Annotated in this window: 40 protein-coding genes, 3 pseudogenes and 1 riboswitch (1 of these 44 running past the window's edge); of the genes and pseudogenes, 20 read left to right on the forward strand and 23 right to left on the reverse strand. The window is 58.4% G+C overall.

The genetic code is table 11. The features are described from left to right. Positions 1 to 291: 291 nt before the first annotated feature. The 4 genes from CWO91_RS05190 to CWO91_RS05205 form a co-directional block, all read right to left on the reverse strand. Positions 292 to 783 carry an adenylate/guanylate cyclase domain-containing protein gene (locus CWO91_RS05190; RefSeq protein WP_130212519.1) on the reverse strand — a complete coding sequence of 164 codons (492 nt, stop codon included), beginning with the start codon at positions 781 to 783 and terminating at the stop codon, positions 292 to 294. A 144-nt stretch (positions 784 to 927) separates the two neighbouring features. Then, a complete protein-coding gene (locus tag CWO91_RS05195) occupies positions 928 to 1,170 on the reverse strand; it encodes a DUF1127 domain-containing protein (RefSeq protein WP_130212520.1) in 243 nt (80 codons plus the stop codon). A 282-nt stretch (positions 1,171 to 1,452) separates the two neighbouring features. Continuing rightward, positions 1,453 to 2,535 (reverse strand): winged helix-turn-helix domain-containing protein, encoded by a 1,083-nt coding sequence (locus CWO91_RS05200; RefSeq protein WP_130212521.1) that lies wholly within the window; start codon positions 2,533 to 2,535, stop codon positions 1,453 to 1,455. A 322-nt stretch (positions 2,536 to 2,857) separates the two neighbouring features. Beyond that, on the reverse strand, positions 2,858 to 3,742 hold the full coding sequence (locus tag CWO91_RS05205; protein WP_349643564.1) for a class I SAM-dependent methyltransferase: 885 nt from the start codon (positions 3,740 to 3,742) through the stop codon (positions 2,858 to 2,860). A 344-nt stretch (positions 3,743 to 4,086) separates the two neighbouring features. Between CWO91_RS05205 and CWO91_RS05210 the strand changes: the two genes are divergently transcribed. After that, a complete protein-coding gene (locus CWO91_RS05210) occupies positions 4,087 to 6,117 on the forward strand; it encodes an adenylate/guanylate cyclase domain-containing protein (RefSeq protein WP_130212573.1) in 2,031 nt (676 codons plus the stop codon). A gap of 546 nt (positions 6,118 to 6,663) precedes the next feature. Then, the gene (locus CWO91_RS05215; RefSeq protein ID WP_245471124.1) at positions 6,664 to 10,065 is read left to right on the forward strand and encodes an AAA family ATPase; all 3,402 of its coding nucleotides are present in this window, start codon (positions 6,664 to 6,666) and stop codon (positions 10,063 to 10,065) included. Between the two features lie 33 nt (positions 10,066 to 10,098). On the opposite strand, the gene CWO91_RS05220 is transcribed toward CWO91_RS05215, so the two are convergent. Next, positions 10,099 to 11,553, reverse strand: coding sequence for a patatin-like phospholipase family protein (locus CWO91_RS05220; protein ID WP_130212523.1), 1,455 nt, complete (start codon positions 11,551 to 11,553; stop codon positions 10,099 to 10,101). An 818-nt stretch (positions 11,554 to 12,371) separates the two neighbouring features. Here CWO91_RS05220 and CWO91_RS05225 point away from each other — a divergent pair. Then, complete coding sequence (locus tag CWO91_RS05225; RefSeq protein WP_165405235.1) at positions 12,372 to 13,307, forward strand: ABC transporter substrate-binding protein; 936 nt, start codon at positions 12,372 to 12,374, stop codon at positions 13,305 to 13,307. Between the two features lie 668 nt (positions 13,308 to 13,975). On the opposite strand, the gene CWO91_RS05235 is transcribed toward CWO91_RS05225, so the two are convergent. The 3 genes from CWO91_RS05235 to CWO91_RS45385 all read right to left on the reverse strand — a co-directional run bounded on the left by CWO91_RS05235 (position 13,976) and on the right by CWO91_RS45385 (position 14,852). Then, positions 13,976 to 14,335, reverse strand: a complete 360-nt coding sequence (locus CWO91_RS05235; protein ID WP_165405236.1) for a hypothetical protein — start codon at positions 14,333 to 14,335, stop codon at positions 13,976 to 13,978. Between the two features lie 84 nt (positions 14,336 to 14,419). Further along, positions 14,420 to 14,581, reverse strand: a complete 162-nt coding sequence (locus CWO91_RS45380; RefSeq protein ID WP_208752984.1) for an RbsD/FucU domain-containing protein — start codon at positions 14,579 to 14,581, stop codon at positions 14,420 to 14,422. 136 nt (positions 14,582 to 14,717) lie between these two features. Beyond that, positions 14,718 to 14,852: an RbsD/FucU domain-containing protein gene (locus CWO91_RS45385; RefSeq protein ID WP_208752985.1), complete on the reverse strand. Its 135-nt coding sequence runs from the start codon at positions 14,850 to 14,852 to the stop codon at positions 14,718 to 14,720. Positions 14,853 to 15,762: 910 nt separating this feature from the next. Here CWO91_RS45385 and CWO91_RS05245 point away from each other — a divergent pair. Continuing rightward, positions 15,763 to 16,134, forward strand: coding sequence for a hypothetical protein (locus CWO91_RS05245; protein ID WP_130212526.1), 372 nt, complete (start codon positions 15,763 to 15,765; stop codon positions 16,132 to 16,134). Positions 16,135 to 16,515: 381 nt separating this feature from the next. Then, positions 16,516 to 16,671, forward strand: coding sequence for a hypothetical protein (locus tag CWO91_RS45195; RefSeq protein ID WP_165405237.1), 156 nt, complete (start codon positions 16,516 to 16,518; stop codon positions 16,669 to 16,671). A gap of 1,820 nt (positions 16,672 to 18,491) precedes the next feature. On the opposite strand, the gene CWO91_RS05250 is transcribed toward CWO91_RS45195, so the two are convergent. The 3 genes from CWO91_RS05250 to CWO91_RS05260 form a co-directional block, all read right to left on the reverse strand. Then, the gene (locus CWO91_RS05250; RefSeq protein ID WP_091894656.1) at positions 18,492 to 19,610 is read right to left on the reverse strand and encodes a branched-chain amino acid ABC transporter substrate-binding protein; all 1,119 of its coding nucleotides are present in this window, start codon (positions 19,608 to 19,610) and stop codon (positions 18,492 to 18,494) included. 645 nt (positions 19,611 to 20,255) lie between these two features. Continuing rightward, positions 20,256 to 21,059, reverse strand: a complete 804-nt coding sequence (locus CWO91_RS05255; RefSeq protein WP_091894654.1) for a glycoside hydrolase family 12 protein — start codon at positions 21,057 to 21,059, stop codon at positions 20,256 to 20,258. 677 nt (positions 21,060 to 21,736) lie between these two features. After that, the gene (locus tag CWO91_RS05260) at positions 21,737 to 22,903 is read right to left on the reverse strand and encodes an acyl-CoA dehydrogenase family protein (RefSeq protein WP_130212527.1); all 1,167 of its coding nucleotides are present in this window, start codon (positions 22,901 to 22,903) and stop codon (positions 21,737 to 21,739) included. A 1,161-nt stretch (positions 22,904 to 24,064) separates the two neighbouring features. Between CWO91_RS05260 and CWO91_RS44960 the strand changes: the two genes are divergently transcribed. Both CWO91_RS44960 and CWO91_RS05270 read left to right on the forward strand, forming a co-directional pair. Continuing rightward, complete coding sequence (locus tag CWO91_RS44960) at positions 24,065 to 24,199, forward strand: hypothetical protein (protein ID WP_283810929.1); 135 nt, start codon at positions 24,065 to 24,067, stop codon at positions 24,197 to 24,199. Positions 24,200 to 24,676: 477 nt separating this feature from the next. Beyond that, positions 24,677 to 25,830 (forward strand): annotated as a pseudogene (locus CWO91_RS05270) (8-amino-7-oxononanoate synthase). 860 nt (positions 25,831 to 26,690) lie between these two features. Here the strand turns inward: CWO91_RS05270 and CWO91_RS05275 are convergent. Then, positions 26,691 to 27,434 carry a carbonic anhydrase gene (locus CWO91_RS05275; protein ID WP_130212528.1) on the reverse strand — a complete coding sequence of 248 codons (744 nt, stop codon included), beginning with the start codon at positions 27,432 to 27,434 and terminating at the stop codon, positions 26,691 to 26,693. Between the two features lie 10 nt (positions 27,435 to 27,444). Next, positions 27,445 to 28,206 carry a thermonuclease family protein gene (locus CWO91_RS05280; RefSeq protein ID WP_245471126.1) on the reverse strand — a complete coding sequence of 254 codons (762 nt, stop codon included), beginning with the start codon at positions 28,204 to 28,206 and terminating at the stop codon, positions 27,445 to 27,447. A 970-nt stretch (positions 28,207 to 29,176) separates the two neighbouring features. On the opposite strand from CWO91_RS05280, the gene CWO91_RS42710 reads away from it, so the two are divergent. Continuing rightward, positions 29,177 to 29,359, forward strand: coding sequence for a hypothetical protein (locus CWO91_RS42710; RefSeq protein ID WP_091894677.1), 183 nt, complete (start codon positions 29,177 to 29,179; stop codon positions 29,357 to 29,359). Positions 29,360 to 29,910: 551 nt separating this feature from the next. Here CWO91_RS42710 and CWO91_RS05290 read toward each other — a convergent pair. Beyond that, positions 29,911 to 30,738, reverse strand: a complete 828-nt coding sequence (locus tag CWO91_RS05290; protein ID WP_245471127.1) for a nodulate formation efficiency C protein — start codon at positions 30,736 to 30,738, stop codon at positions 29,911 to 29,913. Between the two features lie 989 nt (positions 30,739 to 31,727). Further along, positions 31,728 to 31,930: riboswitch (cobalamin riboswitch) on the forward strand. A gap of 102 nt (positions 31,931 to 32,032) precedes the next feature. Here CWO91_RS05290 and metE point away from each other — a divergent pair. Further along, complete coding sequence (gene metE, locus CWO91_RS05295; protein WP_130212530.1) at positions 32,033 to 34,378, forward strand: 5-methyltetrahydropteroyltriglutamate--homocysteine S-methyltransferase; 2,346 nt, start codon at positions 32,033 to 32,035, stop codon at positions 34,376 to 34,378. A gap of 749 nt (positions 34,379 to 35,127) precedes the next feature. Here metE and hemN read toward each other — a convergent pair. The 8 genes from hemN to CWO91_RS05340 form a co-directional block, all read right to left on the reverse strand. Next, complete coding sequence (hemN, locus tag CWO91_RS05300; RefSeq protein WP_130212531.1) at positions 35,128 to 36,480, reverse strand: oxygen-independent coproporphyrinogen III oxidase; 1,353 nt, start codon at positions 36,478 to 36,480, stop codon at positions 35,128 to 35,130. A 676-nt stretch (positions 36,481 to 37,156) separates the two neighbouring features. Beyond that, the gene (locus tag CWO91_RS05305; RefSeq protein ID WP_130212532.1) at positions 37,157 to 37,786 is read right to left on the reverse strand and encodes a hemerythrin domain-containing protein; all 630 of its coding nucleotides are present in this window, start codon (positions 37,784 to 37,786) and stop codon (positions 37,157 to 37,159) included. Between the two features lie 155 nt (positions 37,787 to 37,941). Next, complete coding sequence (locus CWO91_RS05310) at positions 37,942 to 38,535, reverse strand: helix-turn-helix domain-containing protein (protein WP_130212533.1); 594 nt, start codon at positions 38,533 to 38,535, stop codon at positions 37,942 to 37,944. Between the two features lie 915 nt (positions 38,536 to 39,450). Further along, on the reverse strand, positions 39,451 to 39,606 hold the full coding sequence (locus tag CWO91_RS44045) for a universal stress protein (RefSeq protein ID WP_283810930.1): 156 nt from the start codon (positions 39,604 to 39,606) through the stop codon (positions 39,451 to 39,453). 791 nt (positions 39,607 to 40,397) lie between these two features. After that, a complete protein-coding gene (gene fixJ, locus CWO91_RS05320; RefSeq protein WP_130212534.1) occupies positions 40,398 to 41,003 on the reverse strand; it encodes a response regulator FixJ in 606 nt (201 codons plus the stop codon). A gap of 155 nt (positions 41,004 to 41,158) precedes the next feature. Next, positions 41,159 to 41,395, reverse strand: a complete 237-nt coding sequence (locus CWO91_RS05330; RefSeq protein WP_245471128.1) for a hypothetical protein — start codon at positions 41,393 to 41,395, stop codon at positions 41,159 to 41,161. Continuing rightward, positions 41,392 to 41,733 (reverse strand): hypothetical protein, encoded by a 342-nt coding sequence (locus CWO91_RS05335; RefSeq protein ID WP_130212535.1) that lies wholly within the window; start codon positions 41,731 to 41,733, stop codon positions 41,392 to 41,394. Before CWO91_RS05335 ends, CWO91_RS05330 begins: the two co-directional genes overlap by 4 nt. Before the next feature lie 74 nt (positions 41,734 to 41,807). Next, entirely contained in the window at positions 41,808 to 42,326 is a 519-nt protein-coding gene (locus CWO91_RS05340; protein WP_130212536.1) for a hypothetical protein, read from the reverse strand. Between the two features lie 438 nt (positions 42,327 to 42,764). Between CWO91_RS05340 and CWO91_RS05345 the strand changes: the two genes are divergently transcribed. The 6 genes and pseudogenes from CWO91_RS05345 to CWO91_RS05380 all read left to right on the forward strand — a co-directional run bounded on the left by CWO91_RS05345 (position 42,765) and on the right by CWO91_RS05380 (position 46,859). Beyond that, positions 42,765 to 42,992 carry a hypothetical protein gene (locus CWO91_RS05345; RefSeq protein WP_084674912.1) on the forward strand — a complete coding sequence of 76 codons (228 nt, stop codon included), beginning with the start codon at positions 42,765 to 42,767 and terminating at the stop codon, positions 42,990 to 42,992. 431 nt (positions 42,993 to 43,423) lie between these two features. Continuing rightward, entirely contained in the window at positions 43,424 to 43,783 is a 360-nt protein-coding gene (locus CWO91_RS05350) for a hypothetical protein (protein ID WP_130212537.1), read from the forward strand. 63 nt (positions 43,784 to 43,846) lie between these two features. Further along, positions 43,847 to 44,483, forward strand: a pseudogene (locus CWO91_RS44050) (cbb3-type cytochrome c oxidase subunit I); the annotation flags it as partial. A 517-nt stretch (positions 44,484 to 45,000) separates the two neighbouring features. Continuing rightward, positions 45,001 to 45,378, forward strand: a complete 378-nt coding sequence (locus tag CWO91_RS43650) for a hypothetical protein (RefSeq protein WP_208752986.1) — start codon at positions 45,001 to 45,003, stop codon at positions 45,376 to 45,378. Positions 45,379 to 45,480: 102 nt separating this feature from the next. Beyond that, entirely contained in the window at positions 45,481 to 45,651 is a 171-nt protein-coding gene (locus tag CWO91_RS05370) for a cold-shock protein (RefSeq protein ID WP_130212539.1), read from the forward strand. 1,022 nt (positions 45,652 to 46,673) lie between these two features. Then, positions 46,674 to 46,859 carry a hypothetical protein gene (locus CWO91_RS05380; RefSeq protein WP_076829490.1) on the forward strand — a complete coding sequence of 62 codons (186 nt, stop codon included), beginning with the start codon at positions 46,674 to 46,676 and terminating at the stop codon, positions 46,857 to 46,859. Positions 46,860 to 47,595: 736 nt separating this feature from the next. On the opposite strand, the gene CWO91_RS05385 is transcribed toward CWO91_RS05380, so the two are convergent. Beyond that, on the reverse strand, positions 47,596 to 48,036 hold the full coding sequence (locus CWO91_RS05385) for a MarR family winged helix-turn-helix transcriptional regulator (protein ID WP_130212540.1): 441 nt from the start codon (positions 48,034 to 48,036) through the stop codon (positions 47,596 to 47,598). An 806-nt stretch (positions 48,037 to 48,842) separates the two neighbouring features. Here CWO91_RS05385 and CWO91_RS05390 point away from each other — a divergent pair. The 5 genes and pseudogenes from CWO91_RS05390 to CWO91_RS05415 all read left to right on the forward strand — a co-directional run. Further along, positions 48,843 to 49,943, forward strand: coding sequence for a sulfotransferase family protein (locus CWO91_RS05390; protein WP_130212541.1), 1,101 nt, complete (start codon positions 48,843 to 48,845; stop codon positions 49,941 to 49,943). Between the two features lie 272 nt (positions 49,944 to 50,215). Continuing rightward, positions 50,216 to 51,121 (forward strand): annotated as a pseudogene (gene cysD, locus CWO91_RS05395) (sulfate adenylyltransferase subunit CysD); the annotation flags it as partial. Further along, positions 51,121 to 53,001 (forward strand): sulfate adenylyltransferase subunit CysN, encoded by a 1,881-nt coding sequence (gene cysN, locus CWO91_RS05400; protein WP_130212543.1) that lies wholly within the window; start codon positions 51,121 to 51,123, stop codon positions 52,999 to 53,001. The pseudogene cysD and the gene cysN, both read left to right, overlap by 1 nt. A gap of 710 nt (positions 53,002 to 53,711) precedes the next feature. Beyond that, complete coding sequence (locus CWO91_RS05410) at positions 53,712 to 54,047, forward strand: hypothetical protein (RefSeq protein WP_130212545.1); 336 nt, start codon at positions 53,712 to 53,714, stop codon at positions 54,045 to 54,047. A gap of 1,250 nt (positions 54,048 to 55,297) precedes the next feature. Beyond that, positions 55,298 to 57,671, forward strand: the 5' portion of a protein-coding gene (locus CWO91_RS05415; RefSeq protein WP_245471129.1) for a 2-aminoethylphosphonate--pyruvate transaminase. It continues 38 nt past the right edge of the window; the window shows 2,374 of its 2,412 coding nt (coding positions 1–2,374); its start codon is at positions 55,298 to 55,300; the stop codon falls past the right edge of the window.

Genomic DNA, 57,671 nt, shown 5'->3' on the forward strand with positions numbered 1-57,671 from the left:
AAAAGTAGGACTTCGAGGGTGCGCAAATGACCGCTCTGGGTCATTCGCGTCGATTTGGCCGTGTCGCCACCACGTCCGGTCTGGCCCCGGCCGCTGACGTGCCGGGCGCCATCGTGATCTTCGACTTCGGGCCAGGAGCCGACCTTGTACCTTCGCCTGAGGCGTTGTTTCAGCCACGCTGCCTTTTGTGCAGAGGCCCTGACTATCGAGATAATAAATAACACGCGCCTTCGCGGGCTCCGCTTCGGGATGCCAAGAAATGAAAACGGCAGAGGGGCCCAAGCGTTGAAGTCACCTCGCCGAGGTGGCCCGCACGTGCTCTTCAGTCTCGGCCCGATAGAGGTGCACGGCTTCATCAAGTCCCTTCAAGGCATGAAAACCGCAATCGCCGAAGCGAAAGTTTGCGCCGGCGACCAGATCACGAACGGTGTTGGACACGAGCACCTCCCCAGCGCCGGCCAAGGCGCAGATGCGAGCTGCGATGTGCACAGCTATTCCGCTAACGTCGTCCGGCTTTACCTCTATCTCCCCCGTATGCACTCCGCCTCGGACCTGGAGATCCAACGAGCGCACACGCTCGGAGATGGCGGCAGCGCACCGGATTGCGCGGGCAGGACCGTCGAAAGTTGCCAAGAACCCGTCGCCTGTTGTCCTCACTTCCCGTCCCTTGAAGCGTTCAATCTCCAGCCGTGCAATGCGGTCGTTCTGGTCGAGCAGTGCGCTCCAGCGCGTATCACCGAGTTCCGATGCGCGTTTCGTCGAGCCGACGATGTCGGTGAGCATTACCGTTGCGAGGATGCGATCCGGCTCGACGTGGGCGCGTGAGCCCGTGAGCGGCGGGGCAGGTCGCTCGAGGGGTTGCAGAACTTAAGCAAGTCGTTCGCGGGTGCAAGAGGTTCTTCGAGCGGAGCCGCTATGGAACCAGCCTCACTTACTGCTGGAGACACGTGGATCGGTCGAAAAATCGGTGCGAACGAGATAGTCGATCTCAGCCCTCGTAACCCCCATATCTCTAAGTTCTAGATCGCTTAATTCGTCCAGTGTCTCGCGCAAGCTCCGACGGATACGCCAAGCACAAAAGGCGTCAAAATATCTCGCGAGAAAGTTTGGAGGACGGCGTGTTGGCGCAGGCGCCTGCGCCGATCCCGCAGCAGTATAGGTCGTGCTCATGGCTAACTCCTAGGGCAACTACCCATGAGCGACCTTGCCAAGGCACAACGGAGCGTGCTTGACGCCACGCTTACATTATCCTCACCAGCGACTTACTTTTCTATGATCTCGAGTATCAAGCAGAGTGGAGGTGAGCGCTATCTTCGCACCGACCGGCAAGCTTCGTCACGAACCCATGTTAGTTTGGGCTAATAGGTCCGCCATCGAACAGATCTTTGTCAGATGCAGCAGTGGGCCCTGCTCGATTGCGGGCCTCGCGGCCTGTTCGCCCCTCAGGAGCAATCAACTGACGTAAGCCTGATGGCTTGCGCCGATATTCAACGAGCGGCTACACTGCTCGATGGCCTGTTCATATTGCCGGAGGTGCAGGTGCGCAACGCAGAGAATCCGGGCCGTGATGTTACCGTGCAAGGCAACGAGATTTGTTAGGTCACCGTCGAACCAATCGGACCAAATGTCACGAGCGGTTTGAAGATCGGTTAGTGATACGTTGATCCGTACTTGATCTCCGTTGCGTCTCACCGCACCCTGTACGGCCCAGCGGATGCCGAGAACCGATCCAAACTGCTTCAGATCGATCGGCCTATCCTTGTAGATCAAGGCGGTCTCGTGTCCAATAACTAACGTGGCGGGCGTTCGCGCCATGTCGATCGTCAGTTCTCTTGTGATGCTGTCGGCAAATTGGTCCTGCTCTGGATCGTTGTTGAGGTTGGCGAAGGGCAGCACCACGATGGAGAGACGAGGCTTAATTTCGGGTATGGCCTTCCGTACCCCTTGGATCTCTTGAGCTTCCCGAACTGGGTCGGTACGGAGCGTCTTCCAGGCACTCCAATAGCCGGAAAGACCGCCAGCGATTGCGCCGACGGCAGCGACCGATGCCAGCGCAGCGCCGGCAAGCTTCAGTGGGCCTTTGAGGTGACCCAGTCTGTGATGAGATCGGCGTTTGCCTGTTAGTTGTTCATAAGAAGCTGGGACTAAAACCGCTTGCTCTCCGGTCGGATGCGCAAGCTCTAGCTGTTCTGTAGAAGAGACCATCGCGATTGCAGTGCGCCGATCTGCGTCATGCAAGGCGCCTACGAAACGAAATCCCTTACGTGGAAACGTTTTGATCAAACGTTGTCGTTCGCCGGAGTCGCCGATCGCACGTCGGACAGCGTTCAGCCGAGTCGTCAGCGCCGCATCAGATACAATTCGACCATTCCAAATCGCGCTTATGACATCATCTTTGCTGACCACGCGATCCCTGGTGCGGATCAAAAATTCGAGCAGATCGAGGACCTGCGGCGAAGTATGCACGACATCAGGTCCGCGCCGCAACTCACGCAGTTCAGTATCCAATAAATAGTCCTCAAAGAAATAGCGCATGAATATTCCGTGAGCTTGTCCTCAATCTCCAAAGGCAGCGAATATAGCGCGACAATAAGCTTCAGGAAGGGAGGATGTAAATTGATATCAACTGCGCCCAGTTGCCCTGAGGAAACGTCCTGCCGTTGGACTGGTCAGCGTAGCTGCCGCGTTTACCCTGGAGCATCCGACGTAAGATCGGTCTCCTGATGTGTCCGCCTTGGGTCATTCGCGTCGATTTGGCCGCGTCGCCACCACGTCCGGTCTGGCGCCGGCTGCTGACGTGTCGGGCGCCGTCGCGAACTTCGCGTTCGGGCCAGAAGCCGACCACGTTTTAGTTAACCTATTGATGTGCCCGCACGATATGGGCACCAGGTCCGAACGCGATGCCTCGCCCTAGGACCCCGTAATAGTGCTCCGCTATTTCGCTGGCACCGAGATCTTCTACTACGTTAAACCCCACGCCGTGCAGCAAGTGGTGCAACTCGATCGGCTCGAAGAGACTGAGCCAAGGCTCACCTCGCGCGGCCGCTCTTTCTGCAGTTGCCACAATGCTGGCGCGGCGCTCAGCAGGATAATTCTCAAACGGCTCGGCATAATCGAAAACGACAGCAGCTTGTGGTAGCTCGGATATGAACTTCAAGGTGGACGAGACCGCATGCTTTGTCAGATATGGCACAACGCCCAGCCATTGAAAAAAAGCTGGCTCGTCCACCCTGAAACCGACTCTCGTCAGACCATCTGCCAGACTTTCTCGCTCAAAATCGATGGGCGCGAAGACAAGCGACGGCGGCTCGGAGAGGCCTGCGGCCTTTATCCGATCGCGTTTCCACACCTGCGTTGCAGAGTAGTCGACCTCGAAAACACGAAGGCCTAAATCAGCATAGGGATTTCGCAACGAGAATGTGTCGAGGCCAGCACCCAGTACCACGACCTGACGTACGCCACGTGCAACGCAATTTGCTATTGTGTCTTCGGAGCACCGGCTGCGTGCAGCTATGAATAGGCGCATTGGGCGCACGGAGCCATCTCTTGCGATCTCGCTCAAGGACCCCGCCGTCTCCGCGTCTAGTATTCTCAGCGCAAACTGATCCTTGAAAATTGACCCGCCTTCTAAGGTTTGGTGAATGGCGCGGTAAGCAGCCGCCCGCCGAGCGGTTTGACTCGGTTGTCCATCACGCATGCCGATTTCGCCAGTCGTTTGTTGCTGGAACGCGCCTTGTAGCATGTCGGCGGCAAAAACTCACGTTGGCTCGCCCTCCGACAGCAAACCTTGGCGAGATCGACCTCCCGATCCGCTTGATGTCGGCTCGGGTCACGAGAGACGGGTTGGAAGGCAGCCCGTCAGCTTCCCAAGCAGATATTCCAGATCGGCGCCCTAGTTCGCACGAGGGGCGGACATCGGATGCGGCAACTCGCAGGGTTGCGAGACTCCGGGGTCGTAGTCGAACCCCAACTTTCTGCAACCTACCATGTCGAAAGGTGCTAAGCTGGTGCCGCTCATGCAACCGCCCGGTCGTCTAGCGTGTCTCCGCTCTACTGCTCGGGTCGGGGAGAATGGCCGTGCAGCAAATGCACCAGCAGCGCCGCCTCGCAGCCATCCTCGTAGGGGACGTGGTTGGCTATAGCCGACTGATGGGTCAAGACGAACGCGGAACGCTTCGCCGGCTTAAGGTCATTCGGCGTGAAGTCGTTGATCCCAAAATCGCCGAGCATCAAGGCCGTGTCGTCAAGACGACTGGAGATGGCATTCTCATCGAGTACCCCAGCGCTGTGGAGGCTGTAGCCTGCGCGGTGGCTATCCAGCGAACGATGGCCGGGCGCAACTCTGAGATACCTGTGGACCGACGACTAGAGTTCCGGGTCGGTGTGCACGAGGGCGATATCGTCGTCGACGATCAAGACATCTTCGGTGACGGGGTTAACGTCGCAGCGCGGCTTGAAGTCTTAAGTTCGCCTGGGGGACTCTGTATCTCCGGTCGAGTTTACGAGGATCTGGCCGGCAGACTCGAGCTTCCGTTCGAGGACTGTGGCGAGCAGAAGCTCAAAAACATCGCGCGACCTGTTCGTATTCTTAAACTGGGTCCTGAAGCTATTGCTGGGCTCGCGACAATACCGCGCCCAGAGGACGAGCCACATCCAACGGGCTTCTTCCGATGGCTTGGAAGGGCTCCGCCAATGTGGCTGCGAATGAGATCAGCGCGGGCCGCCGTTTTGGTCGCGGCGCTTTCGATCACAGGCGTGGTCGTTTGGCAAAGTATCGGTCGACACCGCGCTCCCAGCCAAGTGAGCGCCAGCATCGCCGGCGCACCTTCAACCCAGCCCAGGGGGCCCACGCTTGCTGTTCTTCCGTTCGACAATCTATCCGGCGACCCTAATCAGGAATATTTCTCGGATGGCATCAGCGATGAACTCATCACTGTCCTGAGCCGCTTCGATCAACTGCGAGTGCTGGCTCGCAACACCACCTTCGCCTACAAGAAGAAAGCCGTGGAAATGCAAGAGCTCGGCCGGCAGCTTCAGGCCCAATATGTGATCGAGGGCAGCTTCAGGCGCGTCCCCGATCAGATCAGCGTCACTGCGCAGCTCATAGATGCGCGCTCGGGGACCCACGTTTGGGCGCAGACCTTCGAGCGGTCGACGACGTCGACAAGCCTCCTCAGCATACAAGATGATATCGCTCATCATATCGGCGCTGCAGTTGGCGACATCCGGACTGGTGCAGTCGCAAAAGCAGAGCTAGAGCGCTCGCGTGCAAAGTCGGCTACCGAGCTTTCGTCCTATGAGTGCGTTCTTCAAGGCTATCAGGCAAGTGCGGCACAGAGCGCCGCAGAGCCGATGCGACGGGCCCGCGCATGTCTGGAGGCCAGTGTAAAGCGCGACCCCAATTATGCCGAGGCGTGGGCGATCCTTACGCGCGTTCTGCAGATACAGTATAGTTGGGGTACCGGACTCGACGACAATGAGAAGAGTATCGATCTCGTTCCCCGCATCATTGAGGCGGGCAATCGCGCCGTAGAACTAGCACCCGAAAATGAAGCTGCACATTTCGCGCTCTTCAATGCCTATTTCGTAACCTGTCAGACCGGGAGAATGCGGATTGAAGCTGACCGCGTGCTGGCCATCAACCCTGATGACGCCAACGCCCTCGGCTCCATGGGCAACCTTCTGGCTTATGCCGGAGACTGGGACTATGGGCGAAAGCTTGCAGAAAAGGGCCTGGCACTTGCAGGGACGGCGGCACCATCCTGGTGGTGGTGGGTGGTCGCAAAGGACCACTATCGGAAGGGGGAGTATGCCAAGGCTCTTGAGATTTTCCAACGGTCCTACTCTGAGCAGAACTGGTTGGACCGTCTGCACCTCGTCTACACGCTCCCTCATCTCGGAAGAATTGACGAAGCCAAGGCCCAAATTCCGCCGTTGCTGAAACTCAAGCCCAACATCAGCGTGCGAGAAGCTGATCGCCTCTACGCTCTGTGGTGCTTCGATGCCGACTTCCGGGACATGATGGTAAAGGCGCTTAGGCTTGCTGGTTTGCGGGAAGAGGCTGATGAAGACGGCTCGCGACAAGGCGACCTCACGGCGATCCGGTCGCAACGCTGAATAGCTGATGGTTTCGTTCGACCAGAACGCTTCGCGCCACAGAACCTCCCCTACGCCTTCGCGCGGGCGTGCTGCCCCGGTTGCTCCAATCGAGTTTTCCGGGTCGTGCTAAAGCGCACACTTGGTGCCGGGATCAGGAGTAACACGGGGCAACGACCGCTTCGGGTCATGAGCGTCTATTCGAACCGCCGTCCGCTCGCATCCGGTCTACCCTGACAAGCCGACAAAAAAAGGCTAGGCCTGCATTTCGGTTTCGGGCCCGAAAGCGGAAGTATCCTAACCGCGCAAGTCTAGTCCTGTCTACTTCTAGAACCGGACGCACATTCCGGCTCGGGTCCGAGTCTCGAGCCTATGGGTCGGTGCTTCAGGTGAGAAGCAAGTTGGCATGCGACCGACGCTGGCGCAAATGGACGAGAATGTCATAAGCATGAATGCATGCTCATCGGCGCATGCGAAGAGCTGCAAATCGGTTAGAACCGTAGCTATGCGTCGGCGTTTTCCCGGTGCGGGCGATTGCGCACGTCGTGGCTGGACGAGCCCCTTCGCATGTCCAGCAAACGTGCTATTATCACGACAGAAGCCATTAGGTTTGCCATGACAGCTATTGCGGAATGGCTAGCATCGATAGGCTTGAGTGAGTACGCGGGGCGTTTCGCCGAGAACGCCATTGATCTTTCGGTCCTGGGCGATCTTACGGAGCAGGACCTGAAGGACCTTGGCGTCTTGCTGGGACATCGGCGCAAGATGCTGCGTGCGATTGCCGAACTTCGGGGCGATGTCCCTTCGGCAGCTCCAACAAGAAGCAAGACGGTACCGCGAGAGGGCGCCGAGCGCCGTCAGCTCACGGTGATGTTTTGCGATCTAGTGGGCTCGTCTGCACTCTCGGTCCGCCTTGATCCCGAGGACTTGCGAGCGGTAATCGGCGCCTACCACGCTTGCATCGCTGAGGTTATCACCAAATCTGAGGGGATCATCGCCCGCTATATGGGGGACGGCGTTCTTGCCTATTTCGGCTTTCCCCAGGCGCACGAGGATGATGCCGAGCAGGCGATCCGCGCCGGGTTGGCGTTGGTGGATGCCGTCGCTAACCTGAAGACAGATGTCGGCGCGGCGCTACAGGTTCGCATTGGCATCGCTACCGGAATGGTTGTGGTCGGCGACTTGATCGGCGAAGGCGCTGCCAAGGAACAGGGGGTGATTGGTGAGACGCCGAATTTGGCCGCACGCCTGCAGGCGCTCGCAATGCCGGGTACAGTCCTGATCTGTGAGAGTACGCGTCGACTCACGGAGGGACAATTCGAATACCGCAATGTCGGCCCGGCTATACTCAAAGGATGGGTAGAACCGCTACCGGCTTGGGAGGTGTTGGGAACGAGCGGGGTGGAAAGCCGTTTCGAGGCGCTGCACCAGACTCGATTGACACCCCCAATCGGGCGCGACGAGGAGATAGATCTGCTGTTACGTCGCTGGCACAACGCCACGCGTGGTGAGGGCAGCGCTGTGGTGCTCACCGGAGAGCCGGGCATCGGAAAGTCGCACATCGCACAAGCGCTCGAAGAACGACTCAAGGAAACCGAACCGCACATCACGCTGCGCCTCTTCTGCTCGGCGCACCACACTAACAGCGCGCTGTATCCGTTCATCCGCCAACTCGAACGAGCTGCGCGTTTCGAGCGAACCGACTCGCCAGATGTGAAATTCGTCAAGCTCCAGGCTTTGCTGGCGCAATCCGGTGCTGCCGCAGACCAGATAGTACCACCTTTGGCAAACCTCCTGTCGGTGCCTGCCGGTGGCCGCTACCAGCTGCCAGAGCTGAGCCCGCAGAAGCGGAAAGAGATCACACTGGCGGCGCTTCTGATGCAGCTCAATACTCTTGCGGCACGTCAGCCCGTCTTCATTGCCTTTGAGGATGCTCATTGGGCCGATCCCACGTCGCTTGAGCTGCTGACGCTTACACTGGAACGAGTACCGCAGCTTCGGGCGCTGGTGCTCATCACCGCGAGGCCGGATTTCATGCCGCCTTGGCCGGGTCATGCGCATGTGACGACGGTTTCGCTCACGCGCCTGAACCGACGCAACGGTGCAGCACTGGTCGAGCGCGTTACGGCCGGCAAGACACTCCCAAAAGAGGTCATGGACCAGATCCTCGCCCGTACCGATGGCGTACCCCTCTTCGTCGAGGAACTAACCAAGACGGTGCTCGAAACAGGCTTGTTGCACGAGCAAGACGATCATTATGTCCTCAGCCGGCCACTGCCTCCGATGGCGATTCCGACGACATTACATGCGTCTCTCATGGCAAGGCTGGATCGGTTGGCCCCGGTGAGGGAGGTGGCTCAGATTGGCGCTGTGGTTGGTCGCGAGTTCTCCTACGAACTGCTGAGCATTGTCGCTGGACTGCCCAGAGAGAGACTTGACGAGGCGCTTGGCCAGTTGGTTCGATCGGAGCTGATATTTTGCCGAGGCGAGATACCCCGGGCGGTTTACACCTTTAAACATGCACTCGTACGGGATGCTGCCTATTCGGGACTTCTGAAGAGTCGGCGCGCGGCGCTGCATGCCATGATTGCAGACGCCTTCGAGCAGCGTTTCCCGGAAATCGTGGAAGCTCAACCGGAAACAATCGCGCATCATCTAACCGAGGCGGGACTGTTCGAAAAGGCGACGGGATATTGGCTGCTGGCAGGCAGGAAAGCCGCCATGCGCTCCGCCAACCTCGAGGCCATCGCTCAACTGGAGCGGGGTATCGAGACCACTATCCACTTGGCCAATGGTGAACGAAAGGACAGGTTAGAGCTTGATTTTGCAGTCGCGCTGGGACCCTGCCTCATCGCTACCCAGGGCCCCGCTTCTAACAAAGCGGTGGCAACCTTCGCTCGCGCGCGGGAGCTGTGCGAGCGCCTCGGAGATCCCCCTGAACAATTACAAATTATGTTCTGGTTGACGACCGCGAGCGTCATTCGCGGCGAGTTGCCGGTAGCCCAGGAAACAATCGCGGCACTGCTTCATCTCACCGAGACGCGCGGCGATCGGCCAGCGCTGCTCAATGCGACCCGCGGTCAGGCCATGATTCGCCTTTTCATGGGACGTCTCACGGATGCCCGCGAGGCTATCGAGCGCGCGGTTGCGGAGTTCGAGGCAAGCTCTGAGGATGACAGATTGGCCGCCCGAGCAGCCGGTCAGGATGCCGGAGTAGCCGACCTTGCGCTGATGTCATGGGTTCTCTGGCTGCTCGGTCACTTTGATGCAGCAAGCGCACGCATGGATGCCGCCATTCAACGGGCCGACGTCATCAATCATCCTCACTCGCAAGCGTATGCCTGCTACTATGCTTCTGTTCTCCACGCTCTTCGCGGCGAAATGTCTCGCGCGCAACGCTATGCAGACCGCTGTCGCAGCTTGTCGGAGGAGCACGGATTCCGCCAATGGCACGGGCTGGCGCAGGCCGTCCGTGGCATATGCGTGACATTGCTTGACCCCTCCTCCAGCGCCGTTGAGGAGATCCGAGCTGCAATGGACGAATATCGTGGCGCGGGTTACCAACTGGGAATCACGGCGCTATATGTGCTGTTGTGTCCGGCTTTGCTGCTTGGACAGGATTACGAGGCTGCGACGGCGCTTATCGAGCGGGGCCTGACGACAACTAGTCGCAATAGCGAACGGATATTTGAGGCCGAGTTGTATCGATTGAAAGCGCGCACGCTGATGCTTCGCGGTTCAAGGAATGCCGGAATCGAGTTGCTCCAAAAGGCCTTAACGACCGCAAGTGCCCAACGGGCCAAGGCTCTTGAACTCAGAGCCGCAATGGATCTTGCCGCCCTCTGGGTGGAGGAAGGCAACCGTGAAGAAGCGGTCAAGGTCCTCGCGCCCGTCTACGACTGGTTCACCGAGGGCTTTGAGACGCAGGACCTCAAGCAAGCACGGGCTTTGCTCGATCGATTGCGATGATCCCAGGTGGAACGTCGCGATAGTTCAGATCTTCTAGCTCTCGGCGAGCGCTTTCTTCAGCTTTTGATAGTCGTCGCGAATTCGTCGCCAATCGGCATCTTGCTCGGGTCTTTCGTTGATGAACAGCGGTTCTCCGGGATGGGGTGTATCCTTGTTTTGGCGATATTGCTTGATCGCTTGCTCCGCAGACTCTCGCCCCAGCTTTCGCCCATTGTCCAGGTTGCTGTGATTCCATTTGAAGTTGATGTGCCCGGGAACGTGAATTTCGACAACCGTGCCGTTCCATACGTCGTTTGAACTGTGAACTTGCGTATCTTTGGCCTTCTTAGTCTTCGCAGCGTCATTCTTCGAAGCTTCAGCTCTTGTTGTTTTTGAATTCTGGTCTTCCGCGCCGTTGCCCTTCGATGTGTCGCATTTTCGTTTGTCGTACCGGACGTGGTATTTGAACAGCTTGACGTCATCTTCGCCAACCGAAGCTGCAAACAATTGGCAGAGATTTGCCAGCGCATCGTGAAGATTGTCTGGCTTTCGGATTTGTTTAGAATCGACAATCCGGCTAATCCATATTTCGTCGAGCTTTTGCCCTCTCACCTGGAGATCGAGCAATCCCTCGAAATTGACCGTGTCCACCAAGGCCCCTTCGCAGTAGGTCGTTCCATCGATCTCCACGGTTTCTTCGATGAAGGGAAGAGCCGAGCACGCGCATAAGGACTGTGCGGTGATAGGGCCGCCGTACCTCTTCTTTATGCTTTCGTCGGTCTTGTTCAACACCGGCATCGGACGATTTGCGAAGTACGTGAGCTCGTGATGATCCAGGTCCCACGCGTTGTGAAAGATCAGGGGTTTCTTCTCCGCGTCGTCGCGACCGGATGGGGACAGCCGGTCGAATTTGATTTTCTTCATGAACTCGCTCTCCGGGTAGTTTATTCTGGAGAGTCCGTTGAACTTGGATAGGTACATCAGGGATGTCAGATAGCGGATAAAGGGATTAGGAGCCATCACCTGGTTGAGTATCCATCGATTGAGATCTCCTTCGTCCAACCTCTTGAAGGATCTCCTTTCACCGGTCGGTAGTTGGTCCATCACAATGGATAGGGATTCCTGGACGTAATCGAACATCCTGTAGGGCTGCCATTGAAAGTCCCTATAATTCTTGGGGTCACTAACGAATTTGTTGAATGCGTCTATGTTGCTGCGCCAATCCGGGCCGAACACGGTGTTTATCGGGAAGCGCCTGTACCCTTCATCATCTCGAAATACGCCATCTCTGAAGAATTCGTATGTTTCTTCGACCTTACCTTTAGCATTGGATTTGTCTGACTGGTTGTAGACGACACCGACCCATGCACCGATGCAAGACAAAGACCATACGTCGAACTTCAGGTCGGGCTGATTGGCAAGGGCCTCCAGAACCCCGATGTGCAGCCCCGCTGCCGGCCCACCTCCACCAAGCGTAATTGCTCTACGCGGCTCTCCGTTGGTTGGCATTTGAATACTCCTTACGCATTATCGTCGACGCTCCAATCAAGTTTAAAATTCCGCAACGGTAGCAGATTAATTCCTTTTGAAACAATTGTGAAGCAGATCCTGTGAGCGGACAGGTTGTGATCGAAATCGAATATGGCAGCCGACCTGACACAGACCGATGGCTCTCTTGTTGTTGGCGAACGATACAGTTTGGAGCGAGCTAGAGAACTTCGAGACCTTTCAAGAGAAAGAACATTTACCTGCCTTTCAAAGACGCGCCGGAGTATTTCGCAAGTGCAATCCTGAGTGGCTGCCAATGAACAATAATGAGTCCGCCTTATGCCGCGCTGTCCACGCAATGTGTCCGTCAGCCTCGGGCCAGGATCGGTGTTCTAGGCCTGCGAGGGGCTAGTCCGGTGCTGGTCTGGAAGCGGACGGTGCGCAGCTGTCACCGATGGACCGCTGCGGGTCACAACCGGTAAGGCTCGGCACATGATTTCTGCTTCGCTTCCAAGACCCGACATGTCGGCTCAAGCTGGAGCGTGGCGGTCGCCGCTGCCGCGGCCGCTGTGCCGATTGGTTGTCGGCCATCGCCTACTTGCCACGCGCATTACCGCGATACATGCCGGCGCCGCGCCGCATGATCTCCGCATATGCGATTTCTTTGCAGGCGAGCCGCGCACGCGCGGACGGACTGAGAAAATAGATATATCGCATCTGGTAGCCGTCGAGGGGCACCCCACGCGCCCTTTCCTGTGTGCTATAAGCTGCCCGTTTTGATGCCTCGGGTCGGACAAATGAGGCGGCGTCGATTTCTTGGTATGCTTGGTGTCGTGGCCATGTGGCCGCTCGTCGCCCGCGCGCAGCAACGGGAGCGGATATCGACCATTGGATACTTGGGCGCAACTACGGCCTCGGCCCAGAGAAAATCTCTACCTGCTTTCTTGCAGCGACTGAGCGAGCTCGGTTGGCCCGAGGGGCGGAAGGTGGCTATCGAATATCGCTGGGCGGAGGCCAGCAACAAGCGCGCCGCCGAAATCGCGACTGAATTTGTGCGCAAGAAGGTCGATATCATTGTCACTGCGGGAGCTGGACCCGTTATAGCGGCGAAACAGGCGACCTTGGACATCCCGATCGTCTTCGCGATATCGACCGACCCAGTTGGCACCGGGCTTGTCGCCAGTCTGGCGCGACCAGGCGGAAACGTCACGGGGCTGTCGTATCAAGGGTCCGATCTAAGTGGTAAGAGACTGGAGCTAATTCGCGAGCTGGTCCCGAGTTTGCGCCGATTGGGAGTCCTCGCCAATCCCGGTAGTGCGGGAGCTGCGTTAGAGATGCGCGATGTGCAGAAGACGGCCAAGTCTGTTAATCTCGAATTTGTCACACCTGAATTCCGTCGCGTGGAGGATATCGGGACCACCTTCAAAGCACTGAAAGGCAGGGTAGACGCTGTCTATGTGTGTGCTGATCCGCTTGTAAATAACAACAGGGGTCGGATCGCCACGTTAGCGTTGGAGGCGCAGCTGCCGACTATCTATGGTGAGCGGGAGCACGTCGAAGAGGGAGGCCTGATATCTTATGGACCCAACCTCACTGACCTTTATCGCCGCGCTGCTGAGCTCGTCGACAAGGTTCTGCGTGGCAGGAAGCCGTCTGATCTTCCCGTGGAGCAGCCGACGAAATTTGATCTTGTGGTCAACCTTAAGACCGCCAAGATGCTGGGCATCGAAGTGCCGACGACGCTCGTCGCTCGCGCCGAGGAGGTGATCGAGTGAAATGCTTGCTTGTTTGTTGCAGTGCACAGTCCGGAATTTGGCCCATCGCCTCAGTTCGCTGCCCGCAGCAATTGCGTCGCTTATTTAGCGAGCCGGCACGACCGACGACTTCGCGGTCAGCAGCCCGAGCCGTTTCAGATGCTTGAATCAACACTGCCAGCCGGCGCTCGAAGCGTTTAATCGTCTAAACGGCTGCTGTATGGTCTGGCCCTCTAGGAAGCTGGTGCACTGCTTCGAACAAATGCCAAAGCAATTGCGTCAGTTTTCGTAGTTCCTTGAGATGGGCGGATTTCAGCACGCGCTTGGTGTCGCTATTGTCTCATTGGGAAAGCGAGCTGAAGCATGTTGTTCATTCCGGACAAGATCGCCGTGAGGCGTCCAGCATAACTGCAGCAGCCGATTGTCCCGCAAGGCATCCTGGACGCGGCGCAGGAGAAGGCGGCGGCGATCACCAGGGGCCGATCTCGCGCCGGATTGGATCAAGATCGTCATCGCAATCGGGTTACTTGCCTGCTCATTTGCCGCAGGTGGAGCTGATCATCGAATCTGAGAGCACGCTCTGCCCGTGCGGCTGCCGCGCGATGACGAAGATCGGCGAGGACGTCAGTAAACGCCTCGACGTGATCCCGGCGCAATGGCCCGAAGTTTCTCCTAGCCGCGCCGCCCGATCACCCGCAATTCCAGATCGGCCCGATCGGCGTCCGCGTCCAACACGGCCCGAAGCTCCCGCCGTTGTAGCGGCCGCCGCCAAAGCCGGGACTGCCGAAATAGTGCCACTCGCCATCCCAACCGTAGTACTGAGGAACCGGGTCAATATACCAGTGGCGCCGGTCGGCGCGCGAGAGCCGACGCATCGCGTCCTTCTGCTTGTAGAGCGGAATGCTGTTAGTCAGCGGCTGGCGATAGCCTGGCAGGAAGCCGTAACCTTGCCAGACCGGCTTGGGCCGCTTTTGAATTGGCGCAGCGTTCGCGACGACCGGCAGCAGCGACACGATGACAGTAGCAGTTAGACACACAAGGCGAGACATGGATCGACAATAGTCGGTCGGTTGCGCGGAGGCCATTCAAATTTGGGTGCAGAGTTCTGCGCAATTTTGCGCAGAATTTTTCTCTTAGCTGATCACGCCCTTCCTGATCAGGAAGCACCCATATCCCCTGCTGTCACCCGCCTGCACGACGCCGAAGCCCGAAGCCGCCGCGCGATAAAAATCCGGACGCGAGAGCTTGCCGGGACTGATGGCGCGGCCGACCGAGCGCTCGAACTCGGCCAGCACCGTGCGCTGCGTCCGGGCACACGGTCGGGATCGTCGACCGGCATCATCACGCACACGGATCGACGACATCGTCGAGCGGATAGAGCGTTAGGATGGCGCGGACGGTCCTCTCCATGACTCATGCCCGGCAGCTGGATCAGGCGCTCCGAGCAGAGTCGCCGCGACAATGCGGGTGGTTGGCGTCGACCACCACGAGGCAGTCGCCATGGCCCATGGGGGCGAGCAGCCAGAGCAGCTCGGGCGCTAGGATCGTATTGATCGATTTCAGCATGTGACGAACTATCCTCCCAATCGATCGCTTACGTTTGTCTCCCTAACCCTTCGCCATCATCAGACACCGCGGGCCAGAACACTCCAAACTGTCGTTCATCGGTGGCAAAAAAAGCCCGGCCTCATTTCGATGGCCGGGCCGAAGTCTGTCGTCGACAGAGGGAGAACTGCCGACGGTTATTTGCGGCAAAACGTTCACCGCAAATTCTAATTGCGAAAGGATCAATGATCGGAGAAATCTGGCGTCATTTTTTTATCAGACGATATTGATGTGCGGCTCAACACTGGCTCGCACAAACCTTGAAGTGTGTATTGTCCGTTGTCCTGAGGATCATCAAAGTCATACTGACTAATGAGCGGCGCCGAACAGGGACGATCCGCGGTTGTTAGAACGGCGTCAACGTGCCGGCCGCACAGCGCAGTAACCCAGCATTTCCTGGGCTGGGACGAAGTACGTTGTTGTTCGCATGCGAGCACTCGGAGCCCGTTCGCGCGATCCCACAGGCGGGGATTGGGGCCGTGTCGCCCTCTGCTGTACACACATCGACCGCATTGGTATCATCGTCTCACCGGTGGCAGCAAACAGCGGGCCGGTCCGATTTGCCGGGCATCCTCGTCAGCTACTTCGCAATGGTACAACGTGACGCCACGTGCGATTCAAGGCCTTTTAGCTCATCCGCATAAAATTCAAGCCGCCGATCTCTCACAGGCAGCTGAGGGATCCGCCAGCGGTCGACGTGCGTGTCGCATTCTGTTTTTGAATGGGCTTGTACACGTGAGCGCTCAAGGCACATTGCACGTCATATTTTGTGTGATGTCGTATGTGTTCGTCTTTTCCAGAAGATCACGTGGTTTCTAAGTGGCGACCATGGTCATCATTTTGGAAGCTACTTGTTGGCTATCCGAATAGCATGGCCAGCGTCGACGATCTCAAACTCGAGATGGTCATTCCGGCCAAGAGCGGACAGGATTGGTCCGAGCGCACCAGGCTACTTGCCGCGCGGATGCCCGATCTGAGCATCTTTACAATGGGGCTTGTGGAACTGCGGCTCATTCGGCTGGTCCGTCACAGTGAAATGCCGAGCGGTATTGGCCAACATGGAAAGCCACTCTCCTGTGGTCGAGAGCATTGTCTGACGATGCAGATGTTATGGAGCGCGAGCGTGCTGGCGTTCTTCGCGGACTCCCACCGACGGCGCCGAATCCGCGTTGGTGAGCAGGGGCAAGATCGGCGTGGAGGCGCCGTCCACGTCCTGGATTGCCTGGATTTCGCGCGCGGCTAATCCATTCTCCACACAGACCACTACAGTAACGAAGCTTTGGACCAGAAAGGTCGTGTTTTTGATACGCTGTGCCCACGCTCAAATGTTTGGAGCAAACACGCTGCTAACGAGCGCAAACTGCAAGTCGAATTGTGTCAGCCGGATCGCGATGGGCGCGAGCTGCTCACAGTTCTATTTTGCTTGCCTGGGATTTCGAAGGGCAGCTGATGCGCGTCGCGCTGGTCAAGCCGCGGAGGTGTCGAAGGAGGGAAGGAGGCGGTCGTTGATCGTAGGGACCGGCAACGGCCGGTCGCCTATCATTACGACTCCATCCGGGGATACAATGACGCGCGCGCAGCAAGGCTCGCCAACCGGCTGGGCCTCAGCTTCAGTCCAGCCGACATGGCCAAGCAGCAGAACAGCTATGATTGCGGCGTTTTTGTCGTGGACGGCACGCGCGCGCTGCTCAGGGGATTGGCAACAGGTAAGCCAGACCCGCTGAACCTCAAGAATCTCGGCGTCAGCCGGCCGGCACTGCAAAACCGGCTAAGGAGCTGAGGTCGGCTCGTGCCGATGGAATTGATTGGAGCGGCTCTCGCCGATGCCGGCGCCAAGCCAGTATGGCTGGTGACCGCCGGCGTGGATGTCGACGGGCGGGACGCGCAATGCGCATTTGGTGCGGCAAGAAACGCCCCGTTCTATCGCCGGGGTACGCCAACCATCAACTATCACCACCAGCTGCGTGGTCTCGATCATTCTGCACGGTTCCCTTTGATGTTCAACCTCTTCTGCTCTCCTCTTCGAGCTCATATTCGATGTTGGGGATCACCACAGAAGTTCCGATAACAACCTCCTGGCCATTCCCATTCCCAATCTCGATGACAAACCGCTTGCTTCTCGAACAAGGACGAAGCAGGGCGGCCAGCGCCGAGCCGCGATCACCTTCCAGCCGAGCGCCAAGGCTCGGGAGGGCATAGCCAAGTTGGGCTCAAGACCGACGCCTTCCGCATTGCGCCGTGGCAGCACCTAAAAGGCAATTCCTTTGCGGAGTTGGCGCAATGCGCTGCGCAAAATCGACACGTCTGATTTTCTCTCGATCATGCGGGCAGGTGAATGGTCACCGTCCGGTCAAGGAAAGCATCGACATTAAAGCGCGCGATGCGGATCGCCTCCGCACTGCAGACGCGGTTTTGATATCTGTGGAACACGACCGGCGGACCGTTCCAGCAGGAACGGCGATCGCGTCGTGAGCCTGGGACGGATGTTGTTCCAGGTTTGATGGGTCTGGTTGATATGTGAATGCAAATCAGGAAGGCAATTGGATCCGATGTGGCTATTTCCGCGAGGGCCGTCCCGAGGGGGCAAAACTCGATCTCGTGCTCCTCATGGCAAGCGAGTTTTTGTACGAGACGCTCAGATCTGTAGCCGGGATGGCACACTAAGCGGAGGCGGCAAGATCGTGGATCGCTGCGTACGATGTTTACTGGCGCAAAAATGCCGATCTGCCGGTACAATCCCGGGCAAGGGGTATGCTCGAGCCGTCGTTCGCGCTTACCTAGTCGGATAGAGGTTCAACATGAATCATGCGGCTGGGAACCGCTATGAAGTATCAAGAATGACAGATGAACAGCGCGAGTTGGCGCGGTGCAGGCAAGAAATAGTGCGTCTCAAAGAGCTGGTTGTGCAGCTTTCTGAGCTCGTCCTGCGCAATGTCGCGGAAAATGCCGAGGGCCGAAAGTCGCAATGCGGGTGACGCGCTCGGCGGTATATCGAATGATCAGTCGACAGACGAGGAACGGTAGACAAAAGCCATTGTAATCCGCAGCGCGGCGTCCCCGGGGGTAGAGGGACCGGCCCCGCCTTGTTCTCCATGGGCCGGACAGTAATCTCAGGTCGAAGCTCTTCGTGGATCAACGGGCACGAGCGACGTGTCGCACGGAAGCATGTGGGACTACAAGTTGTCGAACAGTCGCCTCATCTGCCGACCGCTCAAAGATTTGCATTAGTCAAGCCTGATAAGCTCCATTGAGTCCAAGCCGTGAGGCCTTCCTGCAGGAGCGGGCTGTGCATCGATCGGAAGTAAAGATAAAACGATCAGCTATGTATGCGATGCTCGCTTTAGGCCGATGGCGAGCTTTGATATCTCTGCCGGATCGCCAAACCCGCTGGCGCCGATCTCGCTAATCTTCTTTGCCACGATTTCGGCGATAAGGTCGTCTCGATCAACCAGGCAAAAGCGAGCGCAGGGACCTTGCATAGGCCGAGCTCAGACATTCAATCTCTTCCGGCCGCAACTTGCTGCCCTGGAGCACTCGATCAATCGGCGTTAATCACCGCCCCGGGAACACGCCAGCTTTGATGCGTCGGACCAAGATGCGTCAGAATGCGCTCGGGTTAGTCTCGCTATAGCCGCCCTTGTCGTCCCACCTATAAACGACATAGTCGAGCTGCTTGATGTCACCCTTGGCATCGTATTCCAGTTTGCCGATCACCGTGTCCCAGGAGCCCGCTTTGATCGTGTCCATCACCTTCCTCGGATCGGTGGTGCCGACTTTGGTTGCGGCTTGCGTCCAGACCTGGACAGCAGCGTAAGTATAGAGCGTGTAGCCTTCGGGGTCGATATTCCTGGACCTGAATGTATTGACGATCGCAGCCGCCGTCGGTTTTTTGCGCGGGTCGGGGCCGAAGGTGAAGAGCGTGCCTGCTCCAGCCGCGCCGGTGATGGAGGCATATTCCTTGTCAGCCAACGCGTCGCCCGACATCAGCACGGTCTTCAGGCCCTGATCGCGCATCTGGCGCAAGATAAGGCCCGCTTCCTGGTGATAGCCACCGACATAGACGAGATCGATATTGTCTCGCTTCAGGCGCGAGACGATCGCATTGAAGTCCTTGTCGCCCTTGTTATAGGACTCGTACATCTTCTCGATGATGCCGGCCTTGTTGAGGGACTTCTTCGTCTCCTCGGCAAGCCCCTTACCATAAGTGGTCTTGTCATTCAGAATGGCGATGTTCTTGCCGTTGAAGTGCTTCTTAATGTACTGGGAGGCAACCTGGCCCTGCTGGTCGTCGCGGCCGCAGACGCGCGCCACGTTCCATAGCTTGCGCTCGGTGAATAGCGGGTTGGTCGAAGCCGGCGTGATCTGCAGCACGCCGCCATCCGCATAGGCTTCCGAGGCAGGGATCGATGACGAAGAACAAAAGTGACCGGCAACGAATGGGATCTTGGCGGCGGCGACCTTCTCCGCTACCGATCGCGCCTGCTTGGGATCGCAGCCATCATCCTCGACGTCGAGGGCGATCTTCTTGCCGAGTACGCCGCCGGAAGCGTTGATCTGCTCCACCGCCATCTCTGCGCCGTTCTTCATTTGCCGCCCGAAGGCGGACTCGCTCCCGGTTATCGGTCCAGCGACGGCGATGGTGATGTCCTCCGCCAATGCCGCGCTGGACAGCACAATCGCTGCTCCAAGTGCAAAGCCGATCAGCTTGAGCGATTTCATGGCGTGGTCCTCACAGGGTAAACGCAGCGGCGAGTAAGATCGAGCAGAGCAAAGCGCCCGGCGGCGGTCAGTGCCAGGAGCAGCCGGAGATAAAGTCATGGTCGCACATCAAACCCCTTCGATTGCACTGCCATGAGGGAGCGGGAGCCCACCTCGACATGGTGAGAAAACGGACCGCCTCGCCGAAACATACAACTGTTCGGGGCACTATCGGCCGGCAGCTCATCCCTCGAGAATAATACATGCACATTTGCCGATGTCGTTCCAGCAGGACGACGAGCGGGGGCGCATGCGCAAAGAAAGACCGTATGAACAAGCAATGTTAACGTAGGACGCGTTCGTCCCGTCTCAGCTTCGTAGCGCATTGCTAATCGCATACCGGCCCGCCAGTCAACGCATAGGGTTAGATGGACACTAGCCGAATCCCGCGTCTATGAAAGAGCGAGGTCAGTCCGTAACGTACACAGCTCGCAGCTTCTGAAACCCGCCGGCTGGCCGAGAACGACCTCAAGCCGTGGCGCAGGGGCATGTGGTACATTCCCCATGTCGACGGCGAATACGTTGTCCGTATGCAAACGGCAAGCCGAGGTCGTCAGTTGGCGCCGCTCAATGGCAAAGCGCAGATCACATCTTCGCCCACGATCTTCACTTTGAGGTCACGGTCCAGTCGTTGAAATTGAAGTTCATTCCCCCTGGGGACGAGGTGATCTCGACGCCGTATTGGACGCTACCGACGTTTATGTCGCCGAAGTAGCCCTTTGACTTGATCCACTGCAGGATACTCTTGATGTCCACTGTCCCGCTGTTCGTCTTCGAAGTGCGCAGGAGTGAGATGACCTTGTGACCATTAAAGCCTTCAAACACGTTCCAAGTCGCCCCGCCCACGTCGACGTTGGTGTAGACCGGGATCGCCGCCCCGGAAGGATCCTGCCGATAATGATAAGAAATTGGTTTGACGTTGCCGCTGCCGTCCGGATTTCCGGTGTAATTGGTCCAGAGCATTATCTCATGCTGGTTTGTGCTGTCCCAGATATCGTAGGCGACGTCCCAGGCGCCGCTAGTGGGAACACCCTGATTGAAGCTCGATTGCAGAGTGTTGATTGAACTCAGCGGTTTTCCGATATTGAAGGCCTCATGCGGATAGCTCTTGATGCCAGCAGTATTGGGCTGGTTCGACCACACGCCCCACTGGTTGACTGCATGCACCGAAATCGTTTGAGGCCCAGCGCCCGCACCCCATACGTCGTTGTTCCAAGAGTAGCCATCGCGTGAGAAGGTCCCGTATGGTTCACTCGAACGCCAAATCGGAGCCTTTGCCGATGCAGGCGCAGCAGACGCTGGCCTGGCTTCACTCATAGCCTGCCTAAATAGATTATGGTCCTCCTGTGTGCGGACGTACCCCGTTGGGGACCCTGGCGAGCCGGCACCGTTTATCCGATTGGAATCCATAATGCTCTCCTTGCTCTTATTCGAACAAAGTCTCTTGCCGATCCGTCGATCGGGTATCCCACGTTCGTCACCAGTCCAGTCATAGGCGGCATCGGCATCTAGAGACCAGGTTCGAATGCTAGGAAGGTTGGCTTTCGAGAAGCTGACGAGTGCCTATCTACGGTGATTATGATTCTTTGAAAGTGCTGGGGTAAGCGCGGCCCAAGCGCGAAGTAAGCAACACGTGCGGGGTTCGGGCACGATCGCGCCGGATAGGTCACTGTCTTCCAATTGACGTTCCCGTCTTGCTGCCCTGGTGGTTGAAAGGCGCATGTCTGTCCCTGTACCGCCCTGCCGGGCGGACGCCGCTTGCCCCTTTCAGCGACGGCGGCGTGGAAGGTTCGTGAGTTGAGCCGCGAGCCGTTGCGCTGAAATGCAAGTGGATCGGGCTCGACACGACAATGATCAAGGCAGGGGCGTAGAGACTTTATGAGAGCGCTCGCTATGTTTGCGACGGGAAGGGATCCTCCACGGATATGCAGTGGTGTTTTTGAGAAGCGGCTGACCGCAAACGTCTCTCTCTCTCTTGTCCTTTAACCAAGGCTGGCAGGCCGCCAGGTCCTCTAGCGGCAGACCGCATCACAGGTCCTGCAATCCGTTGCTGCGGGGCGTGCGGAATTGCTCGTGGATGAACCACTTCATGGAAAGCCCGGCTGTGCTGCACATCCGAGCAGGAGGCGGCCGGCGCTCTGGAGCGTTCCCTCGTTTAAAGCTGCGTGCTGGGCAACCACGAAGCTATCGCACATGGCGCGTGCCAGATTGCTGGTGGTATAGAGAGACCCAGTTCCAGCGAGACCGCTTGCAATCTTGCAGACCTCAGCGCTCTGCCGCGCGGCGTTCGTCGCGGCCAGCCGCATCAGCGTCGCCGTGCTCGGGTTTACCGCACCCTCGAGCGCTTCCTTCCACAGCTCCTCGGTGGCCTCATAGAAGAAGGAACGGGCGGAACGCAGCATGGCTTCGGCTCTGGCCATCTCCAGCTGGATATAGGCGCGCTCTGCCATCACGGGCGCTCCAGTGATCGAGGCGCGGCTTCCGGCCATGGCGATCACCTCGTCTAGCGCGGAGCGCGCAATACCGATGCCGACAATCGCATGCGCCTGCGCAGCGAAAGCCACGGACGGATAACGATAGACCGCCCCGTCGAGTGTCGGCGGACCGCCGCGGATCAAGGTCCATTCCTCCGGCACAATGACATCGTTGACAACGACCTCGTGGCTGCCGGTGCCTTGCAGGCCGATGACGTCCCAATTGGGGCGGATTGTCACCTTCTCGGCCGGCATCACGGCTACACGCGCAAGGCCACCGGTCGGATCGTCTTCCACCGTGATGCCGACGCCTATCAGATCCGCGCCCGGTGAGCCGCTGGCGAATGGCCACACGCCGTTCACGACAAATCCGTCGGTGCTTCGCCTGGCGGGCTGGAGCGGGAACAGCGCGCCTGCCAACACCACGTCAGGTCCGTTCGCGTATACCTTGCGAAGCGTGTCGTCCGGAAGAGCCGCGAGGTAGCGAGCCCCATCGCCGAAGCTGGCGACCCAACCGGCGGAGCCGTCGGCTTCGGAAATGCGCTCGATCAGGCGACAAAAATCGGCCGGCGTTCGCTCCTCGCCGCCGAATCGCTTGGCGGCCATAGCCCGATAGACGCCAACGCGCTTGAAGCCCTCGATGATCTCGTCTGGAATCTTCTGCGCGCGGGTGAACTCGTCTCGACGCGCGCGGATATCGACCAGTAGCGGCGACAGATTATCCCAGGTCGCAGCCGTAGCGTCGGTTTCTGGAGTGATCTTCTCTGGTGGAGCGTTCATAAACTGTCCTCGGTGTCTTGAGCCGATCGACGCCGCGCGTCATTGATATGGATGGCGCTGGCTTGGCGAAGCCGGCCGGATTGATACCCAACCGGTAGGGATCATCGAAACTGTCGTAGTTGATATCGACTGTGATGAGATTGCAGGCGGTTGCCACTCCAACCGCATCCCGAACGTATTGGCTCAAAGAAAAGGTCTTGAGGGCCGGGAAGGCTGACCGAGATATGGCTGTCGATGCTGTCATTGAGGCTGAACCGGCAAAGCAGCCGATATGCGGCGGCGAGATCGATCCGCCTCGGCTGCACTATGTCTCCGACGGTTGACGGCCGCGCATGTCTTGTCATGTCTTCTCCAACGGACGATTTGTCACACTTGGGACCAGGCCGGCTCGAACCACGTTGTGAGTTCCTGACTTGGCGACCGCGAGGTCGCCCAAGCCTGCGGCTCTTTTCCATCTCCCCAGCAATCGACGTGCCATCAAACATGGTCTGCCGGCCTTGTCTGAATCGAGCGAGATCACGTAGCCCGTGCTGCGCCAACAGGATTGCTCGAGCCTCCCGTGTCTGGTTCCAGGCACAAGACGTCATCAACCGGACGCGGCGGGAGGAAAACGACTGAAGTGGACCTCGACCGCGGACCAGTCGGGCTCGGCTTGCCTACTGGAGTGTCAGGCCCGCTCCGATCTCCTGACATTACCAACAGCGCAAGCGACTGTGGGTGAGCTGTTGGTTAGAAGCGGACGTCAGACGGCAGGTGTTCAACAAACGCGACGGCCGCTTCAGGCGCTGCCATTGCAAAATCAATTCACTGTCCTAGGTGCTGCAAGAGTGCCCCCGCTCATGCAAGCGAAAGACAAAAAGCTTCCAGCAGGCCTTGAGATTTTTGGCCGTATCGCAATGCTGGTGCGGCTGCCGTGACGTGCGGCAAGACGGCCGGTGGTTCTGCGCGCCGAAGCTGGAAATCTTCTCACGCTCGCTCCGGTACGTACCGTACGCTTATGATACGATCAGATCACTCTCGCTGAGAGAGTGTGCATTTGTCCGGTCAGTACGAAGGTTGCGCGCGCATGCCGAAGCGCAATCTGCCAAATAACCATGCGGGGGGTTATCGTCCGCACCGCAACGATTCCTTCTTTCGGTCGGCCTTCGGAAAGGCCCTTAGGTGCAAAGAATTGGGGGCGCAGGTGCTCCGCGTGGCGCCGGCATCAAGGTGTGCGGCGGCGGCATCACCGGCATGGGCGAGCGTGTTGAGGACGGCCTCGATATGCTGGTTCTGCCCGACTATCCTATGGAATGACATCAAGCACGTGCCGCTTGGTAGCGTTAAGAGATGCGAGTGTGTTTAGTCGCGACATGCACCCCAGCAGTGTTCGCCGGACGGATGGCTCCGGGGGCGCTCGACGCGCGTTCGACCTTCCTGCAAATGCGTCGCGCGCCGGTGATACGAGCAAGTTTGTGCGACGCGGTCGCGCGCTGTCGCGGGGGCGGGATAGTTGATCAACGGACACGCTGTGACCTGCCAAAATCGAAACCGAAGCGCGGTCACCTACGTAATCGAAGCACTCCGGTTGCCAATCATGGTGGCGATTAATGGGCGCGCGACTGGCTGCAGTTATGCGTCCTTCGGGGAGAGAAAACGTGCAGGCCGCGCATCGTGCTGGTTGATGGGAGACAGTTGCGTCCGACCGGCTTGAAAGAGTGCACGGCGGACCCTTCATCTTCTTTTGTAGCCATCACAGTCGTTTCACGATTGATGGCATTAGCGGATTGAGCAATGTACCCAACCCATATAGGCAAGCTTGACAGCTATGCCGCGGCCCTGGAAGCCTTGAGAGGAGACGATCGACTGCGCGGCTTAAAGCCGCGCGCAGGGACTGATTTTGCTTCGAACGATTATCTGGCCCTGGCGAGCGCGCCGCGCATGAAAAAGGCTCTGTTCACCGCGCTTGAGGCCGGCACGCCGATCGGAGCTGGTGGGTCACGGCTGCTGCGCGGCAATTGCGAGGAGCACGAAGCTCTCGAAGCCGAGGCGGCGCAGTTCTTCCGATCGGAGGCAGCGCTGTTCTTTGGCGGCGGTTATATCGCAAACTTCGCTGTTCTGACAACGCTGCCGGAGCGGGGCGATCTGCTCGTTCTCGATTCGCTCGTGCACGCCAGCATTCATGAAGCCGCGCGAGCGGGCCGAGCCGAGTTTCGGATAAGCGCCCATAATGATCTACAGTCGGTTGAAGATACGATTGGCGACTGGCGCGCCAAGGGCGGAATGGGGCGCATCTGGATCGTGGTGGAGAGCCTCTACAGTATGGACGGTGACTTCGCGCCGCTTGAAGATCTGGTCGCAATCGCCGAGCGCTACGAGGCGTTCCTGGTCGTGGACGAGGCTCATGCCACAGGCGTTTACGGCGAGCAGGGACGGGGGCTCACCGCTTCCTATGAGGGGCGCGAAGATCTGGTGGTAGTCCACACCTGCGGGAAGGCGCTGGGCGCGGCGGGCGCGCTTGTCACTGCTTCCGGCGTATTGTGCGACTTCATGGTCAATCGATGCCGTCCATTCATTTTCGCCACCGCGCCATCACCCCTTATGGCTGTCGCGGTGCGAGAAGCACTCTTGATCCTGCAGGAGGAGCCTGAGCGGCAGCAACGCCTGATCGATCTGATCGACTTTACACATCGTCAGCTCGTTGTGTGCGGGCGCCGAGCCGTTCGAACTCCCAGATCATTCCTTACGTCGTGGGCGACAACGCCCGCGCGATGCGGCTCGCCTCTGCACTACAGGCGCGCGGCTTTGATATCCGCGGGATACGGCCGCCAACAGTGCCTGTGGGAACGGCAAGGTTGCGGATCTCGCTGACGCTTAACGTCGGGCAACTTGATGTATCCGATATGATCGATGCGTTGGTCGAAGAGACTTGGGGCGACGTGCGATGAGGACGCGGGCCGCGATCATGAGGCTGATGTTCGCATCGGCAAAGCGATCTTCAAATGTGCGCGCCGGCGCGTAAAAGATGCCCCTTTTCGATGCGCACTTCGGAAATCCCAATGACAAGGCCCGCCTGCGCAGAGCCAGGAACGCTCTTTGGGTGGCACGTCAAGGCGTTCGTCGATAGTTGACCGGCAGGCTTGACGAACTCCGGCGAGGGCACAAAAGATTGTTCTCCGCTCGAACCGGTGGTCGCAATTGTCGTACGCGCAACCCAGGATACAGGCCCAAGACAGATGCAACGAGGCTGCTTCTCCGACACTGGCGGTCTCCCAAATGGCTGATGCCGGAGAGACCGTCCGATGCCGACGCGAGTAGCATTTTTCTTTACATCCGCCGGCTGGGCAGTCGTGGTGGTCGTAATCCTGCTCTATGTGATCTTCGGCCCTGACTGAGCCTGGTGATCATAAGCAGGACCATAGGTGGCTTGACGGATCGCGGGTGAGAGGGTGCCGGAATTGTCGCGTGTTCCGTACGCCGAGAGCTCAGACCCAGCATGCCTCGCACCGCGATCTGCCGTTTGAACCACCTCTGTTGGCCTGGCGCATCAAGGTGGAGGCATGAATGCTGGCGGCCGCGGTATGAGTGTTTCTTGGTGCTGGCCGCGCGTTGCCAACATGAGTAGGTAGAATAGGAGGAGAATTAAGAGGCCGCGCATACTAAAGGTTTTCCCGAAGCTATGACAATTGTGGAGCGGATTGTATTCGGTGCATTTGATGCAGCCGATGGACGAGCGAATTGCGCGGAACTCGACCGAAGCTCTGTATCAGTCGGCAAACGACTAGCCGGCCGCGCGAAGGTGCCAGCGTCAGCTCAGCAAATCGACCCTGCCGGTGTCGAGCCGATACAAGCCCCCGACGACCTTCAGTCTGTTCTGCTCAACTGCCGCGTTCAGAATCGGCCCCGTCGATTTGAGTTTGTTGACATTATCGATTACATTTTGTCGGGTTGCTTCGGCGAACGTGTCACCGGTTTGCTGGCGAGATGCTTTTACCGCAGGCGCAAGCGCAGCGACGAGGGATGAAATGTGCCCCGGCGGCGGCTTATCGTCGTGGAGCGACTTGATCGTGGCGTCTATCGCACCGCAATGATCGTGGCCAAGTACCAGGATGAGCGGCGTGTTCAGCACGGCGACCGCATATTCCATACTAGCGAGCGTGTCATCGTTGGCGAAGTTGCCGGCGAGGCGGCAGACAAACAGATCACCAAGTCCGCTGCCGAAGACAAGTTCAGGCGCCACGCGAGAATCGGCGCAGCTCAGAACCGCCGCATATGGATTTTGCCCATCAACCAAAACCGGGCGCTCGCGCTTGAAATCGTCGCCTCGTGACGCACCCTGGACATAGCGTTCGTTCCCTTCCATCAGCCGCTTCAGGGCAGCATCCGGCGAGAGCAAGTTATCCGGCTTGGGCGACGCTTTTGCTTGCTTCGCATCGACAATGTTGTTGCCAAGCCGCAGGCAAACCGTCGAGACAGCGAAAAGCAACAGCGAGCGGCGCGAAGGCGCGATCTTGGTCAGATAGGACATATTCGGAGAACGGCCTGCATGCATGCGTGTCACCTCATCGCGCGGCTTTACGCCACCCGGTGGCTTCGGCTTCCGCTTCGCTGCAGAGCCAGCGTTCACCGGGCTTCTTCGTCATGTCGATCTGTCCGTAACTGAGTTGCCCGGGCAGGTGATAAATGCGCTCGCCGTTGAGGTCCACGGTGCCTTTTATCAGACACTCGGGCGAGGGCGGGTCCGATAGCAGAGCGGATCCGAGCAGGAGTTCCTGAGCGTCGATCGGAACCGAGCTCGCGCCGACGATGATCGTCCTCTTGTTGCGGCGACGCCAGTCCCAAGGCGCGATGAACGCCCCCGACCACAGCCCCGCATAGCCTGTGCTCGCCACCAACTCATAGATAGCGTAGGAATGGTCAGATGGACCCGACGACAGTGCCCAGCCCGAGCGTACCATCCAGGCGTTCACATCCTCGCCTTCGATGAAGCAACTGCCGAGTGACCTCCTGTACTCATCAACTCCTGTGGTATGACAATCCCACGTTCGTCCGTTCGAATGCTTGATAAGCTCGTCGCGAGCGGCTACGCCGCAAGCCCATTTGCGGCCGTGGGCGTCGAGGCAAATCTGATCAGTCTCAGGAGCTTCGATGCCTGAGAGCCGAATCTTGGTTTGCTCGATCTCGATCGTATTGCCGTCGACGATGCGCGGAGCACCGCTGAGTGTCGCCGCGCAGACCGGAGATGTGATGAGAGCGAGCAATGCGACCATCATTACGCGGTGTTTCATCCCGACAATAACCTTTAGCTCTTGATCTATGTTCACGCACGATCCGGTGCCGCCACATTCGACTGCTGGACGCATCATGTCCGTTATTGGGCCCGCATCGTTTGACGTGTGCTTTATGAAAGCTTGGTCGTGATTTCGAACCTACGACCTGACGCTGCGTGAGGTTCAAGCGATTTCTTCCGGTGTGCGTGTCGCGGTATCCGTCGAGCCTCGCCCGTCTCTCTGGAACGCTGTTTCTCCCGCGCTTGAACAAAAAGGCGCCTGTGAATTTTGGCAGTCGAGTGGAAGTCAGGCGTGGGGAGCAACCTTGCTATACTTCGTGCCAACCTCCATCGGCAGACAGAAGGCTGCCGACGGTTTCGACGAGGAGGATGACATTTCGCCGTAAATTCTTGTCACGAAAAGACCGATGTTCGAAAGAAATCTGGTCTCGCTTCCTCTGAGATTTGGACAAAGTCGCCACGGAGTTCAGCTCAACGCTCGCTGCGTAACTGAATGGGTATCGTTTGCGCAGACCGCGCAAAACCCGGAGCCCTCTTTCGTAGAGCCAGCCGGGATGGTCGTTGATGCCAATCGCATTGTGGCTTTTCGCAGCTCCGCGCTGCACCATAATCGTTCGTGGTGCAGCCGCCCCGTTCGTAACAAGGACCGGATTGTTCATAACCCAGGCGGCGCGACGGGCGGCCGCTCTTTCGTAGTACGCCTCCCCGCGGTCACAAGTGGAGGTTTACCCGCCAAGCCCGGCATGAGGGCGTGCGTTTGCGCCAGGGAATTTGAAAGGGCAACCATGTCGAGCCGTGGCTTTGTCGTATACGCACCGGGCAAGCGGTAAGTCGTCCGTCTGGTCGGGCGATCGCGAGTGGCCATCGTGATGCCATTCAGTGCGAGGCATCAATCCACAACATGCGTTGGCCCATCACCGCACTCGGGCAGGTAGCTCTGGTGCGGTTTGGCCGACTCAAGCTACGCATCATTCTCAACCACCTCACTGCACAATGGGAATGAAATGGTTGCAGCCACCCGTGAATTGCCGGTCTCTTCTTACGCACTTGAAGTGGATGGCCGGCTCAGAGCCGAATTCGCAACCAGAGACGGCGCTAGGGCAGGTGGAGCAGAACTAAAGAAGCGTTTTCCGATGCTTCAAATCCGGATCTATGACGCGCAGACGAATGCGCGCGAGGAAATCTAGCGCTGACCCAAGTTCGCTCCTCGATGCCTCGCGCACGGCTCCTGGGCTCCTCGCCGGGGGCGCTCGGAAAAGGGCCGGCGCTCAGGGGGTATGCCGGCGTCGCTAACACGGCCCCGTTGCCGTCTTCATCGGTGTCGTCGCAGCATTCGATCCCGCGTGCCGCCTCGGCGTCGGCATGTTCACGCTCTTGCGGGTGCCAGTCAGTCGCGCGATGCGCGGCGCGCACGCCGGATCGGGCTTGGGCCCGAGACCCGGTCCCGTGAAGAATGGCATGGAGAGCTGGGTTCCCTCGCAGATTGGTGTCCTCTCACTGCGTGGGGTGCGCCGGAGTCAAACCAGTTCTCGCAAGCTGGCACGCGCCGCTGAGCTCGAGAGAGTCGAGCCAAATCGTGCTGCCCGACTTTTCCGATGACGGGCTGAAGGCTGCGGGAAAGGCTCGCGACTGTTGCGAAGGCGTAAACACCGCGACTTTAGAGCTGATATGTCTTGCAGTTGCTCTGAGGCGTTCGGCGCTAAAGGAGCTGCGGCGCGATCTTGCCCTGTGCGACCATTTACCGAGACGTTTCCCGCCCCTTTAACTCTCCCCGTTCCTTTGGCTCCATGCGAGTGAACCAGGAGCCAGGAGGATAGGCCGCGATACGCTCGGCAAAAGGGGATTGCGGCTCCCAATCTTGTCCTTCGCTCTTCTCGAAAGTGATGATGCCGTTGTGGGTAAAAAAACGGGGCCCTAGGATATCACAGTTTACCACAAGCAGAACGCGCCACAGATCACCTTTCTCGGTCGGCTTGTCAATCTGCTTCGGCAAGTAGTCCACTCCAACAGGTTCAACGATAGTGCAGCGGCCCTGCCGCAGAAGATTGCCGAGCTGGCCTTGCTTGGTCGTCACAAAGTTGAAGTTGGCCGGGTCATGCAGAAAGCGAAGATTTGCGTCCCTTTCGCCAGCCTCGACTTCACGGGCGATCAACGAGAGCGCCAGGGCGCGCCAGCCCAATTCCATCGGCTTTGCATAGGTCGACGCAAGTTCAATCGTCCCGTCGAGCGCGATCTTCCAAGCGATAACGTACTGTTCGTCTGATTTATTGTCCCGGTGCCTGGTCCACGAAACGAAAACATATTCATTTTGGTCAGCTCCTTCAGCGACGCCCCACATTCGAGGGACGAAGTGTGCCACCTTCGAGACGTTGGAGAGAATTTGTTCTATTGTCTCACCGTCTTGCGCTCGCCACGTTGACTTGACTCTTTCGACAGGCGCGCTGTCGTTGGCGCGAACAATGTTGCTCGTCGCAGCCAGCCCGGCCAGGCAGATCAGGAATCGACCGAGACAAAACCATAGCGCGCGTCTTCCAGACATTTTCTTCATAACCGTCGGCCTATTCATCCACACGTCGTTCCAAAGCGGGTAACCTTCAACCTGTTATGCGCGAGCGCAAGAAGTTAGCGGCGACGCAACGGGGCGACCGCCGGTCCCGCGCGAGCATGCGCTCCCCTCTATGTCGCGCGCCGCTAACTTCAGTTGCCAGCGACAGCCTCAATTTGCTGTGCTGGACATGCCCAGCAGGAGGAGACTGGGCATGCCGAGGACTTGCATTCTTCGTGCCACGTAATAGACGGCAATTCGCACCGGTTTTGTGTCCTCTTTGTCGACTTTCCGACTTGCGCACGTTTCGATGGTTCCATTCAGCCTATCCATCGCGGCTTATGCATCCTCGCACGCAGCGGGTATTCGACGGCGCAGCGGAACGCCTCGGTGCCAAGTTCCTGATGAGAATTGGGAGCACGTGTGCCGCCATTGAACCGTTTGGTTCGGTATCGTTGCCGGAATGTGGGCTTTCGATCTCTGCCATGCCTTTGGGCACTTGCGGCCAAGGGGCCATGGCGCGTTTGGCGCCTCCTTTCGGCTCCGGAATTCGAGAGCAGCCTCAGCCAACTGCGCTTTGCACTCGATGGCTAACGACGCGAAGCCGATCTCCACCGCCGAGCATTTGGAGTCGGGCTGGCACCGCAAATCAACGTGCTCGCGGGGTATGTTGCTGGCTTCGCCAGGTGTCTTGGGCCTACTCAACCCGGATCCTGTTGGTCGAGAAGGCGGCTGGATGGCGGACGTGCTCGAAGAACCGCTGGGAAGCCGGGGCTTGCATCAAATGCGTTCTGCTCGAGGCCGCAGTCCCGACCGCGCAAGCCGCATTTGTCCCTTCCACCTATCTGGCGTGCGGGCCGCGGGCAGCTCCGATGGTCATTCCGATATCGCTGATTGGAGAGCGCTTCTACATCGTCTCAACGATAGAGATGCACGGCCATTCGCGTAGCAGATGTCGCAGCATTTAGCTTGAGACAAATCTGAGAGGTTGACGGAAGAGTTCTCTTGCCGATAATCCAAGTCGTCGAGGTTCTCCGGTTTCCATTTGATCCGGAGCTAAGAGGGAAGCCGGTGAACATGCCGGCGCTGCCCCCGCAACTGTGAGCGGCGAGCCGCTGTCCAACGATGTCACTGAAGCCTGCGCGGCTTCGGGAAGGCCGGACAGCAGCGATGACCCGCGAGCCAGGAGACCTGCCCCGACAATATATTCGTCCACGGGCGGGGTGTCCCGGTGGTGCGCCAAGCAGCCGTCGCACTGCGCGACTTCCCCTGCCTGCGTCCGCCATGGCCTTTGCCCCCAACATGGGTTAACGCTATGTCTCTTCTCTCTCTTCCGGTTGCCACGCTCGGAACGCCACGCATCGGTCCCAGGCGCGAGCTCAAACTCGCTCTAGAAAGCTACTGGGCCGGAAAAAGCAGCGAACAGCAGTTGCTCGAGGACGCAGCTGGCCTGCGTGCCGCGAACTGGGCTCGTCAGAAATCTATCGGCGTCACGGTCATTCCATCGAACGATTTCTCGCTGTATGACCAGGTGCTCGACACAAGTGTCATGGTTGGCGCCATCCCGGAGATCTACGCCTCGAAAACCGAATCCGTTTCGCTCAAGACGTACTTCGCCATGGCCCGCGGTTCACAATGCGACGACCAGGGTGCGAGTTGCGGTCACGGACCGCGCGGATTTGGCGCACCCGCGCAGGAGATGACCAAGTGGTTCGATACCAACTACCACTACATGGTCCCCGAGTTTCACAGGGGACAGACTTTCAGATTGCGCTCTCGAAAGCCGATCGAGGAGTATGAGGAAGCCAAGGCCCTTGGCTTCCAGACCCGCCCTGTCCTGATCGGGCCGGTTACATTCTTGAAGCTCGGCAAGAGTGCCGATCCTGCGTTCCTGCCACTCTCACTACTGGATGATCTGATACCGGCCTATATCGAGGTTCTGCAGGAATTGGCCAAACGCGGGGCAAATTGGGTTCAGTTCGACGAGCCCTGCCTGGTTCTTGATCTGGATGAGGGGTCGCGAAAATCTTTGCTACATGCCTATGACCGGCTCGCCAAGGAGGGCCCGGCCATCAAGATCATGGTTGCCAGCTATTTCGGCGACCTCGGCGACAATCTAGACACCGCCTTGAGGCTGCCAATTGCCGGATTGCACCTCGATCTGGTTCGAGCGCCACAGTTATTGGATCAGATCATTGCCGGCGGGCGAAGTGATCTCGTCATGTCGCTCGGTGTCGTCGACGGCCGGAATGTATGGCGGTCGAATTTGTCGTCGCTCCGCCAGCGGCTAGAACCCGCGATTGCGAAGCTCGGCAAGGATCGTGTACAGATCGCCCCATCCTGCTCGCTGCTTCATGTGCCGGTCGATGTTGAACTCGAGACCGGTCTCGCTTCCGACGTCAAGAGCTGGCTTGCTTTCTCGGTTCAGAAGATGCGCGAGCTTGCGATCCTGGCGCGTGCACTCGCGGGCGACCAAAATGTTGCGCCAGCCTTTGCCGAGTCGGAACGTGCCGCGACCGTCCGCCGGACTTCGCCGAAGATCCGTGATGCCAATGTCGCTGTCCGGATGAGAGCTCTCGACCAGACCATGCGCCGGCGCGCCAGCACATTTGCCCGTCGTGCCGAGATCCAAAGCAATCGCTTCGGACTACCGGCTTTTCCGACCACGACGATCGGATCGTTTCCTCAGACCACAGAGGTCCGTAATGCCCGTGCGGCGCATGCGCGAGGCGCGATGAGCGACGAGCAATACGACAGGTTCCTCAAGGAGGAGACTGCGCGCGCCGTACGTTGGCAGGAGGACATCGGTCTGGACGTCCTCGTGCACGGTGAATTTGAGCGCAATGACATGGTGCAGTACTTCGGCGAGCAACTCGCCGGCTTCGCATTTACCAGGAATGGATGGGTGCAATCCTACGGCTCGCGCTGCGTCAGGCCACCGATCCTGTTTGGCGATGTCTTGCGGCCGAAGCCGATCACCGTGGACTGGTGGCGCTACGCGCAATCACTAACCAGGAAGCCGATGAAGGCGATGTTGACCGGACCGGTGACGATCTTGAACTGGTCGTTTGTTCGCGATGATATTCCCAGAAGCGAGGTCTGCCGCCAGATTGCGCTCGCGATCCGAGACGAAGTCCGCGATCTCGAGAATGCTGGTGCGACCATGATCCAGATCGACGAAGCTGCACTCCGCGAAGGATTGCCGTTGCGTCGATCGGAGTGGACGGCTTATCTCGACTGGGCCGTGGATTGCTTCCGCATCTGTTCATCGGGCGTCGCCGATCAAACGCAAATTCATACGCATATGTGCTACTCGGAGTTCAACGACATCATCGGTGCGATCGCTGCAATGGACGCGGATGTCATCTCAATCGAGACGTCGCGCTCGAAAATGGAACTGCTCGACGCATTCAGGAACTACGAATATCCAAATCAGATCGGGCCGGGCGTATACGACATCCACTCTCCACGCGTTCCCGAGACGGGCGAAATGAAGGAGCTGATGGCGTTGGCTCGGACACGGCTGCAGGATTCGCAGCTCTGGGTCAATCCGGACTGCGGCCTGAAGACTCGCAAATGGGAGGAGGTTCGGCCGGCGCTGGTCAACATGGTCGCTGCCGCCCGCGAACTGCGCGCTGCATCCGATCCGCGAGGCCGTTGATCCCGGGCTTGGGTCTCTCCTTGAGAAAGCTGATCCGCTTGTAGTCATTTGCGCTCTCAATAATCTCGAGGGAGCCTTGGGAACACAAAAAGCCCGGCCGCGCTTAGCGGGCCGGGCGGAAGTTAAGTCTAGGAGGAGCGACGCTGACGCATCGCGCGGACTTCCATCGGCGGAGAGAGGGCGGCCGACGGTTCGATCCCGGCGAGGACATTCGCCGAAAATCGGAGCCCAGTTAAAGCACAAGCTCAGCGTAGTTCTATTATGCCGTGGTATGCGACCGATATAGCCCGAGATTAGAAATCTACACCAAGGTTTGTCGCTCATGAGCACGTTCGCAACGGTTTGCCGACAGCAACGAGGGGCGGTGATGCCGGGCGGTCGCCGCATGGACGGGCACCAACCGCAAACTTGGTGCGCTTTCATGCCTGTAACGATATACTCGATCAGCGCGACGATACGAAAAACCGGGCTGCAAGGATCTCGCAAACGTAGCCAATGCATGAGCGGTTGCTATTGATTTGGACCCTGCTTAAGGCAGTCGTTGGTCGACCGGTTCCACCCGATAGTCAGTTTTCGGCTTGGGCCTCTGTTCGAGATCTATGAGCGGACGACGCAGAGGATGTCAGGGGCTTGAAGGTGGCGGGTGCCGATAGGGTGCTCCTCAGCCGTGAGTGTGGTCCTGCCCCAAAGATAGGCCATTTAGGTGATGGCGATTTCGGACCCGACACGACTCGGCTCGCGCAGCCGGTTTAGACCGCCGGACTGTGTGTAGCCCCGCACCGAGGAAGATAAGCGTCGAACGCCGATGCGACGCTCCGGACCAGGAACTCTGCGCCACCAGCTACGGAAAGCCGGCCATCGTCAATCACTACGACGCCATCTGCGATAAGGCTGTCGATTCGAGAACGATCGACGACGGCGAGCTTCGGATCCAGACCGTGACGACGGGATGTCTCGGAGAGATCGACTGCCATGTCGCACATGATTCGCTCGATGATCTCGGCGCGGAAGCGATCCTCATCCGTCAGCAAATAGCCCTTCGCGGTGGCGAGCCGATCCTCGCTGATGCGAGCAAGGTAGTCCTTTGCCGAGACAGCGTTCGCGACAAACCCTTGTTGCATGCGCCCGATGGCGCTGGCGCCGAGACCAATGAGGGCGTCCGCGCAATCGTCGGTATAGCCCTGGAAGTTGCGCTTCAGCCTGCCTTCCCGCCTCGCCCGGGCAAGACTTTCGTGCGGCAGGGCAAAGTGATCGATGCCGACGCGTACGTATCCAGCATCAACTAAAGCCTCCGCGATCGTTTCGAATTGGAGATAGCGCTCGACACTGTCGGGCAGAGCGAATTCATCGATCTTGCGTTGATGTTTCTTGAACGCAGGAATGTGCGCGTAGCCGAAGGCCGAAAACCGGTCCGGATGCAACTCGAGGCATTTGGCGACAGTGTCCAGGCACGACGCGACTGTCTGCTGGGGCAGGCCATAGAGCAGGTCGAAATTGATCCGGCCGACGCCGGCGCGGCGTAACCGATCGACCGAGGTTGCGGTCTGTTCGAAGCTCTGCAGACGATTGACGGCCCGCTGAACAACTGGATCGAAGCTCTGGACGCCAAGGCTCGCCCGGTTGACCCCGCAATAACCAAGCATCTCGGCCATCGGCTCGCTCAACATGCGTGGATCGATCTCCACGGCGATCTCGGCATCAGGCAGGACGGCGAACGAATAACGTAACGAACCGACCAGATCAGCAAACGTTGCAGGCGTCATGACTGTGGGAGTGCCACCCCCGAAGTGGATATGAGAGATCGGCTGTCGTTGGCCGACGACCTCTGCAATGAGGTAGGCTTCAGTGCGCAGTCCAGCCGCATAGATCGCGATCGGCTCGTCGCGTTTCGTGACCGACGTGTGGCAGCCGCAGTACCAGCACATACTTCGACAAAATGGCACGTGCACATAGATCGAGGCGGATTGCTGCCCGCCCAAGGACTTGAGCCACGCTTGATAGTCCAACTCGCGAACTGACGCCGAGAAATGCGGGGACGTCGGATAGCTAGTGTAGCGCGGTAGGCGATGCTGCCCGTAGGATTGTGCCAGGTCCGGTCGCATTCGGACGCCTTTCTTGCTTTCTGGGTCCGATTATCGGACGCAGACCGGGCAAGCTTTGCGCTGCCTCAAAATATCTGGTTTGCTGATGGCCACTCCAAAGCGCATTTGGTAGGGCATGCGCACGCCGCATACGTCGTATTTTGGATCGCGATGAAGCGGTCACACGCCAGGAATGAGCATCCTTTACGATGCGGAGCCCCATAGATCGTTGTGATCCGATCGCGCCAGAACTGCGCCAGGCGCTCAACGTCCAGCGCCTTGCCGTTCGTGCTGAACGTATCCGGAAGTGGCAGTGCCTCGCAGTTGGCGTGCAGTGAGTTGAACCGGCTGCGCTCGGATGGTTCAGAGCGTGCCGGGCGGGGTTCAAGGAGTGGGAGTGTTTCGCCGCACCCGCGCCGCCGCAATCGCTCGTCCTTATCGGTCGGCGGACATGAGAGGCGTCCGTTTCGCGCGATATTACTGCGCATGCCATACCTGCGACGGTCACATTGTGGAACGTGCCGGAACCAGAGCTCGGGAAGGCTCGGCCATGCCGTTTGCACCGGTGGTCGAGGAAGCGATCATATTGTGCAGAAGCCATCTTGGCGGTACGGCAGCCTACGCGCCCGCGAGCATCCCCATTTTCATTTCGACAGGATGAGCATGAGGTCCACTCCCTGCTGTGAAACGGCAGCGGTCAATACGCCCCATCCGTCTCGGCGCCGTGTCGCGGGTTGCCGGCCTTGGCGGACGAAAACGCGACCGAGCCCCGTTCGGCCTCAGCTTCTTGCTCCAATTGCAGAATATGAGCTCTTAGCGCATCGGAAGTCGCTGCCGCTGTCTCGCTGAACAGCGGATCTCCATGATCGGTGAGGGCGGAAGCGATTTCGGTCCAATCCTGAGCCGAGAGAGCCGTCAGGGCGGCGGGAAAGAAATCTCGTTCTTCCCATATCATGTGGTGCCGCTCCCGTACTATAAAGTCGCGTATGATATTGCCGACGTCTTGCCGAAGGAGTTCACGATCGGCGAGGATGGCGTCAATAGCTTGCGCGAAGTGGTGCAAACGGTCGACGACTTCCTGGTGTTCAAGCGCGAGATCGCCGACGATTGCAGCTGCATCCGGGTCGCGAGCCTTGAGCTTGGAAAAAATCAAGTCTTCCTGTGGATGATGGTACACCTCGGGGTAAACCTCGAAATAGCTGATAATCGCGCGAATGACCTCATAGTCGGGACGAATCCCTTTCTCAAAAATCTCCAATTCGCGTTGAAGAGCGACCAGAAGCAGATCAATGTTGCGATGCTCTTGAAGCAAAAGATCGATGATCATTGCGATGTTCCTGGAGGCACAATGCAGGCTGGAAGCGGTTCTGCCATTTGCAGGATCGCCCAAGCCGAATTCGGTGTCCTTCGCTGCGCTGCAATTGTCCGCGCTGTTCGACGCAAAAAAGTAGCGCGCTTCAATTCGAGCTAGCGTAAATCAACTCAGCCGAAGTTTTGCACAAAGCTCCTGGGCAATCTGTCGTTACGCAGCTCGACTCGGCGTGAGGTCGGCAGGGCGATCACGCCATTCTGCTCAAGTTGGGTAAAGGTGCGCGACACCGTTTCGATCGTCAAGCCAAGATAATCGGCAACATCCTGCCGTGACATGGGCAGTTCGATGGCAGCGTTCTTCGTAGCGCGGCGAGACATATCGAGCAGGAAGGCCACGACCCGGTCTTCAGCGCTGCTGATCAGGAGCATCATATGTTCCTGAAAGCGGCGGAGCTCGAGCGCCATCGCGTCCCACAGCTGCCGTGTTAGCTCCCTCTCGTGACTGGCGCGAACAATGAGGGCGGTACGATTCACCATCAGCAGCTGTGTCTCACAAATCGCTCCGGCCGAAGAGATATGACTTCCTCCGGCCTCGAAGCCGAAGATGTCGCCGGGCAGATAAAACGCACCGATCTGACGGCGTCCGTCTTCCAGAATCTTGTAGGTTCGCACAGCGCCCGAAACCACCTGATACAGGTATTCCGCTGCCTCGTCTTCGCTGTAGATCTCGCTATTGCGAGTGAACCGCATCGGTGTCGCAATCATGCCAAACGGTCCACAACCATGAGGTTGCCCACGCAAGACCCTGGTCGGATGGTGGCTGGTCTCGGTAAACCTGGGGGCCTGGGCGTGCATGGCGGACCCTATCTTGCGAACGTCGATGGGACGCAGATTGGCTGCTCCTGACGAACTGGGAAATTTGGATGTTTCCCCTAGGTAGAAGCCCCTAAGTATTTACACGTAGGTCCCGTGGAGTAGGGCGTCTTGAATGGATGCGGCGCTATCCCTTGGTTGCTCAAACATGCTCAATCGGATTAGAAAGCTGCATGCTGGCTTCGTCAGCCGCGTCCATGGAAACAGTCGGAAGCGCACGGCCGAACCCGTGAAGAACTCCAGCCAGGCCGAACGCTGTCGTCGACCGCCACTTTCGGCTCGCCGCAGGAAGTCTTGTTCGGACGCCGTGACTCTGATTCCCGATCAGCATCGGTGGCCCGCGTGACAAGGCGGATATTGACGGCATCCTGATCGATGTACGCTGGCCGATGTGGACGACGTGCTTGGAAATCATCCGATACGTACGCATGTGGACCGAGTTGGGACCCGGATCATAGAACTCGGCTCGCGTGACAGATTGACCTGGCTCAACGGACAGCTTACCGCTCTCCAGCGATTTTTGAAACGGGAGGAAATCGTGACTTGGCCTGGCTTGAAGCTGAGCTCGGGGCATCGTCGGATGGCCGGTGACAGACTGTCCGCGAGCAGTTCATGCGGCATCTCGACCGTTAGCGCACGTGTAACGTTCGAAGCAGTGTCGCATGATGACGGCCCGCACCTCGTCGATGGGGCGCCGACGAACGCATGATGGCCCGGACAGACGGCACTCCTGTTCCTGGTCGCGCGCCTGGCGTCGCTATTGCGCCGATTGCGACGGCGTTCTGACCGCATCTGGAATTCCTGCCCTCAGTGCGACATCAGGACTGGGATGGTGATTGCACGAAGGATATCTCCCGCGATACCGCCGCGCAGCCTTTCTTGCAGCCGAGAGCGCCCGTATCTACCCATCACCAGCAGGTCGAGGCTTGCGTCCGCCGCAAGCGATAGGAGGGCGCGCTGCACTGAGCGGGATGTCGGGAGTGAGACGACCTTTGCAGAAAGTCCCGGCTTTGCAAGATACTGACCCAGACAGGCGGTGGAGCTTTCCGCTGGGACCCTGCCGGAGTGGCGGTCGCGACGACGGTGAGGGCGTCTGCTTTACACAGCAGCGGCATCGCGTCTTGCAACGCGCGGGCCGCACGGCGGCGGCCGCCCCAGCAAATCCGAATTCGTCTGATCGAAGAAAGCGCCATGGAAAATCCATGGCGGGTACCAAACAGGGCAGGGAATAGACTGGTATGCCGGCGTTCCGTGCCCGCAGTGCCGCTTCGGCCCGCTCCAACGCACGCGACCGTTTGATTTCGAAGACTGAAGTGACTGCCGCCCAGCCGAGCGCAATGACCGCATAATGGTCCTCCCGTAACCGACCGCCACAGCGCCAAGATGCGCACCTATGCCCAATGCGAAGGAAATCGGACCGTTTACTGCAGCCCGCACCGGGAGCTCCGTGGGAGGATGGACCAATATATTGCCGAACTATGCCGTTCTCCGGGCTGATAGAACTGCCGCCCATCGGAGCACAAACCTGGGCCCGCGCAATTGATCTGCTTCATACGCCGTCGTGATTTTGTTTAAGCAAGCAGCAGCTCTCGCGATGGTCCGGAGGCAAGAAACTAGCATCGCGTGTATTGCATCGGTAGCCGTCACTGAAAACATGATCGGCGCGGCGCGGTGCGCCCGAAAACCCTCCGTTCGTCGTCTGGACTGCGCAGCTTGAATGCATGCATCAGCCATTCGCGCCATTTGCGCTGCTGCTAGAGTCCCGCTGTAATGGCGATCCGCATCAACTCGGACATGCTACGGACATGGGACTTGGCCATGAGGTTCGCACGGTAGACCTCGACCGTCCGGGGACTGATGCCGAGATCATGGGCGATCACCTTGTTAATCTTGCCGGCTAATAGTCCCTGCAGGACGTCACGCTCGCGCGACGAGAGGTCCGCGAGGCGGGCTTCCGCCTGCAGTTTCGCTGCGTCATCGGCTGGCTTTGCTGGCCGCGCTTCCAAAGCACTATTGATCGCACGTAATAGCACCTCCTCCTCGAACGGCTTCTCAATGAAGTCGACCGCACCCGCTTTCATCGCTTCGACTGCGAGCGATACGTCGCCATGACCAGTTATCAGGACGACGGGGCAGTCGACGCGATCGGCCTTCACTTTGCGGACCAGTTCGAGCCCGCTCATACCCGGCATGCGAATGTCTGACACAATGCAGTCAACCGGACCGCTCGCGACGTCATTGAGAAACGCGGTCGCCGTCTCATAGGTTGCTACGTAGAAACCGTTAACATCAAGCAGAAACGCAAGCGAGTCCCGCATCGCGGCGTCATCGTCGATCACAAGAATGCGCCGGCCAATCATGTCTCTTCACTAAGCTCCGCGAACGCGGTGAACTGAAAGATCGTGCCGCCGCCCGGATTCGATTCCGCGACGATGTGGCCGCAGTGTGACTCGAATGGTCTGGCAGATTGATAGCCTCACACGCATCATGGTCTTTGGTCGTGACAAAGCCGGCCCTATCTGGGCCAGATGCGCCAGTGCGTCGGCTGCACGGCTACGTGTTCTCCGGTCTTTGCCTTGATCCAGCCGCCGAAGATCCGACGGCAAGGAAAGACCACCCGGTGAATCGTATTACCCTCGATCACGGCGATCTCCAGATCCCGATCAAACGGCGGCGCCGTTTCGAGCCGCTCCCAGGTCAGGTCGCCGTTAGATCTTGAACGGCGTTCATCGCTGCCGGCTGACAAATTCACGCAACCTTCTGAACAGTACGGACGAGATCGTTTGGCCGGCGCGCGAACAGGCTCAGCCCAATATTACCAAGGCGGCGCGTGGTCTCGATCACGTCAGCCGCGGCCGGGGTTTTATCGGCCGTGGCGCCGTTGAACCTATCGTGCCGGGACATCATCCGCTCACCAACCGAAATATTAGGATTCGCGCTGCGAAACAACTCCGGGCCTTCGGTCGAATCGATCTGGATCAGCTCAAGCCCTCGGCGGTTGCTATTGATCGCTGTTCTGCAGAAGTTAAACTGGACTGCCGCTCCCGCAATCTGGCCCGCGGCGGGACAAATGGCGCCGTGGTCTGTCATGTCGAAACATCCTCCGTTGATGAGAAATCTCCTTGTCCCACGGCGTCGGCGTGGGGCGTTGGGTTGTGATGACGTCAGCCGCGCCCTTGCGAGCGGGGCGGCATCCCCAGGCGAGAATGGGAAGACGCCGGAATTCGCTTGACGACATTCGGATGGGCCGAGCTGCGCTCGGCGCCGATCATCGCGCCGGTCCGCAGGTCGATGAAGTGGACGCCATCGCAAGCGGCGCAGGTTATCTCGCGCAGGTCATCGGCACTCAGCTCGGGTGCGTCCGGCAGCAGTCCTTGAACCCGGTCGCCGGTATCTGGACATGAAAAGATGATGGGCCGCCAAGTCTTTCTGTCTGCCATGTGTCTGACCTTGGACTGGAAGACCACTTCTATCAGTAAGCAGCCGCCGCAGTATTGATACAGGTCAAAAGGAGCTGATGCGCGTCCAGCATGGCCGAGCTCGAGCGGCCGCTGCGAGCCGGACAGGCCCGTGTTGGCAGACGACATGTCCCAATTCGGGCGATCCGCCAGTGCCTCGCGTTGGTCCGCAACACGCCAGCGTGTAGCCGGGTTGATGAGGCGCACCGCACGCGAATGGGCCACGACAGCATTTGTCCTCAATGCTGTGATCGGCCGGCAAGCAGAAAAGTTCGCGGCCTCTCGAGGTTCCGTATTGCCAGCGGTTGAGTATGGGATCGATAGAGATCAATAGCCGGCATCTCGGGCGTGAGGGCGCATGCTGCTCTCAATCGTCTCTTTAAGACATTCCTCGATCATCGACTCAATTTTGTTGGTCGAGGGCATGAGCAGACCAGAAGGCGCTGTCGCTCGGCTCAAAACAGAGTGCGGTCCGCCAAGCCGGACAGATAGCGATTGCGGGGGCTGCGGGACAACAGGAGCGCTCGCGCCGCGCCGCCCAAGTCTCGACCGCATCTCCGAGGAGCGGACAACCTCCTGGGGATGCTGCTTGAGGCAGATCAAATACTCTTGTGGCGCGAATGGCAGAATGGCGGATAAGCAAACCCACAGGAAGACGGTGCCATGCCTTCATTTAACGTTCGGTTCATTAAGACCGTTTGTGACGATACCGGCCATGAGCATCGTGCCTGTCAGGCGGCGTTCAAGATCGATGCCGCCTCGCTGAGTGCTGCTGCACAGCAGGCGGAGACCGATTTCTGCAAGCAAAAGAGTGTCCGCGATTGGACAGTCTTCGCCGATGTGATCGAGCTTCGAACCCCGCCTGCATTGCCGCCGGCATGGGGTGGTTAGCTTGAGTTTGGCCAGGGAAGTCTGCGAATTGAATTGGGAGTCAATCCATGAATCTAGGCGCGATCCCGGACAGCGTCGTGCCGACCGTCGATTTGAGAGAACAACTCGTGATGCTGTCGTCAATTCGGCAGGCGCCATGTTGTCTCACGACACCTAAGCGGACCTCGCTGGACGGTTTGCCAGCCTGCCGTTCAACTGGCTCTGCAGCGCTCCGCCAAGCGTCGTACCGGCGCGCCATCCGGATCGAAGGATTTGCTCCCACAAATCGGTCTTATTTGATTGATGTCAAAAACAAGTCTGCCTCCTGCAGCTATGGCTGTTTCGAAGAGCATGCATGTTTGGCCAATCTGCACATATCGATGCCCTTGTCGGTTTAGGAATCTGCTCAGCCGGTTACGAGCGATCCGTCCCGGAAATCCGAACCGACTCACTTGAGCCCGCAGGACATCGATGCGATCGCACGTGAGCTTAATCTGTCCACATCCGCCTTTCTAACCATGGCGCAAAGACCGGGCTCTCCTGAAGCCTTAAGCAAGCGCCTCTCACTTGCCGGTCTTTCCGAGAATGCGCTTGCTGCCGCCAAGGAGACGTATTGCGCGAGGCAGCGGGTGTGCGGCCTGTGTCAGGCCAAGACCCGCTGCGCCGCCGACCTCGAGAGGCAGAACCATGCAATCCGCTCAAAGACCGCCCAAACGAACAGGCCCCGCGGCTCGGTCGTGAGATATCCTCCCGCTGCGCTTTCGCGATCGATCGCGCTCAATCAGTTCCTCGCCGAAGATCTTGACTCCTGAGCAAGCCCCATTTCAAAGAAGGCCAACACAGGACAAGCCCATCGCCGCCTCGAAAGCCACGACATGGGTGAAGCAGGCCTGATGTCTGCATTCGTTGTTTCTGCCTACGCTTGCTTCTTTGCCGGAGCGATGGGACACGATCCGGCGTTTACCTTCTGCGCATTGTTGGCTTTCGCCGCCAGTCTGGCCGTCGCCGCCGTCATCCTCAATCGCCACTATGAACGGCGGGCGCGACTACCGCCGGCGGAGATGAACGGTCGGCCGAGCTACAACTCGGTCCGATCAAATTCGCTTGGCGATGTGGCATCACCGGGTTTTCCATCGGTCTTCTATCGCGTCACAGCTTGCTTGGCCTGCACTGATTTCGGTCTGTCCTGGACGAGCTTCGGGCGACTCCGCCCGCTGCATACGTCGGCTATGATCTTTGCGTTCGGCGGCAACGTGCTTATCGCGACCTCGTTCTACGTCGTGCAGAAGACGCCGCACGCGACTGACTGGCGATCTCGCGCCGTGGTTAGTGGTCGTCGGCTATGGTGTGTGTCAATGTTTTTGTTCTGGTCGCGGGCACCGCTATCTGTTCGGCACCACCCAGTCGAAGGAATACGCCGAGCCGAAGTGGTACGCCGATCTCTGGCTCACCATCGTCTGGGTCATCTATCCCATTGTGTTCCTTGCGACATTGGTGAAAAGGAAGGAGCCGCAGTCTTTAAACGCGACTGTTGCTTCGATGTCACCAAATGGATGAACCGGCGATCTACGCTCGTGTCAAACGAGGGACGACATGTTCGATATTTATTTGAACGGAAGACACGATCTTTTGGTCGTTCCGCGAGGCTTTGCGATCCCCGCGGGATTGGACGGCAATTGGAAGCGAAAGAAGCGGGCGGTGCGTTCGGTGAGCGATGTCATTCGCCAAGATGTGCAACAGCGCGGTTACCACCGACGTAGTTTGATCTCAAATCGGTCGAAGGCGGCAGTTGAGACCTCGTCACACGCGTAGCCAACGCGGCTATCCACGCTGAGCCAGTCTTCGAAACTCTCTGGGCAGGATGTCGCCGATGCGGTCGAGAAACTTGCTTACCGCGTCGACGGCAGATGGGAATCCTGCTTCATTAGGCTTAGGGAGCAAGGTTTCTTTGAAAAAGCGCCGCACGGCGCTGCGGCTTCCCTCAGGATAAGTATTATAGAGCTTTTCCTTGAGTCGATGGCGTGCGCGCGTGAGTTTTCAGCTGTCCATACTGAAGATACTTGCCGGCCAGCCGCACGGACGGGCGAGCATTGAAGTCGTTAAACAACACTTGGCCATCTATTATAGCAGCGGCCCAGAGTGGCCGGCGCGTATGAAGCGCATCGCAAGCCGCGCGCCCCAGCTCGATGTTTTCGGCCAAAGGCTGATCGAGCGAGAGGCCGGGTGCTGGATTATCACCGAGGAGGGAAGGAAGTCTCTTGAGACGCTCGAACAGCTAGATCGGGGTGTTATGCAGGGTCAGGTTGAGCGGGAGATCGCGCAAGAGCCCGAAGATGAGCAGCCGTCCCTGGTGTCTTCGCAGCTGCGAACGAGCGCGTGCAGAAAGCGCTGCCCGGCAAGCGATTGAGCCCGCGCAAAGGCCTATCAGCGTGACGGCTTGCCGCTCAATCCCTTGCTGATGGCCACGTACTCCGATTAGATCGCGCAAGTTCAGTTTGGAGATAATGCAATGGCAATGGGTACTGTGAAGTGGTTCAACGCGACCAAGGGATATGGCTTCATCCAACCTGAGGATGGAGGAGCTGACGTCTTCGTGCACATCAGCGCGGTCGAGAAGGCCGGCTACACCAATCTCGCGGAAGGCGCCCGGGTCAGTTACGAGATGAAGGCCGGTCGTTGAGGCAAAATCAGTGCGGAGAATCTGCGTATTGGTTGACGACGTCGCCGGGCGAGGGACTCTGCCCGGTCCTTCAGCGCTCTGACCGCCTCTGGCGTTCCGACCTGGAGTGTGGCTTCCTTACGAAGCCATCGAGTGGCCTCAGCATGTCATCTCGAAGGCTTGTCGTTGCTTTTTCAGCAAACATCTTATCCCCGAGATTGGGCATGATGATCTTGAATTGGGGTAGAGGGCATCAATTGCGCGGGCTGCATGAGATCGAGCGCAATCTGTCGAGCATTCCGGATCCGACCTCGGCACGCGTGAACCTCACCGATAACCGGCTCGCTCGAGTCGAGGACCATCAAGGGGCCGCGGTCTCTCTACGCGAAATTGGATACATCACACCGAAAGCGAATTGGACGAAAAGCGCGCGATCAAAGCTGAAGCGCGGCCCGTGACTTCACGTCGGCCGCCTCTCTCTAAGAAATCATCGCGGACGCTGAAACCACAACATCTTTCCGTTCTCTGTCCTTCTTCTAAAGAAGTGAAAGTTGTTCATCCGGCCACACTTTGCCCCTCCGACGCGTTGAGCCGAGCCCGGACGACGGACGAGACCGACCTGGCGTCTAGATAAGGCAGCGCGCCAATCGTCATAAGGAGACCATAGTAAGAGATCGCCACGATGTCTCCAGGGCCTCGATGTTTGATCGCTCTAGGTTTAATACAAATCACGAACCTCCCCGAGTTGCAGGTGTTGAGGTTCATCGCGATTGGCTTGCTCATCCCAGAACATGTTAGTCTACGTGCTTAGCTTCGAATAGAAAGGCGTCGATTGGGGCTGCATTTAATTATAACGAAGCCTCTCAACACGGCGTCTGTACGAAGTTTACAATTCCACAGCTGCACTAGTCCAGACGCCTTGTCTTCCGAAAGCATGACCGAGCTTATACCCCGGCGCGAGTTCCTATGATTGTCTCATTTTTACGGTCGTCGCTCCGAAAAAACTGTGTTACAAGCCGCTCCTCTCAAAAGGAGCATTCATCGTGAAAAAAGCAACCAAGAAACGCGTTAAGCGGCGCGAGTGGACGAAGGCAGATATCAAAGAGCTCAAAGTCCATTCGAAGGCTCGAACTCCGGTCATCAAAATAGCAAAAATGACCAAACGCAGTGTCGGTGCGCTACGCCAGAAGGCCTTAAATCTCGGAATCGGACTCGGACATCAGCGGTAATTTTGAGCAACGCTGGCCACTGGCGCGGTAGGGCGGCTCGCGGGCCGCCCTCCATGGCCATACAAACTTTGTCGCACATTAGCTTTGCCGATCCGCGCTGAGAGAGTTTTTCACGCACGTGCTGGATGGCCTTCAATGTCGCGGAACGGGCTCCAACGCCTCCTCATCTTTGATCGTTTCGACGGCCGCTTGCGATGTATGATCGCGAGTGAAGACATAGTCTTAGCCATAGCCCTGTCTCGAAGATAAAGCCCCGACACACTCGGTCCCGGCATGCATGCGATGGGGCCACATCGCCCAGTCCGAGGCGCGTTAGCGTTTCGAGAAGCTGACCACTCCCAGACGAACTCCCGTAGGGGCCGACTCTAGCATCCGTTCGCCAGCAGCTTCTTCAGCTTCGGCGAGGCAGTCTTGGCCGCGCTGGGCCGAACAATCGGCTGACCGCTTTAGCCAAATGGAAACAACCTCGCGAATGGGGCATCCTCGAAGCTCATGCCAGGCTAAAGTTTGGGCGCAAGCGGACGCCGCCGAACCTGTCGGTTAGCTCGAGCTCCAAAGCGATATGGCGCGCTCAGCAGCAATTGAAAAAGCGCTCTGTTAGCTTGATAGATGGCGGCGGAGCGGTTACGTCCTGAACCCGTCATCACCTGCGCGCCCTCGGCGTTGTGAACGGACCACAACCACCTGCGACCGCGCTGCTTCAAGAAATACTCGAAGGATGGCAGACTGGACATGGTTAGCTAGCTTCATTTCTGACGGTCGTGCGTTTGCTCTTCTGAATCCCAGAGCGGGCCCTCTCCAGACGATGCCTCACTGTAACAAGCTTGGCAATGAACTCGCTGGATGGGTCAACACCGAATTCATCAAATGCGAGCTCATCCCGCGCTTTCTGTCGTGGCGCCAAAGTCGCGAGATGCTTGCGCCTTTTGGCCGTCAGCGACATATGCACGATCCGGGCATCGCTCGCGGAGGACTTGCGCCGCAGGAAACGTTTTTCTCTAGCAGCTTTATAGTGGGTGCTCACGAAGGAAGGGTCGACGTGCATCGATCGTGACGCCAGGTTGAGCAGTACACCCTTTTCTTTGCCCAAATAGGCTACCGCCATCAGGATCGTCCATCGTGGCCCAGTGATGCCCAGCACATTGGCAGAATTTGGCAAGTTCTTCGAGACACGCATTGATCAATCTGATCTCCCACATGAACGGTCGGACAATCACATCTCCGTCAGTAGAGATGCGGCCAAGCGCGCTTGCTGGATCAGGTAAATCCGGCGGCATCTTAGGTCAGGTTCTGTCCTTGACAAGCGTCCCTAGCGCCGAATAGGGAGAACAACGCTGCAAGAGCAGGTAAATCAAATACTTGGTATTATTCGGAGGGACGGGCTTGCGAAAAACAGGCTGGCCGGAGCTATGGCTCAGTGTCTTGACGGGCCAGCGGCAGCATTCAGGGAAAGTTGCGTCAGGATCAATACCCGCTGACAAGATTGATGCGCCCTGCCAAGTGAGATGTCCGCGATATGATCTGCTTCTTTGCCCCGCTCGCCTTAGCCGAATTTCTTTGGTGTACGCCGAGCATCAGCGAGGTGCATGTCGCATTTACGTTTCAAATGGCGCAGCAAACAGCAACGTGCCGATTATAGGTAGCAACGTTCCATCTGCCGCGGACGGTTATTCGGTAAACCTCCGTATAGTTCTTTCCAACCTTCCCATATCCGCAGGCAATCTTCGTGCGATTGAGTTGGCCCTTGACTTGGGCTCAGCTGTCGAGCAACCGAGGCGCGATTGCCGGTGTCGAACCTTTCTGTGATCCGGCCCAATCGATCGAACTGAACGGATCTCACATCATGGGTGGCAGGAAAGATTCTTGTCCTATTGACGCTTGGTACGCAAGCCGTCGGCCCCAAGCGATCCCGCGGCTGGCTTTATTTGGCTCGATCGAACGAGCGGGGACGAGGTTCGCTTTTCAAGCACGAGGGTCTGAACGATGAGCGGACGTTTTGGCCGTTCGCCTGCGGTGTGCTTTCTCCTCGGTCTTCCGCGATCCGGGACGACACTCCTGGCGCACTTGCTCCAGCACCATCCAGACATCGTGGCTCCGCCTGAACCCTGGTTGATATTGGCGCTTGAAGCATTTGGCAGGGTGGATCAGCGTCACCCGGCGGGCAGCTCACTGATTGAGGCCGCGACCTCCGAATTCCTGGGGCGGATAGATCGCCCGATCGTCAGCCGCGCTTTTGCCGATGCAGCATACGATCAGTATCTGGCAGAAGCGGGCAAGCGCATCATCATAGACAAGACACCACGCTATTGGACGGTGCTTGAGTTTCTTGAATCTGTCTATCCAGAAGCGCCACACATCCTTCTGATGCGCAATCCCTATGCCATCGCCGCTTCACTGAAATCGACGTGGGGCATCCCACTGCGGACAGAAAGCTCGCATTCGGTTAGCGTATCCAGTCTCGTCGATCTCATGCTCCGTCTGCCCGACGTCATCATAACTTCACTCGCCGATTTGGTTCTGGGCCTTCCCAAGCTCGCCGCGCACCGCACTCGCCGGCAGACACAGTTCGTGCAATACGAACTGCTCGTGGCGCATCCGGACGAGGAAATCCGGCGCCTGTTGACGGGGCTCGGCTGTGACCCAGCGGCCGTCGCATCGGCTGGGATGAGACAAGCAGATTATCTTCGATCCAGCAGCTTTGGGGATCGAAAAATCCTAGAACGAAACGCCGTCGACGAAAGCTCTGTCAAGTCATGGCAATCTCAATTGAGCGTCGAAGAGATGCAAACCGTGACTGATTTGGTCGGCGCTGAGCTTTTGCTAGAACTCGGATATGAGCAGGAACTGCTGCATGCACAGAAAGCCGGAGTGCTGGATAAGGGAGGGGAGGTAACCGAACTCTATCGTCGGATATTCCGAACATGGTGGGATTTGCGAAGTACCAAGACGGGAGCATTATCCGGCCCTTCTCACACTGGAGCGCCGGTCCACACTGCTTGGAACGTTTCGGAGAACCGCGACGCGGCTATCGAGATGTTGAGAGGCGAGGTCGCGCGGCTTGAGCAGATCCTCAATATCTCCTAGGGCGATCTGAATGCTTGCGATCAAAACACGCTGGTTGATTTAGCCAAGATCTTTAACCCGCACGAGCTGATCTCCCGATCAGGTGTGACGCAGGCGCCGGCCGCACCAGCGGGCGGAATGCGATATGCTGCCGCGTCTGCAAGTCTGCTGTCCAATGGGGCTTGACCTCATGGAGGAGCCTGCCTCTTGGCCGGCCGTTTCCGCCGCGGATATTCCCCACTCCGGGCTGGAGCCATAGAACGGCGAAGAACAGAGATCCTGCATCGAAAAGAAGATATATGCTGCCGAAACATCTGCGCCGTCTCGAGGCTGAATCGATTGAAATCATGCGTGATGTGGTCGCCGAGTTCAAAAGGCCGGTCATGCTTTACTCGATCGGAAAAGACTCGAGCGTGATGCTGCACATTGCAATCAAGGCGTTCTATCCGGCAAAAGTGCCTTTCCCCCTGCTTCACGTTGACACGACCTGGAAGTTCCGCGAGATGATCAGCTTCCGGGACGCGACAGCCAGGCGGCTCGGCCTCGACCTGATCGTCCACGTCAACAAGGAGGGCATCGCGCGCGGGATCAATCCAATCGATTCCGGCTCCGCGCTCCATACCCAGGTGATGAAGACCGACGCGCTGAAGCAGGCGCTCGACCTCCACGGATTTGATGCGGCCTTTGGTGGAGCCCGGCGCGATGAGGAAAAGAGCCGCGCAAAAGAACGGATACTCTCCTTCCGTTCGGCCGGACACGTATGGGACCCCCGTAACCAGCGGCCGGAGCTCTGGAGCCTGTTCAACACACGGATCCGCCAGGGCGAAACCATGCGAGTGTTTGCGATGTCAAATTGGACCGAGCTCGATGTGTGGGAATACATCATGCTCGAGAAGATTCCGGTCGTTCCGCTCTACTTCGCAAAACAAAGACCGATAGTGCGTCGAAATGGTGCGACGATCATGATCGACGACAAGCGATTGCCGCTTAATTGCGACGAGACGCCGGAAATGCGGATGATCCGCTTTCGTACGCTTGGATGTTATCCTTTGAGCGGGGCTATTGAATCCGATGCGACGACGATCGAAGACATCGTCGCAGAAATGCAGACTGCGACTGTGTCGGAGCGCCAGGGGCGCCTAATTGATACCGATGAAGCCGCTTCAATGGAGAAGAAGAAGCGGGAAGGCTACTTTTGATGTTTACAAAGCCGACGGAACCGGTCCCGGCCAGGACAAAGGATCAGCTGCGATTCATCACATGTGGCTCGGTGGACGACGGCAAATCGACGTTGATCGGCCGATTACTGCACGACAGCAAGATGATCTACCACGATCAGCTCACGGTGCTGGAACGCGACAGCATCAAGCACGGTAGCACCGGGAATGACATCGATTTCGCGCTGCTCATGGACGGGCTGGAGGCCGAACGGGAGCAGGGCATCACGATCGATGTCGCCTACCGCTTCTTCACGACGCCGCGGCGCTCCTTCATGGTGGCCGACACTCCCGGTCACGAGCAGTATACCCGAAATATGGCTACCGGCGCCTCGCATGCTCAGCTCGCCATCATCCTGATCGATGCCCGCAAAGGCGTGATGGTTCAGACCCGCCGCCACTCCTTTATCTGTTCGCTGCTCGGTATTCGTCATGTCGTGCTGGCAGTGAACAAGATCGATCTTGTCGCATACAACAAGGAGTGCTTCGATCGGATCGCCCGTGACTATCTGGCCTTTGCCGCCGGTCTCGGCTTCACCTCGATCGTTCCGATCCCGATCTCGGCGCGCTACGGCGACAACGTCGTGGACCGCTCCGCTCGTGCCAACTGGTATCATGGTCCCTGCCTGCTCGAGCATTTGGAGAGCATTGACATCCCGTCCGGCACCGCAAGCCAGGGTTTCCGCTTTCCGGTCCAATGGGTGAACCGGCCCAACCCGGATTTTCGGGGCTATGCCGGGTCGGTGGCTTCCGGGAGGATCTCGGCAGGAGACGAGATCGTTGTCGCCGCGTCGGGCCGGACCTCGCGCGTCAAGCGGATCGTGACCCACGATGGCGACCTTGTCGGCGCCGAAGCCGGCGATGCGGTTACCATTACACTGGAAGACGAAATCGATATCGGCCGTGGCGACATTCTGTCGCGACCGGACGACCGACCGAAGGTCGCCGACCAGTTCGCCGCTTATGTGATCTGGATGGACAAGGAGCCGCTCGCTCCCGGACGCAATTACGTCCTGCGGATTGGATCGCAGACGATTGCCGGCAGCATTATCGCAATTAGGCATCGGATCGACGTCAACACTTGTGAGCATCTGGCCGCCGGGACGCTTTCCCTCAACGAGATCGCCTTCTGCGATGTTGCAACCGCAATGCCCGCAGTATTCGATCCTTACGACGTCAATCGAAAGACCGGATCATTTATCTTCATCGATCGTTACACGAATCGTACGGTCGGGGCCGGCATGATAGCCTTTCCGCTACGGCGGGCCACCAATATTGCTAGGCAAGCGCTATCCGTGGACAGGAGGGAGCGCGCCGCGCTCAAGAATCAGAAGCCTTGCGTCATCTGGTTCACTGGCCTGTCTGGCGCGGGAAAGTCGACGATTGCCAACCTGGTTGATCAAAAGCTGTTTGCGATGTCGCGGCATACCATGCTGCTGGATGGCGACAACCTCCGGCACGGATTGAACGCCGACCTTGGCTTCTCGGAGGTGGACCGCGTGGAGAACATTCGGCGTGTCGGTGAAGTTGCCAAGTTGATGGCGGACAGCGGCTTGATCGTGATCTGCTCGTTCATCTCGCCCTCTAGGGCCGAACGGGACAGGGTGCGCGGCCTGGTTGGCAAGGAAGAGTTCATAGAAGTCTTTGTCGATACGCCGATCGAGGAATGCGCGCGGCGAGACCCAAAAGGCCTGTATTCAAAGGTGAAATCCGGCAAGATCAAGAACTTCACCGGGATCGATTCGTGCTACGAAGCACCAACAACACCGGAGCTTCATCTCAGGACCATGGAGCAGACCCTAGAGCATTCAGCGGAAGCGGTAGTGGATGTCTTGATGGCGCGCTCAATTCTTGATGGTTAGATGTCCCTCGCATCGCACCATCGATTCGCACAATATCTTGCTGGCCCGGCCAAGGCGATTCGGCTCAGGCGGGGCCTGTGATCGGACTTTTCACTAAAGGAACAAAATGGTCGCACCCACTCCTCGACTGCCCGCTTCCGGTTACGTGCTCGAAGTGGATGGTCAATTCAAGACCGAGTACGCGAGCAGAGATGGAGCATGGGCGGAAGCGGAGGAGCTCAAGAAGCGCCGTCCCATGCTCCAGATCAGAATCTACGACGCGATGACAAAGGCCAGAGAGGAAGTCCGACTTCCAGTAGGTTGAGTTTTTCGCTTAGCGCTTCTTACTACGCGTGCGGCCAGCGACACGCAAGCTCCCGTTAAAGCCGAGCCAGGCAGCGTCTCGGCCGGCTTCGATCTCTCGCGCAGTATGAGGCTGAGGCCTCGGTTTTCCGGGCCTGGCCGCATCCGGCGAGCGGGCGCTTGCTTCAGTATATTGACCAATCCGAACTTAGCAGTCGACCACGACTCCTTCCTGGCGCGGCCATGCCAGCTTTCGGTAAGCTTGCTTCCTTTTGGCCCTCCGCTCGTCGGCGGACACCGCCCGCGTACGCCCCGCGCCTTCGCATCGCGAGACAACGCAGCCGCGAACCTTAGCCATCCTGCGCTGCGCTACGGACCTCCGCCGCGCTTCGGATTCTGCCCCATCCCGCCTGCCGTCGCTGATCGCCATGAAGGCGGCCATGGGCGCGGCCGAAAAGGCAAGGGAGCTCATCCATGGCGGGCGACAAGGACGATCTCTTGATGATCTGCTCTTTTCAACCGTCAACCTGTTCGACCGCGCGGTAGACCGCGTCGAACGCGAGCTCGCCATCAACGAGCAGGCGCTGCAGAGGAGCCAACGCGAGCAGAACGGCTCGGAGGTGCGATCCGTCGAACCAGAGCGCCTCACCGCCGAGGTACTTGCGTTCATTGAGTGCCGAGACGCGATGGAACTCCGGCTCACCCTGGGGCTCACGCTTTGGACCAGCCGTCAACCACGGCACGCTCACCTTGGCGATGATTGATCCGTGAGACGTTCTCGCCGCGAAGCGGCGTGCAGAACCGAGAGATGCTGCCAGCCTGGCGATCGCTTTCAGAGAGGGACACGTGCCACTCATCTGGAGTCGGCTCGACGTAGCCTAGCAAAGCAGGACGACATGTTCTGCGGCGACTCGCCGAAAGGTGTCAAACTGACCGTTGCTAAACGGCCAGCGATCCAGGTCGCTCAATTGCCTTCAAGCCGGACCCGACCCACACCCTGACAAGGCCGCTCCATTCAAGCGCAACGACGTGATACCGGCAGTCATGTGCGACGAGGGCGTACACTTTCCAGGCACCAGCATCCAGGAGGATCTCGCCGGCACCGGGGAGAAGCTCGGTCCTCCATCTGGGGGTGGCGAGGAATCGTACGTGAACGGGAAGATTGGGGCATCACTTACCTGCAGGTAGCGCGCTCGCAGCCGGAATGCCGACAGTCCTGATGTCGAACTCTCAAATTATTCTAGCTCGCTGTGAATCTCCGCACTCTGCTGCCTACGTCGGCTTCTCGCCGCCAGATGGGAGTGCGGTCAGGAAAAATTCACGCAAGAAAATCTCGGAGAGGGTTGAAACGCCCCTAACGTCAAGTTGTACGATCTCGAAATGGACAACGACAGTCATCAGCGTCCAAAACTCTCCAACGCGCGACGGAGTGCGAATGCATCAAGTCTCAAGCCCACGCATCAGACTCCCGTCGCCAACGACGATCATGCGCCATGCCTTGATCTGCATCCGGGCGCGATGATCCGACTGCATCGTTTTCCTAACGTCAAGTTTGCCTGAATGGCGCAGGTTCACACGTAAGTCGGTCGGCCGAGCTGCCGCTTCGCGACGCAAGAAGGTGACCGCGCTCAAGCCTGCGCATGCGTGATGGCTGGATGAGAGCGCGCGTCGGCGCCAATTGCGTGCGAGGGCGCGGTGGCAAAGCCAATTTCTGGGAGGTCTGAATGGCATCGGTGAGGAGCTTTGTGAAAGATCGTTCTGCATCTGGGATGAGATATGGAGGTTGTCATCCGACAGGGTTTTCGGACAGCGACCCGAAACGCGCCCGCGATCCATGGCGTTTGACCCGAAGCTGTTGACCGAGGAAGTCGACGCTCGCCACAGGGGCTCCCTGGTGGGGTGGGCGTACTCCAGATCCATTGACGAATACAACTTGAGGAGGAATGGTTTGATAAGACAGCGCTCTTTGCTGACGCCTGGTCCATTGTCGTTATCGCTGGCGGTCAGAAGCCAGATGCAGCTTGATCTCGCATCGCGCGATTGCGAGTTCAAGGAAGTGACCGCCTGCATGAGGCGGCTGATGCTCAACTTGCTGGGAAATTCTGACGACTATTCGGTGGTGCCTATTCAGGGAGGCGGCTCCTTTGCAATGGAAGCCGCTCTCTCTTCATTTGTGTCCCGAGCCCACAGGCCGCTCGTTTGCATAAACGGCATCTATGGCGAGCGCATTTTAAAAATTTTGCGGCTATGGGGCGTCGAAGCACTGAAGCTTGTCAAGCGAGCGACCGATCCTTTTGATCCTCAAGAAATTGGCGAGTATCTGAGCCGAAATCCTGGCGTTACGCACCTATGTCTCGTGCATTGTGAGACAACAACTGGAATCGTCAATCCACTGGACGCAATCGTGGAGGAGGCGAGGCGACGTGGCGTAAAGACCATCATCGATGGGATGAGTTCTTTCGGCGCCCTTAACATCGACCTGAGCCAGCGTGGACCTGACGTCCTGGTCACCTCGAGCAACAAGTGCATAGAAGGGCCGCCGGGAGTGGCATTTGTCATCGCGTCTCGCGAGCTGCTGGAGAATGCGGTTCAAGAACCGAGGTCGTTTGTGCTCGACGTGAGAGATCAATGGCTCTCGCTCGAGCGCACGGGTGAGTGGCGATCGACTCCTCCCACCCACATCGTTCAGGCAACGACAAAGGCCTTGAAGATTCTGCACGAGGAGGGCATCGATGCCAGGCGCTGCAGGTACGAGAAGGTCAGGGACGATCTCCTCAAAGAACTCGAAGGAGTGGTGTCTCCGCTGCTGTCCCCGGACTTGCAGTCGCCGGTCTGCGTCGCATTCAGTGCGCCGTCTGGAATCGTGGACCAGGCAGGATTCGATGGGCTGTATCGCCACTTGGCGGCCCACAACCTTTACGTCTACTCGAAGCTGCATCTTCCGACACGGAGTTTTCGCGTCGGTTGCATTGGGGAAATCCAAGCCAGCTGGATCGAGCAGTTGGGGTGCGCTTTTCGTACATATTTCCGGTCCGGTCAGGCTCGGTTAGCAAGGCCGATGTCGAGCAATGAGGCATGCGGGGCTCGCGTAAAGATGCCGGCTCGAGCGGCCGGGGACCCGCAGCTGCCGTTTTCCGCGGAGACTGCTGTTCTGCATGCGGGCTATCGACGCGACCCGGTAACGAAAGCCGTCGCAGTGCCGATTTACCAGAATACGGCTTATGAACTCGATGGCGATCTAAACCACATTGCTGACGTCTACAACGTCAAGGCCGATGGGTTCACCTACACGAGGATCATCAATCCGACGACCCGCGCGCTGGAAAAGCGCTACGCCGCCGTCGATATGGGAAGCGACTCGCTCGCCGTTGCGTCAGGTCAAGCGGCGACGTTCCTGGCTATCGTCAACCTGTCAAGTGGCGAAGTGGGGGACAATGTCGTCGCCTCTCCCTATCTATATGGCAATACCTGGAACCTGCTCCACAATACATTAAAGCGTCTTGGGATCAGCGTGAGGACGGCAGATCCTCGAAGGCCCGAGACGTTCGAACGTGCCATTGATGATCGCACGATATGCCTGTTCGGAGAGGTGATTTCGAATCCCTGTCTGATTCCGCTTCCCGTCAAGCAGCTGGCGGAGATCGGCCGAAAGTACGGCGTGCCTTTGGTCGTGGACAATACGACGACGCCACTGATATGCCGGCCGTCAGATCTCGGCGCTGCGATTACGACGTACTCAGCAACGAAATATATATGCGGCCATGGCACGACGCTTGGCGGACTGATCGTTGACAACGGCGAGTTTAGCTACCGGAAAGCCTCTCGCTTTCCCTTGTTCAACCGTCCCGACGATGCGCATGGCGGAATTGTCTGGCATAACGCGGTGCGCGATGTCGACGATCTTGGAAAGAGCGAGTTTCTGCTCAAGGCTCGCATGACCTGGTTGCGCGATACCGGCGCGGCCATCGCCCCGTTTGCGAGCTTTCAACTGATCCAAGGGCTTGAAACGCTGCCCCTTCGCATGAAGCAGCACTGCGCGAATGCCAGGATCGTGGCCGACGTTCTCAAGGAGCACCCTAAAGTGCGCCGTGTCTTCTACCCGGGGCTCTTTGAAGGCGCCGATCGGGAAACCGTCGAACAGACACTCAATACTGCATACGGACACGGGGCGATGGTCATGTTCGAAGTGGAGGACGAGCAGGCTGGGCGCAAGTTCATCCAGAACGTCGACTTGATGTATCACGTTTCGAATGTAGGCGATGCCCGAACGCTCGTGACTCATCCTGTCTCGACGACCCACACCACCGTCCCGCGGGAAAAGCGCGAAGCCGCCGGCATATATGGCGGCTCGATCCGACTTTGCGTCGGCATCGAAGATGTCAACGACA

The sequence above is a fragment of the Bradyrhizobium genosp. SA-3 genome, assembly GCF_004212635.1.
In the GTDB taxonomy this organism is placed as follows: Bacteria; Pseudomonadota; Alphaproteobacteria; order Rhizobiales; family Xanthobacteraceae; genus Bradyrhizobium.

Excerpts from the sequence above, each read along its gene's own strand:
- CWO91_RS05245 (WP_130212526.1), top strand. The coding sequence starts at position 15,763 with ATGGCCAGCGTCGACGATCTCAAACTCGAGATGGTCATTCCGGCCAAG.
- CWO91_RS05260 (WP_130212527.1), bottom strand. The coding sequence starts at position 22,903 with ATGAACGCTCCACCAGAGAAGATCACTCCAGAAACCGACGCTACGGCT.
- CWO91_RS42710 (WP_091894677.1), top strand. The coding sequence starts at position 29,177 with ATGGTTGCAGCCACCCGTGAATTGCCGGTCTCTTCTTACGCACTTGAA.
- CWO91_RS05225 (WP_165405235.1), top strand. The coding sequence starts at position 12,372 with ATGTGGCCGCTCGTCGCCCGCGCGCAGCAACGGGAGCGGATATCGACC.
- CWO91_RS45195 (WP_165405237.1), top strand. The coding sequence starts at position 16,516 with ATGGCCAAGCAGCAGAACAGCTATGATTGCGGCGTTTTTGTCGTGGAC.
- CWO91_RS05345 (WP_084674912.1), top strand. The coding sequence starts at position 42,765 with ATGCCTTCATTTAACGTTCGGTTCATTAAGACCGTTTGTGACGATACC.
- CWO91_RS05235 (WP_165405236.1), bottom strand. The coding sequence starts at position 14,335 with ATGTCTCGCCTTGTGTGTCTAACTGCTACTGTCATCGTGTCGCTGCTG.
- CWO91_RS05195 (WP_130212520.1), bottom strand. The coding sequence starts at position 1,170 with ATGAGCACGACCTATACTGCTGCGGGATCGGCGCAGGCGCCTGCGCCA.
- CWO91_RS05310 (WP_130212533.1), bottom strand. The coding sequence starts at position 38,535 with ATGATTGCGACACCGATGCGGTTCACTCGCAATAGCGAGATCTACAGC.
- CWO91_RS05210 (WP_130212573.1), top strand. The coding sequence starts at position 4,087 with ATGCACCAGCAGCGCCGCCTCGCAGCCATCCTCGTAGGGGACGTGGTT.
- CWO91_RS05370 (WP_130212539.1), top strand. The coding sequence starts at position 45,481 with ATGGCAATGGGTACTGTGAAGTGGTTCAACGCGACCAAGGGATATGGC.
- CWO91_RS05410 (WP_130212545.1), top strand. The coding sequence starts at position 53,712 with ATGAAGGCGGCCATGGGCGCGGCCGAAAAGGCAAGGGAGCTCATCCAT.
- CWO91_RS45385 (WP_208752985.1), bottom strand. The coding sequence starts at position 14,852 with ATGCTGAAATCGATCAATACGATCCTAGCGCCCGAGCTGCTCTGGCTG.
- hemN (WP_130212531.1), bottom strand. The coding sequence starts at position 36,480 with ATGCGACCGGACCTGGCACAATCCTACGGGCAGCATCGCCTACCGCGC.
- cysN (WP_130212543.1), top strand. The coding sequence starts at position 51,121 with ATGTTTACAAAGCCGACGGAACCGGTCCCGGCCAGGACAAAGGATCAG.
- CWO91_RS05190 (WP_130212519.1), bottom strand. The coding sequence starts at position 783 with ATGCTCACCGACATCGTCGGCTCGACGAAACGCGCATCGGAACTCGGT.
- CWO91_RS05385 (WP_130212540.1), bottom strand. The coding sequence starts at position 48,036 with ATGCGTGTCTCGAAGAACTTGCCAAATTCTGCCAATGTGCTGGGCATC.
- CWO91_RS05255 (WP_091894654.1), bottom strand. The coding sequence starts at position 21,059 with ATGGATTCCAATCGGATAAACGGTGCCGGCTCGCCAGGGTCCCCAACG.
- CWO91_RS05275 (WP_130212528.1), bottom strand. The coding sequence starts at position 27,434 with ATGCATGCAGGCCGTTCTCCGAATATGTCCTATCTGACCAAGATCGCG.
- CWO91_RS05290 (WP_245471127.1), bottom strand. The coding sequence starts at position 30,738 with ATGAATAGGCCGACGGTTATGAAGAAAATGTCTGGAAGACGCGCGCTA.
- fixJ (WP_130212534.1), bottom strand. The coding sequence starts at position 41,003 with ATGATTGGCCGGCGCATTCTTGTGATCGACGATGACGCCGCGATGCGG.
- CWO91_RS05205 (WP_349643564.1), bottom strand. The coding sequence starts at position 3,742 with ATGCTACAAGGCGCGTTCCAGCAACAAACGACTGGCGAAATCGGCATG.
- CWO91_RS05250 (WP_091894656.1), bottom strand. The coding sequence starts at position 19,610 with ATGAAATCGCTCAAGCTGATCGGCTTTGCACTTGGAGCAGCGATTGTG.
- CWO91_RS05220 (WP_130212523.1), bottom strand. The coding sequence starts at position 11,553 with ATGCCAACCAACGGAGAGCCGCGTAGAGCAATTACGCTTGGTGGAGGT.
- metE (WP_130212530.1), top strand. The coding sequence starts at position 32,033 with ATGTCTCTTCTCTCTCTTCCGGTTGCCACGCTCGGAACGCCACGCATC.
- CWO91_RS05215 (WP_245471124.1), top strand. The coding sequence starts at position 6,664 with ATGTCCAGCAAACGTGCTATTATCACGACAGAAGCCATTAGGTTTGCC.
- CWO91_RS05305 (WP_130212532.1), bottom strand. The coding sequence starts at position 37,786 with ATGATCATCGATCTTTTGCTTCAAGAGCATCGCAACATTGATCTGCTT.
- CWO91_RS05335 (WP_130212535.1), bottom strand. The coding sequence starts at position 41,733 with ATGACAGACCACGGCGCCATTTGTCCCGCCGCGGGCCAGATTGCGGGA.
- CWO91_RS05200 (WP_130212521.1), bottom strand. The coding sequence starts at position 2,535 with ATGCGCTATTTCTTTGAGGACTATTTATTGGATACTGAACTGCGTGAG.
- CWO91_RS05390 (WP_130212541.1), top strand. The coding sequence starts at position 48,843 with ATGAGCGGACGTTTTGGCCGTTCGCCTGCGGTGTGCTTTCTCCTCGGT.